This is a genomic window from Burkholderia sp. SRS-25 (assembly GCF_004343765.1).
Taxonomy (GTDB): Bacteria; Pseudomonadota; Gammaproteobacteria; order Burkholderiales; family Burkholderiaceae; genus Burkholderia; species Burkholderia contaminans.
Window position 1 is genome coordinate 1 of sequence record NZ_PTXM01000032.1, and the last position, 57484, is coordinate 57484.

The 57484-nt window shown below is 66.8% G+C and carries 53 protein-coding genes (1 of these 53 cut by a window edge); 40 read left to right on the forward strand and 13 right to left on the reverse strand.

Features of this window, described 5'->3' with window-relative positions; all coding sequences use genetic code 11:
• Positions 1–72: 72 nt before the first annotated feature.
• The 11 genes from C5O79_RS34120 (at position 73) to C5O79_RS34170 (ending at position 12692) form a co-directional block, all read left to right on the forward strand.
• On the forward strand, positions 73–2457 hold the full coding sequence (locus C5O79_RS34120) for a DNA polymerase II (protein WP_124493882.1): 2385 nt from the start codon (positions 73–75) through the stop codon (positions 2455–2457).
• Positions 2458–2968: 511 nt separating this feature from the next.
• Positions 2969–5035 carry an FUSC family protein gene (locus C5O79_RS34125; protein WP_122474653.1) on the forward strand — a complete coding sequence of 689 codons (2067 nt, stop codon included), beginning with the start codon at positions 2969–2971 and terminating at the stop codon, positions 5033–5035.
• A complete protein-coding gene (locus C5O79_RS34130) occupies positions 5032–5256 on the forward strand; it encodes a DUF1656 domain-containing protein (RefSeq protein WP_047852008.1) in 225 nt (74 codons plus the stop codon). Before C5O79_RS34125 ends, C5O79_RS34130 begins: the two co-directional genes overlap by 4 nt.
• A 2-nt stretch (positions 5257–5258) precedes the next feature.
• The gene (locus C5O79_RS34135) at positions 5259–6158 is read left to right on the forward strand and encodes an efflux RND transporter periplasmic adaptor subunit (RefSeq protein ID WP_122474652.1); all 900 of its coding nucleotides are present in this window, start codon (positions 5259–5261) and stop codon (positions 6156–6158) included.
• The gene (locus tag C5O79_RS34140; RefSeq protein WP_131932146.1) at positions 6152–7564 is read left to right on the forward strand and encodes an efflux transporter outer membrane subunit; all 1413 of its coding nucleotides are present in this window, start codon (positions 6152–6154) and stop codon (positions 7562–7564) included. The genes C5O79_RS34135 and C5O79_RS34140 overlap by 7 nt, the downstream gene beginning before the upstream one ends.
• A 113-nt stretch (positions 7565–7677) precedes the next feature.
• On the forward strand, positions 7678–8625 hold the full coding sequence (cynR, locus tag C5O79_RS34145) for a transcriptional regulator CynR (RefSeq protein WP_236862353.1): 948 nt from the start codon (positions 7678–7680) through the stop codon (positions 8623–8625).
• Between the two features lie 463 nt (positions 8626–9088).
• Positions 9089–9361, forward strand: coding sequence for a hypothetical protein (locus tag C5O79_RS34150; RefSeq protein WP_122477257.1), 273 nt, complete (start codon positions 9089–9091; stop codon positions 9359–9361).
• An 80-nt stretch (positions 9362–9441) separates the two neighbouring features.
• Complete coding sequence (locus tag C5O79_RS34155) at positions 9442–10404, forward strand: LysR family transcriptional regulator (RefSeq protein WP_163009001.1); 963 nt, start codon at positions 9442–9444, stop codon at positions 10402–10404.
• A 152-nt stretch (positions 10405–10556) separates the two neighbouring features.
• Positions 10557–10880 (forward strand): DUF4148 domain-containing protein, encoded by a 324-nt coding sequence (locus tag C5O79_RS34160; protein ID WP_122474650.1) that lies wholly within the window; start codon positions 10557–10559, stop codon positions 10878–10880.
• Between the two features lie 109 nt (positions 10881–10989).
• Positions 10990–12093, forward strand: coding sequence for a J domain-containing protein (locus C5O79_RS34165; RefSeq protein ID WP_122474649.1), 1104 nt, complete (start codon positions 10990–10992; stop codon positions 12091–12093).
• Positions 12094–12368: 275 nt separating this feature from the next.
• Positions 12369–12692, forward strand: coding sequence for a DUF4148 domain-containing protein (locus tag C5O79_RS34170; RefSeq protein ID WP_046548914.1), 324 nt, complete (start codon positions 12369–12371; stop codon positions 12690–12692).
• A gap of 99 nt (positions 12693–12791) precedes the next feature.
• On the opposite strand, the gene C5O79_RS34175 is transcribed toward C5O79_RS34170, so the two are convergent.
• The gene (locus C5O79_RS34175; protein WP_122477251.1) at positions 12792–14168 is read right to left on the reverse strand and encodes a pectin acetylesterase-family hydrolase; all 1377 of its coding nucleotides are present in this window, start codon (positions 14166–14168) and stop codon (positions 12792–12794) included.
• Positions 14169–14235: 67 nt separating this feature from the next.
• Positions 14236–14949: a phospholipase C accessory protein PlcR gene (gene plcR / locus C5O79_RS34180; RefSeq protein ID WP_122474648.1), complete on the reverse strand. Its 714-nt coding sequence runs from the start codon at positions 14947–14949 to the stop codon at positions 14236–14238.
• Between the two features lie 427 nt (positions 14950–15376).
• Between plcR and C5O79_RS34185 the strand changes: the two genes are divergently transcribed.
• From C5O79_RS34185 to C5O79_RS34205, 5 genes are all read left to right on the forward strand, one after another.
• Positions 15377–16603, forward strand: coding sequence for an amino acid deaminase/aldolase (locus C5O79_RS34185; RefSeq protein ID WP_122474647.1), 1227 nt, complete (start codon positions 15377–15379; stop codon positions 16601–16603).
• Positions 16604–16677: 74 nt separating this feature from the next.
• Entirely contained in the window at positions 16678–18090 is a 1413-nt protein-coding gene (locus C5O79_RS34190; protein WP_122474646.1) for a D-arabinono-1,4-lactone oxidase, read from the forward strand.
• Positions 18087–19277: an MFS transporter gene (locus C5O79_RS34195; protein ID WP_122474645.1), complete on the forward strand. Its 1191-nt coding sequence runs from the start codon at positions 18087–18089 to the stop codon at positions 19275–19277. The genes C5O79_RS34190 and C5O79_RS34195 overlap by 4 nt, the downstream gene beginning before the upstream one ends.
• Positions 19278–19414: 137 nt before the next feature.
• Positions 19415–20611: a porin gene (locus tag C5O79_RS34200; RefSeq protein ID WP_122474644.1), complete on the forward strand. Its 1197-nt coding sequence runs from the start codon at positions 19415–19417 to the stop codon at positions 20609–20611.
• A gap of 100 nt (positions 20612–20711) precedes the next feature.
• On the forward strand, positions 20712–21734 hold the full coding sequence (locus C5O79_RS34205) for an AraC family transcriptional regulator (RefSeq protein WP_122474643.1): 1023 nt from the start codon (positions 20712–20714) through the stop codon (positions 21732–21734).
• Between the two features lie 79 nt (positions 21735–21813).
• Here the strand turns inward: C5O79_RS34205 and C5O79_RS34210 are convergent, their stop codons facing one another.
• The 6 genes from C5O79_RS34210 to C5O79_RS34235 all read right to left on the reverse strand — a co-directional run bounded on the left by C5O79_RS34210 (position 21814) and on the right by C5O79_RS34235 (position 27373).
• Entirely contained in the window at positions 21814–22719 is a 906-nt protein-coding gene (locus C5O79_RS34210) for a LysR family transcriptional regulator (protein WP_047852023.1), read from the reverse strand.
• Between the two features lie 76 nt (positions 22720–22795).
• Positions 22796–24040 (reverse strand): acyl-CoA dehydrogenase family protein, encoded by a 1245-nt coding sequence (locus tag C5O79_RS34215; RefSeq protein ID WP_131932148.1) that lies wholly within the window; start codon positions 24038–24040, stop codon positions 22796–22798.
• 33 nt (positions 24041–24073) lie between these two features.
• On the reverse strand, positions 24074–24832 hold the full coding sequence (locus C5O79_RS34220) for a glucose 1-dehydrogenase (protein WP_047852025.1): 759 nt from the start codon (positions 24830–24832) through the stop codon (positions 24074–24076).
• 7 nt (positions 24833–24839) lie between these two features.
• Complete coding sequence (locus C5O79_RS34225) at positions 24840–25604, reverse strand: SDR family oxidoreductase (RefSeq protein ID WP_122477249.1); 765 nt, start codon at positions 25602–25604, stop codon at positions 24840–24842.
• Positions 25605–25647: 43 nt separating this feature from the next.
• Positions 25648–26679: a phosphotransferase gene (locus C5O79_RS34230; RefSeq protein WP_047852026.1), complete on the reverse strand. Its 1032-nt coding sequence runs from the start codon at positions 26677–26679 to the stop codon at positions 25648–25650.
• Positions 26680–26698: 19 nt separating this feature from the next.
• Positions 26699–27373 carry a histidine phosphatase family protein gene (locus C5O79_RS34235; protein WP_122474641.1) on the reverse strand — a complete coding sequence of 225 codons (675 nt, stop codon included), beginning with the start codon at positions 27371–27373 and terminating at the stop codon, positions 26699–26701.
• A 208-nt stretch (positions 27374–27581) separates the two neighbouring features.
• On the opposite strand from C5O79_RS34235, the gene C5O79_RS34240 reads away from it, so the two are divergent.
• A complete protein-coding gene (locus C5O79_RS34240; protein ID WP_047852028.1) occupies positions 27582–27737 on the forward strand; it encodes a DUF3309 family protein in 156 nt (51 codons plus the stop codon).
• A 174-nt stretch (positions 27738–27911) separates the two neighbouring features.
• Here C5O79_RS34240 and C5O79_RS34245 read toward each other — a convergent pair whose 3' ends face one another.
• A complete protein-coding gene (locus C5O79_RS34245; RefSeq protein ID WP_122477246.1) occupies positions 27912–28925 on the reverse strand; it encodes an NAD(P)H-quinone oxidoreductase in 1014 nt (337 codons plus the stop codon).
• A gap of 173 nt (positions 28926–29098) precedes the next feature.
• Between C5O79_RS34245 and C5O79_RS34250 the strand changes: the two genes are divergently transcribed.
• The 7 genes from C5O79_RS34250 (at position 29099) to C5O79_RS34280 (ending at position 34936) form a co-directional block, all read left to right on the forward strand.
• Positions 29099–29992 (forward strand): LysR family transcriptional regulator, encoded by an 894-nt coding sequence (locus tag C5O79_RS34250; protein WP_236862351.1) that lies wholly within the window; start codon positions 29099–29101, stop codon positions 29990–29992.
• Between the two features lie 97 nt (positions 29993–30089).
• Positions 30090–30827 carry a response regulator gene (locus C5O79_RS34255; RefSeq protein ID WP_122474640.1) on the forward strand — a complete coding sequence of 246 codons (738 nt, stop codon included), beginning with the start codon at positions 30090–30092 and terminating at the stop codon, positions 30825–30827.
• 1 nt (position 30828) lies between these two features.
• Entirely contained in the window at positions 30829–31914 is a 1086-nt protein-coding gene (locus C5O79_RS34260; protein ID WP_047852031.1) for an ATP-binding protein, read from the forward strand.
• A gap of 374 nt (positions 31915–32288) precedes the next feature.
• A complete protein-coding gene (locus tag C5O79_RS34265; RefSeq protein WP_163009000.1) occupies positions 32289–32642 on the forward strand; it encodes a hypothetical protein in 354 nt (117 codons plus the stop codon).
• 385 nt (positions 32643–33027) lie between these two features.
• Positions 33028–33549, forward strand: a complete 522-nt coding sequence (locus C5O79_RS34270) for a PAAR domain-containing protein (RefSeq protein WP_122474638.1) — start codon at positions 33028–33030, stop codon at positions 33547–33549.
• A gap of 2 nt (positions 33550–33551) precedes the next feature.
• Positions 33552–34313: a hypothetical protein gene (locus tag C5O79_RS34275; protein WP_131932150.1), complete on the forward strand. Its 762-nt coding sequence runs from the start codon at positions 33552–33554 to the stop codon at positions 34311–34313.
• Positions 34313–34936, forward strand: a complete 624-nt coding sequence (locus tag C5O79_RS34280) for a hypothetical protein (RefSeq protein ID WP_131932152.1) — start codon at positions 34313–34315, stop codon at positions 34934–34936. Before C5O79_RS34275 ends, C5O79_RS34280 begins: the two co-directional genes overlap by 1 nt.
• Positions 34937–35268: 332 nt before the next feature.
• On the opposite strand, the gene C5O79_RS34285 is transcribed toward C5O79_RS34280, so the two are convergent.
• Positions 35269–35955, reverse strand: a complete 687-nt coding sequence (locus tag C5O79_RS34285; RefSeq protein WP_122474637.1) for a hypothetical protein — start codon at positions 35953–35955, stop codon at positions 35269–35271.
• Between the two features lie 202 nt (positions 35956–36157).
• Here C5O79_RS34285 and C5O79_RS34290 point away from each other — a divergent pair, with 202 nt between their 5' ends.
• A complete protein-coding gene (locus C5O79_RS34290; RefSeq protein WP_122474636.1) occupies positions 36158–37435 on the forward strand; it encodes an MFS transporter in 1278 nt (425 codons plus the stop codon).
• Positions 37436–37462: 27 nt separating this feature from the next.
• Here C5O79_RS34290 and C5O79_RS38310 read toward each other — a convergent pair whose 3' ends face one another.
• Together C5O79_RS38310 and C5O79_RS34300 are read right to left on the reverse strand one after the other, a co-directional pair.
• Positions 37463–37870 carry a hypothetical protein gene (locus C5O79_RS38310; RefSeq protein ID WP_165935658.1) on the reverse strand — a complete coding sequence of 136 codons (408 nt, stop codon included), beginning with the start codon at positions 37868–37870 and terminating at the stop codon, positions 37463–37465.
• Entirely contained in the window at positions 37851–38801 is a 951-nt protein-coding gene (locus tag C5O79_RS34300; RefSeq protein WP_122474634.1) for a LysR family transcriptional regulator, read from the reverse strand. The genes C5O79_RS38310 and C5O79_RS34300 overlap by 20 nt, the downstream gene beginning before the upstream one ends.
• 115 nt (positions 38802–38916) lie before the next feature.
• Here C5O79_RS34300 and C5O79_RS34305 point away from each other — a divergent pair, with 115 nt between their 5' ends.
• The 15 genes from C5O79_RS34305 to C5O79_RS34375 all read left to right on the forward strand — a co-directional run bounded on the left by C5O79_RS34305 (position 38917) and on the right by C5O79_RS34375 (position 55820).
• Complete coding sequence (locus tag C5O79_RS34305) at positions 38917–39969, forward strand: 4-hydroxythreonine-4-phosphate dehydrogenase PdxA (RefSeq protein ID WP_122474633.1); 1053 nt, start codon at positions 38917–38919, stop codon at positions 39967–39969.
• Positions 39970–40036: 67 nt separating this feature from the next.
• The gene (locus C5O79_RS34310; RefSeq protein ID WP_071333443.1) at positions 40037–41209 is read left to right on the forward strand and encodes an L-rhamnonate dehydratase; all 1173 of its coding nucleotides are present in this window, start codon (positions 40037–40039) and stop codon (positions 41207–41209) included.
• An 8-nt stretch (positions 41210–41217) separates the two neighbouring features.
• Positions 41218–42135: a dihydrodipicolinate synthase family protein gene (locus C5O79_RS34315; RefSeq protein ID WP_122474632.1), complete on the forward strand. Its 918-nt coding sequence runs from the start codon at positions 41218–41220 to the stop codon at positions 42133–42135.
• Between the two features lie 141 nt (positions 42136–42276).
• A complete protein-coding gene (locus tag C5O79_RS34320; protein ID WP_122474631.1) occupies positions 42277–43569 on the forward strand; it encodes an MFS transporter in 1293 nt (430 codons plus the stop codon).
• Between the two features lie 52 nt (positions 43570–43621).
• Positions 43622–44569 carry a hypothetical protein gene (locus C5O79_RS34325; RefSeq protein ID WP_047852040.1) on the forward strand — a complete coding sequence of 316 codons (948 nt, stop codon included), beginning with the start codon at positions 43622–43624 and terminating at the stop codon, positions 44567–44569.
• A gap of 1 nt (position 44570) precedes the next feature.
• Positions 44571–45530 carry an amidohydrolase family protein gene (locus tag C5O79_RS34330; protein ID WP_122474630.1) on the forward strand — a complete coding sequence of 320 codons (960 nt, stop codon included), beginning with the start codon at positions 44571–44573 and terminating at the stop codon, positions 45528–45530.
• Between the two features lie 189 nt (positions 45531–45719).
• Entirely contained in the window at positions 45720–46994 is a 1275-nt protein-coding gene (locus C5O79_RS34335) for a sugar ABC transporter substrate-binding protein (protein ID WP_047852042.1), read from the forward strand.
• A complete protein-coding gene (locus C5O79_RS34340; protein ID WP_226235373.1) occupies positions 46978–47937 on the forward strand; it encodes a sugar ABC transporter permease in 960 nt (319 codons plus the stop codon). The genes C5O79_RS34335 and C5O79_RS34340 overlap by 17 nt, the downstream gene beginning before the upstream one ends.
• Positions 47937–48764 carry a carbohydrate ABC transporter permease gene (locus C5O79_RS34345; protein WP_162489652.1) on the forward strand — a complete coding sequence of 276 codons (828 nt, stop codon included), beginning with the start codon at positions 47937–47939 and terminating at the stop codon, positions 48762–48764. Before C5O79_RS34340 ends, C5O79_RS34345 begins: the two co-directional genes overlap by 1 nt.
• 10 nt (positions 48765–48774) lie before the next feature.
• Complete coding sequence (locus C5O79_RS34350) at positions 48775–49809, forward strand: NAD(P)-dependent alcohol dehydrogenase (protein ID WP_122474629.1); 1035 nt, start codon at positions 48775–48777, stop codon at positions 49807–49809.
• A 3-nt stretch (positions 49810–49812) separates the two neighbouring features.
• Entirely contained in the window at positions 49813–51006 is a 1194-nt protein-coding gene (gene ugpC / locus C5O79_RS34355) for a sn-glycerol-3-phosphate ABC transporter ATP-binding protein UgpC (protein ID WP_122474628.1), read from the forward strand.
• Between the two features lie 30 nt (positions 51007–51036).
• A complete protein-coding gene (locus C5O79_RS34360; RefSeq protein ID WP_046548888.1) occupies positions 51037–51972 on the forward strand; it encodes an AraC family transcriptional regulator in 936 nt (311 codons plus the stop codon).
• Entirely contained in the window at positions 51969–53435 is a 1467-nt protein-coding gene (xylB, locus tag C5O79_RS34365; RefSeq protein WP_122474627.1) for a xylulokinase, read from the forward strand. Before C5O79_RS34360 ends, xylB begins: the two co-directional genes overlap by 4 nt.
• A gap of 109 nt (positions 53436–53544) precedes the next feature.
• On the forward strand, positions 53545–54573 hold the full coding sequence (locus C5O79_RS34370; RefSeq protein WP_122474626.1) for a MerR family transcriptional regulator: 1029 nt from the start codon (positions 53545–53547) through the stop codon (positions 54571–54573).
• Positions 54574–55013: 440 nt separating this feature from the next.
• Positions 55014–55820, forward strand: a complete 807-nt coding sequence (locus tag C5O79_RS34375; RefSeq protein WP_131932156.1) for a hypothetical protein — start codon at positions 55014–55016, stop codon at positions 55818–55820.
• Positions 55821–56166: 346 nt separating this feature from the next.
• Here the strand turns inward: C5O79_RS34375 and C5O79_RS34380 are convergent, their stop codons facing one another.
• Positions 56167–57484: the 3' portion of a PLP-dependent aminotransferase family protein gene (locus tag C5O79_RS34380; protein WP_131932158.1), read on the reverse strand. It continues 95 nt past the right edge of the window; the window shows 1318 of its 1413 coding nt (coding positions 96–1413); the start codon falls outside the window, past its right edge; it ends in the stop codon at positions 56167–56169.

The following is a 57484-nucleotide window of genomic DNA, read 5'->3' on the forward strand; positions in this document are numbered from 1 at the left end:
CCCCCATTCCGGCCGCTCCCCCCGCCCAAGCGCTAAAATCCGCCGCCTGGGCATCCACGACGAGCAAGCGTTTTGACGGCGTTCGAGCAGGGCTTCATCCTTACCCGCCACTGGCGGGACACCGCATCCGGCATCGAGATCGAGTTCTGGCTGGCAACCGAACACGGCCCGCGCCGCGTGCGGTTGCGCCCGCAGGAAGCCGTCGCGTTCATCCCGGCCGAGCAGCAGGCGCTTGCCGAACGCGCACTGGCCGGCGAGCGCGAAGCCGAGTTGCGCCCGCTCGCGCTGCGCGACTTCCGGCAGCGCCCGGTCGTCGGCCTCTATTGCAAGCGCTATCGCCATCTGTCCGGGCTGCAGAAGCGCCTGGCGGCCGCCGGCGTCGACGTCTATGAAGCCGACGTGCAGCCGCCCGACCGCTATGCGATGGAGCGCTTCATCACGGCGTGCGTGCAGTTTCGCGGGCAGCCCGATCGCGACGGCGCGCTGACCGGCGCCGAGCTGAAAACCGCCACCGGCTATCGGCCGGCGCTGCGCTGCGTGTCGCTCGACATCGAAACCAGCGTGCACGGCGAGCTGTATTCGATCGCGCTCGAAGGCTGCGGGCAACGGCAGGTCTACATGCTCGGTCCGCCGAACGGAGAAGACAGCGACGCAGCAAACGCGATCGACTTCCGCCTCGACTACTGCGACAGCCGGCCCGCGATGCTCGCGCGGCTCAACGAATGGTTCGACGAACACGATCCCGATGCGGTGATCGGCTGGAACCTCGTGCAGTTCGACCTGCGCATCCTGCATGCCCATTCGGAACAATACGGCATCCCGCTGAAGCTCGGGCGCGGCGGCAGCGTGCTCGACTGGCGCGCGCACGGCCAGCAGCCCGACCACTTCTTCGCGGGTGCAGCCGGCCGGCTGATCCTCGACGGCATCGACATGCTGAAATCCGCGACGTGGACGTTCCCGTCGTTCAGCCTCGAATACGTGTCGCAGGCGCTGCTCGGCGAAGGCAAGTCGATCGACAACCCGTACCAGCGGATGGACGAGATCCAGCGCCGCTTCGATCACGACAAGCCGGCGCTCGCGCGCTACAACCTGAAGGACTGCGAGCTGGTCACGCGCATCTTCGACAAGGCCGACCTGCTGTCCTTCGCGCTCGAACGCGCGAGCGTGACGGGCCTCGCGGCCGATCGCACCGGCGGGTCGGTCGCGGCCTTCACGCACCTGTACCTGCCGCGCATGCACCGGCTCGGCTATGTCGCGCCGAATCTCGGCGACGTGACCGGGCAGAACAGCCCCGGCGGCTTCGTGATGGATTCGCGCCCCGGGCTGTACGACTCCGTGCTCGTGTTCGACTACAAGAGCCTCTATCCGTCGATCATCCGCACGTTCCTGATCGATCCGGTCGGGCTGATCGAAGGGCTCGCGAATCCCGGCGACGACGCATCGGTGCCCGGCTTTCTCGGCGCACGTTTCTCGCGTACCGCCCACTGCCTGCCCGATGTCGTGCGCCGCGTATGGGAAGGCCGCGACGTTGCAAAGCGGCAGCGCAATGCGCCGCTGTCGCAAGCGCTGAAGATCATCATGAATTCTTTCTACGGCGTGCTCGGCTCGACGGGCTGCCGTTTCTTCGACCCGCGCCTCGCGTCGTCGATCACGATGCGCGGCCACGAGATCATGCACCGCACGCGTGAGCTGATCGAAGCGCAGGGTTACGAAGTGATCTACGGCGATACCGATTCGACGTTCGTGTGGCTCGGCCGCGCGCACGATGACGACGAAGCCGGCGCCAAGGGCCGCGCACTCGTCGAGCACGTGAACCGCTGGTGGCAAACGCACCTGCGCGAAACCTTCGGGCTCGAGAGCGCATTGGAGCTGCAATACGAGCGGCACTACCGCCGCTTCCTGATGCCGACCGTGCGCGGCGCGGAAGAAGGCAGCAAGAAGCGCTATGCGGGCCTCGCGGCAGCGGCCGATGGCGGCGAGGACCTCGTCTTCAAAGGACTCGAAACGGTGCGCACCGACTGGACACCGCTCGCGCAGCAGTTCCAGCGCGAGTTGTACCGGCGCGTGTTCAGCCGCGAGCCGTACCAGGATTTCATCCGCGACACCGTGCGACGCACGCTGGCCGGCGAATTCGACGACCAGCTCGTCTACCGCAAGCGCGTGCGCCGGCCGCTGCGCGAGTACGAGCGCAACGTGCCGCCGCACGTGCGCGCGGCACGGATCGCCGACGAGTTCAACCAGGCGCAGGGCCGGCCGCTGCAGTATCAGCGCGGCGGCTGGATCAGCTACGTGATGACGACGGCCGGCCCCGAGCCGCTCGAAACCATGCGCTCGCCGATCGACTATGCGTTCTACCTGAGCCGCCAGCTCCAGCCCGTCGCCGATGCGATCCTGCCGTTCCTGCGCGACGATTTCGAGCGCGTGATCTCCGGGCAGGGGCAGTTGTTCGGCGACTGACGCAACGCCATCCGGCCTGCCCGGTTGCGCGTACAACCGATTCCCGCCACGTCGCGCATCGCGCGCCCGCGATGGGTCTGCCGATTCGTCCGCACCGACATCGATCGGCATTCTTGCACGCCGGCATGCCGCACGATAAGTAAAACCGATTGCGCCGGTCGGAAATCCGACTTGGACGCCGCGCGCGCCGCAGCGCACAATTCCGGGCATCGCAATCGAATGAAACCCTGATCCTTCATACCCGAGTTACCGTGGCATCCGCCGTCCTCCGGCGCATGGCCATGTGCTTGAATAATAAGGAAAAGGCGCGCAATCGTGCTTGACATGCCTGCCAGAACACCCCGTTTCGCGTGGACGCCTTTTTCCATGCAACCCGCCGCCCTCCCGCATGCCCCTTGCCGCAACCCGGCGCTGCTCGACATGACGTGCGGCGCACCGCCTCCCGCGCGCTAGCGCAATCGCTACCGCTCTCCTCTCGCCAGTCCCGCCAGTCTCGCCAAAGGAACCCGACGTGTCGCAAGCCACTGTCGCGCCGCTTCGGCCGCGCGACCCGTTCTCCATCGATCCAAGAAAGCTCCTGTTCTCGATCAGCACGTTTATCGCGGCCGCACTGGTGCTGCTGATCTCGTTCACGGTCAGCTTCCCGCGCCCGTGGTGGGCGCTGCTGACCGTCTACGTGACCGCGCAGCCGATGGCGGGCGCGTTCCGCCCGAAAACGATCTACCGGCTCGCGGGCATCGCGGCGGGCGCGCTGGTGACGGTGATGGTCGCACCCAATCTGCAGAATTCGCCGGTGCTGCTCGTGCTGTGCCTCGCGCTGTGGATCGGCTTCTGCATCTATCTCGCGGTACTCGACCGCACGCCGCGCGCGTTCCTGTTCCAGATGGCCGCGTTCAGCTCGGCCGTGATCTGCTTTCCATATCTCGACGATCCGACCAACATCTTCATCACCGCTGTGTCGCGCGTCGAGGAAATGACGGTAGCGATCCTGTGCGTGACGATCACGCACATGCTGCTGAAGCCCGCGAACAACCGGCCGGTGATCCACGAACGCGCGCTGTCGTTCCTCGGCGATGCATGCCGCTGGACCGCCGAAGCGTTCGGCACGCACCACACGCGGCTCGAGCACGAGCATCGCCGCAAGCTCGCGGCCGACGTCACCGAACTCGGGATGATCGCGACGGCGCTGCCGTTCGACCAGCGCTTCGCGCTTGCCACGCGCGATACGGTCACGGCATTGCAGCATCGCCTCGCGACGTTGCTGTCGATCGCATCGGCCGCCGCGAACCGGCTCGACCAGTTGCGCTCGCTGAACGCGGTCGATGCGCAAACCGCCGCGCTGGTCGATGCCGTGATCGACGACCTGCACGCGTCGCAGGAAGCGGGGGAAGCACTCGACGCGGGCCTCGCCGCGCGTTGCCGAGCGCTGGCGGCCGAGCGCCTGGCCGATCCGAACTGGACATCGCTGCTCGCCGCGAACCTGCTGGACCGCACGGCCGACTTCATCGACACGCTGCACGCGGCGCGCGGGCTCGTGCGCACCTTCGCGGAAAGCGATGCCGAGCTCGAGCGTCACCTGCCGCCCGCCGATGCCACGCACCGCTTCAAGCTCGCGCGCGATCACGGCCTCGCGCTGCTCGCCGGCGCCGCGACGACCACCGCGATCGTGATCTATTGCGCGGTGTGGATCCTGCTCGCCTGGCCGAACGGCTCGGCGACCGCCGCGTTCGCTGCGCTCGTCACCTGCTCGTTCGCGGCACAGGACGATCCCGCACCGGTGATCGGCCGCTATCTCGTCTCGACGCTCGTCACCTTTCCGCTCGCGGCGCTGTACCTGTTCGTGATCCTGCCGCGTGTCGACGGCGCCGGGATGCTGATCCTGACGCTTGCACCGGCCTTCATCTGGATGGGCTACATCCAGGCCGATCCGGCGCGCACCGCGCGCGCCCTCCCGATGTTTTCCTGCTTCATCGTCGCCATGGGCTTTCTCGACCGCTTCCAGGCCGATTTCGCGCTGTTCCTCAATACGGGGCTCGCGCAGGTCGGCGGCATCGTCACGACGCTCGTCGTGACCAAACTGTTCCGCTCGGCCAGCACACGCTGGACCGCCTACCGGATCGTGCGCCGAAACTGGGCCGATCTCGCGCAGATGGCCGACCCGCGCCGGCCGCTCGACGCGCCATCATGGACCGCACGCGCGGTCGACCGGCTCGGGCAGGTCGCCGCGCGGATGGCGTTCGCGAATTCGGGCGATGCGCTGCACGCGGTCGACGGGTTGAGCGACCTGCGCATCGGCCGCAACATCATCCAGGTGCGCGAAGGACTCGACAGAAGCGATGCGCCCACGCGTGTCGCGATCGAGGCCGCGCTCGAGGAAGTGTCGGCGCTGTATCGCGCCCGCGCCGACACGCATCATCCGGTTCCCGCCACCGCCTCGCTGATGCGCACGCTGAACCGCGCGATCGGCGCAGCCGCGCGCAATACGACCGGCCGCGACGACGCCACGCTGCTCGCGCTCGTCGGCATGCGCTGCAACCTGTTCCCGCACGTGCAACTCGTCGAAGGAGCGACGCGATGATCGAAGAGATCCACATTTTCGGCATCTACCTGCCGTCCGCGCTGGCATGGGCCGTCGTCGCGCTGATCGTCACGTTCCTGTTGCACGGCGTGCTGCTTCGCCTGCCGCTGCGCGTGCTGCTCTGGCAACCGGCATTGCTTGAACTGGCCGCCTTCTTCCTGCTCTGGTGGGGCATCGCCCGCCTCGCCGACGCGTATTTCCCGTATCGCCTCCTTTCCTGAACATGAAGCGAATCCTTCCCCTGTTGCGCACCGTGCTGACGGTCGCGATCATCCTCGGCATCCTCGGCGCGATCTACGGGCTGTGGGTCCGCTACCAGATCGAACCGCTCACGCGCGACGGCAAGGTGCGCTCGGACGTGGTGCCGATCGCCCCGGACGTCAGCGGGCTCGTCACCGACGTGCGCGTACACGACAACCAGAAAGTGACGAAGGGCCAGGTTCTGCTCGTGATCGACCCGTCGCGCTACCGGATCGCACTCGAACAGGCCAACGCGAACGTCGCGAGCGAGCAGGCCGAACTCGACGAGGCGATTCGCGAGGACCGCCGCAATCGAGCGATGCCGGACGTGGTCGCCGAGGAATCGATCCAGCAGGGCACGACGCGCGTCGAAAAGCTGCGCGCCGCACTTGCGCAGGCCCGCTCCGCACGCAACCTCGCCGCGCTGAACCTCGAACGCACGCTCGTCCGCGCGCCGATCGACGGCACGGTGACCAACGTCGGGCTGCTGCCCGGCGCGTACCTGGGCGCAGGCAAGGGCGCGATGGCACTGGTGAACGACACGTCGCTGCGTGTCGAAGGCTACTTCGAGGAAACCAAGCTGCCGGCGATTCATGTCGGCGATCCGGCCAGCATCTATCTGATGGGCGTCGCGACCGAAATCCGCGGCCACGTGCAGAGCATCGCCGGCGGCGTCGAGGACCGCGAGCGCGCGGGCGGCGACGCCCAGCTCGCGAACGTGAACCCGGCGTTTACGTGGGTGCGGCTCGCGCAGCGCATCCCGGTGCGTATCGCGATCGATTCGGTGCCGCCCGGCGTACGGCTCGTACCGGGGCAGACCGCGTCGGTCGAGATTCATGCGCGGGCCGGCGACATCACGGTGCGCCGGAGCCTGCCATGGTAAGCCTGCGCAAGACCGCCATCGCCGCTCTGTGCGTTGCGCTCGCCGCGTGCGCGGAGGTCGGCCCCGACTATCGCGTGCCGTCGAACGCGCTCCTGAACGCACCGGCCGCCAATCGCGCGTTCGTTGCGGGTGCATCGGTCGCATCGAGCGACCCGCTGCCCGACCGCTGGTGGCGCCTCTACAACGACCCGACGCTCGACGGCCTCGTCGAAAAGGCGCTGGCCGGCAACGTCGACCTGCGCGCCGCGCAGGCGAACCTCGAACGCAGCAATGCACTGCTCGCGGCAACGCGCACCGCGCGCGAGCCGAGCGTCGGCGTCGACGCGTCAACCCACTACACGCAGCAATCGGCGGCGTCGGTGCTGTCACATGTCGAGCCGCCGCGACACGAGATCTACAACATCGGACTCGAGATGAGCTACGACCTCGACCTGTTCGGCGGGATCCGGCGCGGGATCGAAGCGGCGTCGGCCGACCACGACGCCGTCGCCGCCGCGCGCGATCTCGTGCGCGTGAACGTCGGCGCCGAAGTCACGCGCGCGTACTCGGACCTGTGCAACGCCGGCCACCGGATCGACGTACTGCAGCGTTCGATCGACGTCCAGCAGCGCCGCCTCGCGCTCACCCGCCAGCTGATCTCGAACGGGCGCGCACCGACGTTCGAGCAGCAGCGCGACCAGGGCGGCATCGAGAACAGCCGCGCGCAACTCGCGCCGCTGCGGGCGCGCCGGCTGAACGCGGCATTCCGGCTCGCGACGCTGACAGGCCAGCCGCCGGAAAACTACGATCGCGCGCTGCTGTCGTGCAACAAGCCGCTCGAACTGTCGACGCCGATTCCGTCCGGCGACGGGCGCGCGCTGCTGAAGCGCCGGCCCGACGTCCGTGCGGCCGAGCGCCGGCTCGCCGCGTCGACCGCGCGCATCGGCGTCGAAACGGCCGCGCTGTATCCGGACATCAGGCTCGGTGCAAGCATCGGTTCGACCGGCGGCGCGGCTGCGTTCTTCACGCCGCTGACGAACCGCTTCGCGATCGGCCCGATGGTCACGTGGAATCTTCATCGCAGCACGATTCGCGACCGCATCGACGCCGCGCGGGCCGACAGCCGCGCGAGCCTCGCGCATTTCGATGCGACCGTACTCACCGCGCTGCGCGAAACCGAGACGTCGCTCAACACCTACGCGGCCGCGCTCGACCGGCTGCAGCGCCTCGAGGCGTCGCGCGACGCGGCGCGCGACGTGATGGCGCGAACCGAGGAACTGCGGCGCGGCGGGCGGATCGGCGGACTCGCGGCGCTCGACGCCGAGCGCACCTGGCTCGCGGCCGAAACGGCCGTTGCGGCGGCCCGGCAGGACGTGAACGACGACCAGATCACCACGTTCCTCGCACTCGGAGGCGGCTGGCAATGACGAACCCTGACATCGTCGCCGAATACCCGGCACCATCGCGATCCGCAGCCCGCCTTGCGGCGCATAATGGCGAAATGCCGGACCTACGCGACCCGCGACCCATTCCGCGAAAAATGAAGTTCACCCAACGCAGCCCGCTGCTTCGCAACATCAGCTATCTGCTCGCGATCGACGAGCACCGCAATTTCACACGCGCGGCCGAGGCGCTCAGCGTGTCGCAATCGGCGTTGTCGCAGAAGGTGCGCCAGCTTGAAGACGAGCTCGGCGCACAACTGTTCGACCGCAGCGGCCGCATGGTTCAGCTCACCGATTTCGGCAGCGTCTACCTCGAATACGTGCGCCGCGCGCACAACGACCTGCTCACCGCGCAACGCGCGCTGAACGACGTGCACGACCTGTCGCGCGGCAAGCTGCGGATCGCCTTCACGCCGACGTTCACCGAGTATCTCGTCGCGCCCGTCATCGAGCTGTTCCACGAGCGCCATCCGGGCATCGTGATCGAGATGACCGAAATGTCGCTCGACGCGGTAGAAGCGGCGCTCGGCGACGACCAGGTCGATCTGGCGTTCGGGTTCGTCGATGTTCGCAACGACGAAATCGAGGCAGAAGCGCTGTTTCCCGAACGCCTGATGCTCGTGGTCGGCCGTTCGCATCCGCTGACCGCACAACGCGAGCCCGTTACGCCCGTACAGCTCGCCGAAACGCCACTCGCGCTGCTGACGACGAGCTTCGTGTCGCGGTTCTATGTCGACAGCTATTTCCAGACCTACGGCATGCAACCCGATGTCGCGCTGCAGGCGAATTCGATCAGCGCGGTGCTGAAGATCGTGAGTCGCGGGAAGATCGCGACGATCCTCCCCGGTACCATCGAGTTCGAGCATCGCGACTTGCAGTACGTGCCGCTCGATCCGCCCTTCCCGGTGCGGACCGTCGCGCTGTTGCGCCGCAAGGGCGCATACCGCACCGTCGCGTCGACTGCCTTCGCCGGCCTGGTTCACGAGATGCTCGAGCACGGCAGCCTGGCGTCGCTTCGCACGATCACGACGCTCGACCGCGCATGACTTCGCAGGGTACGTCGTCCGCCTGACGGCGCACCGGCACACGCTCCGAACAAGCCTCCGGCACCCGCTCCCGCATGACGAGCGCGATGCCCGCCTTCGCACGCGTCGAGCATTTCCAATTTTGCTTCGCAATCCATATCGAATGGATTCCGGCACGGAAGAATCATCGCTTTGCCTTATCGACAGGATCGGAAATTCGCCTTGGACGCGATCAGGGATTTCCTTCATCCTTTCACCATCGATTGCAGGTGAGTCGGTCGCGCCGAATCCCGGCGCCGAGGCCGCGGCGCTCTCGTCGCAGGCACCTTCCGCATGACGTCGGTCAAGACGACCAGACGCGACAGAAGGTCCGACGCATACCCTGGCCATCGACAGGACGACTCGACTGCTCCGGCATGCCATGTCGATCCGGAAAACAAAGCATATCTATTTATTATTGGAATCCTAAATGTCAAAGCCTGTCCTGACCCGTCTCGCCGTTGCATTGATCGCTTTCTCGGGCGTGGCCGCCAGTGCCTGCGCGCAGCAGCAACCGGCGCCCCATGCATCGCAACCGGCTGCCCAGGCGTACACCGCGCAAGTCGCCACACGCCCGAGCGACGACAAGGGCACGCAGCCCCTCGCCGCAACCCGGGCCGTCGTTCCGCTGCGTGTCGCGCCGGCAAGCACTCCGGCCGCACCGGACGCCGACTGCGTCGGCCCGGTGAGCTTCTGCAACGTCTACTTCGGCAGCTGAACCCGCAAGCGTCATCCGGCCCGCTGAGCAAGCAACCGGCAGGCCACGCCACTCCCTTCAACGCCTCCCCGGAAACCGACGTGAATCATCTGTTCAGTGCGATGCGGGTCTTTCTCAAGGTTGCAGACACGCACCATTTCTCTCATGCAGCCCACCAGTTGAACCTTTCGCCGTCGCTGGTGACGCGCTATGTCGGCGATCTCGAATCGCACCTCGGCGTCAAGCTGCTGCAACGCTCGACACGCAAGACCGTGCTCACCGAGATCGGGGTCCGCTACGCGGAAGGGTGCCGTGCGCTGCTGATGGACCTCGCTGAAATCGAATCGCGCGCCACGCAGGCATCGAGCCGGATCGCAGGCGATCTGAACGTCGTCGTGCTGCACAGCGTGATGTCGCCGGAACTCGCCGGCCTGTTCGCCGACTATCAGTCGCGCCATCCCGACGTGCGGCTGCACATCACGCTGACCGAATCGGAAGTCGACCTGGTCGGTGGCGGATTCGACGCCGGCATCGTCGCCGACACGATGATCACGTCGGTTGCCGTCGTGTCGCGCACGCTTGTCCATGCGCCGCTCGTTGCCGTCGCGTCGCCCGCCTATCTGCTGGATGGCGCGACGCCGTGCCGGCCGGCCGATCTGGCCGCGCACCGGATCGTCGGCCTTGCGCGTGCACACGCCTGCCGGTGGGCCGGCCCGAACGGCACGATCGACACCATCGCGCTCGACGCGCCGATCACGGTAAACAGCGCACTGATGCAGCGTCAGCTCGCGCTGGCCGGCAGCGGGGTCGCACTGCTTCCCGAGTACCTGGTCGCGAACGACCTGCGCATCGGCACGCTGACCCGCGTGCTGGACGACTACCGGATCGTGAACGACAGCGTCACGGTCTCGCTCGTGTACCCGGGCCGCGAATTCCTGCCCGGCAAGGTCCGCGCGTTCGTCGATCTGGCGACCGCGCGCTTCAGGCTGCCGTCGCTCGCCGCACCGCGGTCGTCCGGCGTCGTCCAGGCTGGAATGGCCATCGCGGCCATCGCCGATGCTTGATCGCATCGGTGCGCATCGCCCACGCTCGCGCATTCCCCAACACAGCGCGCCAGGAATCGCCGTGTATCCGGCCGTTCCGGGCGCCTGAACCTCCCCATCGGTCCGGCCTGCCGCAGTCGCGCCGAACCGCAACGAAACCGTATGAGGAAATCATGAAATCCGTCATCGTCACCATCGCCACCGTTGCCGCTACCGCCACCGTTCTTCTCGCCGCCCCGTCCGCGTCGTACGCGCAGTCGTCGCACTCGACGCTCACGCGCGCCCAGGTCCGCCAGGAACTGTTCGATCTCGAATCGGTCGGCTACGACCCCGCTGCCGGCGACGGCGGCAACTATCCGGACGACATCGTCGCCGCGCAGGAGCGCCTGGCCGCCAAGCGCCTCGCCGAACGCAAGAACACCGAAGCGGCCTACGGGTCGAGCGGCGCGCCGGGCACGTATTCGGGCGCACCGGCGGTGGCAGCGGTGAAGCGCTGACGCGCGGCCGGTCGCTGCGGGGGTGAACGCCCATCCGGGCGACCCCGCAGGACATCCGGCTAAAATACCGGCCTGCCGCGCGTCCTGCCGCGGCCGGAGGACATTCATCTTGACCGCACGTCGCGGAACAACGGTCGCCATCGCGCCCGGCCACGAGGCAGCCAGCCTGTCGAAAGCCCAGAAGGCGTTCAATACGCTCGTCCAGCAGATCGAGAAGCGGCGCGAGCGGCTCGGCGCGTGGGAAGCCGTGATGCCAGCCTTCCAGAAGAAATTCGTCGACGAGTTGTTGCCGCTCGAACAAACGTCGACCGCGCTGCGGATCCGGTTGCTCAATCAGCTCGACGATGCGTATCTGCAGAAGGGATTGAGCAAGGCCGAACAAAGCACGCTTTCCGGGATGATCGCCAACATGGCGGGCGACTTGCTCGACTTCAGCGACGACGCGCAGTTGAAGGCCATCCACGCGCGGCACAGCGTCACCGATCACGGCAGCCACGCAGCAGCCGAGCCGAAGCCGGAATCGCCGCCTGGCGTGGCAACGGAAGACGATCTCGACGCGCTGTCGCCTGAAGAACTCATGGCGCGCATGCAGGCCGAACTCGACGAACAGTTCGAGCGCGACATGGCCGAGCACGCGGCCCGCGAGGCACAGCGCGCCAAGCGCAAGAAAGCGCCCCGCCAATCGGCCGCGCTGGCGAAGCGCGAATCCGAGCAGGCCGAAGCGAGCCGGTCGATCCGCGAGGTCTATCGCAAGCTCGCGAGCGTGCTGCACCCCGATCGCGAAACAGATCCCGGCGAACAGGCACGCAAGACCGTGCTGATGCAGCGGGTCAATCACGCCTATGCGAACGGCAAGCTCCTGCAACTGCTGGAACTGCAACTGGAGATCGAACAGATCGACCGGCACGCGATCAACGGCCTCGGCGAAGATCGGCTCGCGCGCTACAACGGCATCCTGGAAGATCAGCTTCGCGAGCTGGATCAGGAGATCCAGGACGTCGAGGCCGGTTTCCGGCGGACTTACGGTATCGCGCCGTCGGTCAAGGTCGCGCCCGATACCGTCATGCGCATGCTCACGCGCGACATCGCGGGCACGCAGCGCAGCATCCACGACCTGAACCTGACGCTGCGCGAGTTCGACGATCCGGCCAACGTCAAGGACTGGCTGAAGGACCTCAAGCGCCAGCAAGCATTCCCGCGCTTCGACGATTAGTCGTGTCGGGCGGGCATGTGTCTGCCTGCCGGACGTCGCGTGCGCATCGGGCCCGATGGAACTGCTGCGCACCCCTCATCGATCGGCATGCCGCGCGGCCCATGCAAGTCAAAACCGGCCACCACGGGCGCCGCACGTCGCCCACTCTAACGAAATCAGGAACACAGCTGGCCTGGAACCGCCATATATCCGGCCGATCCGGGCTCCTAAACTTGCCTCGTCGGTTCAGCCAGCGGCAATCGCGCCGAACCGCAACGAAACCGTCTGAGGAAACCGTGAAATCCATCATCGTCACCATCGCCACCGTCGCCGCTACCGCTACCGCCCTCCTCGCCGCACCGGCCGTGTCGTACGCGCAGTCGTCGCACTCGACGCTCACGCGTGCGCAGGTACGCCAGGAATTGTTCGACCTCGAATCGGTCGGCTACGAGCCGATCGCCGGTGATGGCGACAACTATCCGGGCGACATCGTCGCCGCGCAGGAGCGCCTGGCCGCCAAGCGGCTGGCCGAGCGCAAGAGCGCCGAAGCAGCCTACGGATCGAACGGTGCGGCCGGCACGGATTCGGGCGCGCCGGCGGTTGCGGTGGTGAAGCCGTAACGCCGTAACGCCCTAACGCATCGACGCAGGCGAGCAGCCGCGACATCCGGCCGCCGCACTGCGCCGCGGTCGCCCGCTCGGGCGAACCGCCGCTTCACTTCACGCCCGGTGCCCCGAGATCGGCCCCGCTTCGCCGGTCAGGTTGAAGATGCTGTCGATCCACGCCAGAAACGTCGAAAACGTGAAATCCGACCACTGCTGCGTGCGGAACGCCTTCATCACCGGCGTATCGGCCGGGTCCTGCTGGTTCAGCAGGTTGTCGACGAAGGTGCCGATATCCGCGTCGATGCCGTTCTCGTGGATCCCCGACCCGGTGAAGCTGACCGCCGTCACCTGGTGGTTGTCGATGAAATCATTGCGCGCCCACGGCATGAAGTAGCCGAAGTTCGGCAGCGGATTCAGCGTCTGCCTCAGTCCGTCCAGCTCCTGGTCGAACATCGCGAGCGACAGCGTATCCTTCGTCGCGTCGTCGGGCGCCGCGATCACGGCCGGCACGAACGCGCGATAGTGATACGCGGCGATGATCTTGTCGCGCTGGTAGCTCGAGAAGCCGAAGCGGTCGTGCGGGAATGTCGCCGACAGCGCCGCATACGCGCTCCCCATGTTGCCCGGATCGAAATGGCTGGTCAGCCGGCTGTTCACGGTGATCATCCCGTCGGGGCCGGTCATCCCCCACTCGGTGCGCACGCGGTCGTACAGGCCGACCGACGGATGCGTGGCCGCGTCCGCATCGAACGGCGTGTTGAAGACCGTGCCGGCGTCGTCGAGCAGCGAACTATGCGCCTGCGGCTGCAGCGTGTTGCGCAGCGTCGCGTAATTCGCGAGCGTGCCGTAGCCGCCCGCGCTCATCCCGTACACGAGCAGCCGGTTCGGCTTGCCGAAGCCGTGCGACGTCAGCCACTGCGCGACGGCCTGGATGTTCTTCAGCCCGCTGTAGTGCTGCAATCGCCAGTCGCCGCTCGGCGATGTGTAGTTGCGCACCGCGCTGCCCATGTGGATATCTCCGGTGCAATAGGGCACGAAAACCTGTGTCCACTGCTGCGTCTCGACCTTCGGTTCGCCGACGAGAATATGCGCGAGATCCATCCGCGTGAGCAGCGGCGACAGGAACGACGACAACAGGCTCTGGTTCGCGGTGCCGTTCATGTAGTTGTGCGGAATGCCGTCCGGGTTGAAGCCGCCGAGGCCGGCCTCGGCGCCGGTCGACGTCTGCGTGCAGGTGCCGTAATCCCAGCACGCGCCGCCCGGCTCCATCATGTACAGCAGGTTGTCCGACTGCGCACGATTGATGTAGAAGCGCATCGGCGTGCCGTTGCCGCACGATGCACCGGTGCTTTCCGGCAACGTCACTTCGTACCACGAATAATAAGGAATCGACGGATCCGGCATCGTCGTATCGGCTGCATGGCCGTTCAGTGCCGCGCAACCGAGCAGCGTGGCAACGGCCGCGCGCAGCAGGCTTCGTGCTGTGGACATCTCCCCCTCCTTGTCGATGGACATGACGCGGCCGCCGGGCTCGATCCCGGCGTCGCGAATTCGGCGCTCAATGCACGCCGGACGATGACGCGCCGTCGAACAGCTGGGTGCGCAACGCCTGCAGGCGCTGCGCGATGACGGCTTGTTGCTGGTCGGGATCGGGAATGCTCGCCTGAACCTGCCGGACGACGTCGCGGCTCTGCTGTTCGTACGAGAGATAGCGCGGATCCTGCGCGGGCGACGGGCCGACCGTCTGCTGCGCATAGGCGTCCCATTGCGCACGCATCGACCGGATCGCCGCGCCGCGCGTCGCGGGGTCGGCTTCGGTATCGGTGAGCAGCGCCGCGCTCAGCGCCTCGGCCTGCACCGGCACGATCTCGTTGCGCGCGACATGGTCGGGGAGTTCGTCGAGAATCCGGCGCGCGAGTGCGGCGCGCTCGGCTTGCGGCATGCTGTTGCGGCGATCCCCATACGCGGCAACCTCGTCGCGAAAGCGCGCGAACGCGACGATGCGCTTCACTTCGGCATCCGCATCGGGCCGCGGCGCGAGGCTGCGGCGCAGCGCGTCGACGTCGAGCCGCCGCTCCTCGGGGCCGGGCGTCGCGACACCGGTGCCGAACGTATCGGCCGCGCCTGGCTGCGCGCTCGCCGTCGTGGCCGTGGTGTCGGACGACGCGGCTTGCGCCGGTGTCGCCGCTTCATATCGCCAGACTGCAACGACGGTCACGCCGATCGCCGCGATCGCGCCCGTGCGCCGCCAGAGTGCCCTGTTCTTCTTCACGTCGCCTCCTCGTCACGTCATGCCGTTCTTCGCCGGTGCATCCGCGAGTAGGTTCTAGGTCGAATCCGGCATCCAGTCAAAAGCGGCACTAGAACGCAAGCACTAGACCTGCTCGCGGCGGCCACGTCCCGCAAGACGTTTGAAACGCATTTCGTGATCGTTCGGCCAGGCGCGCCATGTCGCGCACCACGCCCGTCCGGCGGCGGTTCGCGCCCACACTCGCCATGTGCGCCGCGACACCAAGCAAGCAGCGATCCAGCCGCGCGGCGCACGACGGTCACGCAATCGCGTGGCCGATACGGATGGCCGGATAGGACCCGTCGAACGACCCGCTGAGCGCTTGGTCGTCATTTTGGCCAGCCCTATGCTGGTTTCCGACACGCGCCGAACGGTCGGCGCGACACCCCTACCCACCCGAGCCCGTTCCATGAGTCGTGCAGACCTTCCGCATCGCGCACCCGCCGCCGTCCACGGCTATCCGACCTATCGCGACGCGCTCGCGGGCCGCCGGCTACCTGCCGCCTTCGTCGACCTCGACTGCCTCGACGCGAACCTTGCCGACCTGAAGCGCCGCGCACGCGGCCTGCCGATCCGGCTCGCGACGAAGTCGGTGCGCTCGCGCGAACTGATCGGCGCGGTGCTCGCCGCCGGCCCGTTCATGCAGGGGCTGCTGTGCTACGCGGCAGCGGAAGCCGCGTGGCTCGCGGACGGCGGGTTCGACGACATCGTCGTCGCGTATCCGACCGTCGAGCCCGACGACCTGCGCGCGGTGGCCGCGCAGCTCAGGCGCGGCCGCTCGATCACGCTGATGGTCGACGACGCCGCGCAGGTCGACGCGATCGACCGCATCGCACACGCGGAGCGCGTGACGATCCCGCTCGCGATCGATCTCGACATGTCGTCCGCGTATCCGGGCCTGTACTTCGGCATGTACCGCTCGCCGGTGCGCGACGTGGCCGGCGTACTCGCGCTCGCGAACCGCATCGACGAGCGGCAGCACGTGCGGCTCGACGGGTTGATGGGCTACGAAGGGCAGATCGCCGGCGTGGCCGACACGGAGCCCGGCAACGGCGCGCGCAACGCGCTGGTGCGTCACCTGAAGCGCCGCTCGGCGCGCGAAATCAACGCGCGCCGCCACGCGGCCGTGCGGGCGCTCGCGGCGGCGGGCCACACGTTGCGCTTCGTGAACGGCGGCGGCACCGGCAGCATTGAAAGCACGCTCGGCGATGCGTCGGTCACCGAGCTTGCGGCCGGCTCCGGCCTCTACGCGCCGGCGCTGTTCGACCACTACGCGGCGTTTCATGCGCAGCCGGCCGCCGGTTTCGCGCTGCCGGTCGTGCGGATTCCGCAGCCGGGCATCGTGACCTGCTCGGGTGGCGGCTATATCGCATCGGGCCCGGCCGGCAAGAGCCGCCTGCCGAGGCCGTGGCTGCCGGCCGGCTGCATGCTGATCGACAACGAAGGCGCGGGCGAAGTGCAGACGCCCGTGCGTGTGCCACGCGGCGTCGCACCGGCGATCGGCGATCCGATCCTGTTCCGCCACGCAAAGGCCGGCGAGCTGTGCGAACGCTTCAACACGCTGCTGCTGATCCGCGGCGGCCACGTGGTCGGCGAGGCGCCCACCTACCGCGGGGAAGGCAAGAGCTTTTTCTAGCGGGCCGCGCGGCCCGTCGCTCAAACCGATAAACCCGTTCAATCCATTCAAACGACAACCGCGGAGACAATGCCATGTGGCGCAACTGGTCGGGATATGTCTGCAGTCCTGATGCAACCGTGTCGACGCCTGCGTCGCCCGCCGGCCTCGCGGCGGTGCTGCGCGACGCGGCCGCCGCCGGCGCCACCGTGCGCGCGGCCGGGGCCGGCCATTCGTTCTCGCCGCTCGTGCAGACCGACGACGTGATCCTGTCGCTCGACGCGATGCAGGGCGTGATCGACGTCGACCACGACCGGCGTGTCGCGCGCGTACATGCCGGCACGCGGCTGTGGGCGCTGGGCCCGGCGCTCGCTGCCCACGGCCTCGCGATGGAGAACCTCGGCGACATCAACGTGCAGTCGATCGCCGGCGCGACCAGCACCGGCACGCACGGCACCGGCATCACGCTCGGCAATCTGTCGACGCAGATCGACAGCCTGACCTTCATGTGCGCGGACGGCAGCGAGATCCGCGCGAGCGCCGACACGCATCCCGACCTGTTCGCCGGCGGCCGGATCGGGCTCGGCGCGCTCGGCGTGCTGACCGAGATCGGCCTGCGCCTCGTGCCCGCGTTCAAGCTGCGCCTCGAGCGCGGCGGCATGCAGCTCGACGACTGCCTCGCGCAGGCGAGCGCACTGATCGCGAAGCACCGCTCGTTCGAGTTCTACTGGTTCCCGCATACGGACGCCGTGCTGACCAAGGCGTGGGACATGACCGACGAGCCGGCCGACTCGGTGCACTGGGCGAGCCGCGCGTCCGAGTCGTTCCTCGAGAACACCGTGTTCGGCGCGCTGTGCGGGCTCGGCCGGCGCGTGCCGTCGCTGTGCCCGGCGCTGAGCCGGCTGTGCGCATCGACGGTGTCGGCCGGCCGGCACGTGGATGCGAGCTACGCGATGCTGTCGACGGTGCGCCGCGTGCGCTTCAACGAAATGGAATGGTCGGTGCCGGCCGAGCGCGGCGCCGACGCACTGCGCGAAATCCGCGCGTTCATCGCGCGCCGCAGCTTCCCGCTGATGTTCCCGATCGAATACCGCTGGGTGCGCGGCGACGACATCTGGCTGAGCCCCGACTACGGGCGCGACAGCGTGCGCATCTCGGTGCACCAGTATCGCGGGATGCCGTTCGACGCGTACTTCTCGGGCGTGCAGGCGATCTGCCGCAATCATGGCGGGCGGCCGCACTGGGGCAAGGTGCATGCGATGAAAGCCGCCGAGCTGGCGGCGTGCTACCCGCACTGGGACGATTTCCTCGCGCTGCGCGAACGGATGGACCCGCACGGCCGCTTCCTGACGCCGTACCTGCGCACGCTGTTCGGCCTGCCGCAACATGCAGGCGCAAGCGGCGCGTCAACCGCCCGCGCCACGCCGGCTCGCCGAGGGACACACCCGATGCACGAAACGGCAAACGTCATACATGATCGGCCGCGATCCAACCAGGAGGCTTCATGAGCACCGCCACCCTGCATGCCGCCGCGCAGTCGCGCCCCGATCCGTCGACCGGCGCCGTCGTCCGCCTTGCGCTCGCGTTCGCGGCGGCCACCAACGGCCTGATCCTGTCGCCGTTCCTCGTCGCGGCCGTGATGACGCGCTTCCGGCTCGACGAAGGCACCGCGACCGCGCTCGTCAGCGCCGAGATCCTCGGCATCGCGATCAGTTGCGCGCTGCTGTCGCACCGTATCGCGCGCGCCGCCAGGCCGTTCACGCTGGCCGGCCTCGTCGGCACGATCGCCGGGCAGGCGCTCAGCGCGATCGCGCCCGGGATCGTGTCCGCGGCGCTCGCGCGCGGGATGACGGGGCTGTTCGAAGGGATGCTGTTCGTCGTCGTCGCGTCCGGCGTGTCGCAGCGCGCGTCGACCGACCGCCTGTGGGGGCAGATCAACCTGCTCGCGGGCATCATCAACGGCGGCATCCTCGTGCTGATCTCCGCGTTGCCGGCCGGCTGGATCGGGCACTGGGTGTTCGCGCTGCTGGCGGCCGTCGTCGCCGCACTGGCGCCCGCGATCCGCGATATCGACGCGTTCGCGAGCGCACCGGCGCAGACCCACGTGCGCGCCGGCACGCTGCCGTGGCGGCCGGTGATCGCGATCTGGGTCGTGACGGCGCTCGTCTACGGCGTGCAGGCATCGCAATGGGCAATCGCCGGCTTCGTCGGCGAGCGTGCAGGGCTGTCGCCGACGACGATCGGCGTGCTGCTGTCGGTGTCGTCGCTGCTCGGCTTCGCCGGCGCGGTAATTCCGTCGCATCCGGCCAGCCACACGCACCGCCTCGCGCTGATCTGGGCCGCGCAGCTCGCGATGATCGCGTCGATCGAATGGTTCTTCAGCGCGCGCGGCGGCAGCGCGTACTTCCTGAGCCAGTTCGTGCTGAACAGCGCGTTCTTCGTGATCGTGCCGTTCCTCACCGGGATGTTGTCCGACGTCGACCCGGACGGCTCGCTGGTCGCGCGCACGCTCGTCGTCACGTTCTTCGCGGCCGGCATCGGCACCGCGCTGTCGGGCGCGCTGCTCGGCCGCTTCGGCGGCTCGCGCGTCGCTCACGTGCTGTGCGTGGCCGTGCTGGCCGCTGCCCCGTTCGTGCGGCTCGCGCTGCGCCGCGCGGCGCCCGGTGCGGTGGCGCGCGCGTCGCCGTCGCCCTGACCGCAGTGCGTCATGCCGTGGCCGCGACGCACCACGAGAATGGCCGCCGCAGCCTTGGCCCGCGCAAATCTGGCTTTCACCATTCGTTTCCGGCGGTACGAACCGTCCATCCCCAACTCGATGCGGAGTACACAATAATGAATCGTCACGATAGCGTTCGCGCCGCGTGCTGCGCGATGTTGGCCCTGGCCGTTACCGGCGCGCACGCGCAAAGCAACGTGACGCTGTATGGCGTGATCGATGCGGGCATCCGCTACGAAACGCACGGCGTGTCGTACGGCGCCGACGGCATGCCGGTGTCGACGGGCCGCAAGATCTCGATGGCCGACGGCGGCGGCCTGACGGAAAGCTACTGGGGCCTCAAGGGGCAGGAGGATCTCGGCGGCGGGCTGTCCGCGCAGTTCAACGTGGAAAGCCACTTCGGCCCGAACAGCGGCGCGATCGTGCCGGCCGGCTCGCCGAACTTCTTCGAGGTCGCGTACGTGGGGCTGACGTCGACGTCGCTCGGCCAGCTCGCGCTCGGCCGCCAGTACAACGTGCCGTTCGAGATGGTGTCGCTGACCTACGGCTCGAACCTGTGGGCCGGCGCGCAGGATCCGTACTTCAACCTGTTCAAGCCCGAGCAGACGATGCTCGCGGGCTCGCGCACCAGCAACATGATCCAGTACGGCGCGCAGCTCGGCAGCCTGTACCTCCTCGCGCAGTACGCGCCGGGCGGCCATGCGGGCGGCGGCGCGCTGGGCAGCCAGGCCGGCGCAGCGGTCGCGTATGCGCCGGACAAGGGGCCGTTCACGGTCGGCGCGTCGTTCATGCGCAGCTGGGACGACGTCACGCACGCGAAATTCGACATCTATGGCGGCGGCGGCTCCGTCACGATCGGCAACGCGACCGTCAACGCCGGCTACATCGAGAACGCGCGCGACAACGACTTCACGTCGTTCGAGAACGGCCCGTTCAGCCCGACCGATCTTGCCGCGCTCGGCATCATCTCGCCCGCGCAGGTGGTCGACCCGTCGACGCCCGGCGGGTTCCGGCGCCGCAAGATGGCGCTCGCGGGGCTGACCTACCGGTTCACGTCGGCGTTCACGGCCGCCGTCAACGCGTGGTGGACCACGCAGTCGGGCTACACGCCGGACTTCGACGGCCGCGCGCGGCAGTTCCAGGTGATCGCCGGCTACAGCCTGTCGAAACGCAGCATGCTCTACGCGGAAGTCGACTACGCGATCTATCGCGGCGGCCTGATCGGCGCGCAGCTGGTCGGCATCAATGGACAGGCGCCGAGCACGAGCACCACGCAGCTCGGCGCGACGGTCGGCCTGCGCCACTACTTCTGACGCGGGGCCGCGCGGGATGTGGGCAATCGCGGCCTGGGCGGCACCGGGTTTCCGGCCGGGCGGGACGAGTACAATCCATGGAAAAAAATACGGAGCATCCATGGACGAACCCGACCGTTATACGACGGCGAATCTGCCGGTCCATCTGTTGCGGTGCCTCGCGGAGACGAGCAAGGAACTGGGCATCGACCCCACGCGGCTGTGCCTCGGGCTCGGCTTCGACGTCGCGGACCTGTCGAATCCGTCGTGCCGGATTTCCTTGCGCCAGGCGAGCACGATGATCCGCCGCGCGCTCGACATGGCGCCGGGGCGGGCGCTCGGCCTCGAACTCGGCACGAGCGAGACGATTGCGTCGATCGGGCTGGTCGGCTATGCGATGCTGACGAGCTCGACGCTGAAGGACGCAATCGCGGTCGGGATGGAACTGCAGCGCCACACGGGGCCGCTGTTGCGCTTCGAGGTGACGTCGGATGCGCGTACGCTGTCGATCCGCGCGACCAATGTCTTCCTCGAACCCGACATCGAGGCGTTCCTCGTCGAGGAAGCATTCGGCAGCTTCATGAAGATCGGGCGCTCGCTCGTCGGCCCCGCGTTCCAGCCGAAGGGCGTCGATCTCAGCTACCCGCCGCCCGCCTATGCGGAGCAGTACGCACGCGTGTTCCCGTGTCCGGTGCGGTTCGAACAGGAGCAGAACCTGTTCTCCTGCGACGCGGCGCTCGGCAACCGTCCGATCGCGACCCACGATCCGCTCGCGCATCGCCAGGCGCTCGAATTCCTGAAGGACGCGCTGCCGCCCGAACCCGAGGGCACCGAATTTCTCGAATCGATCGAACGGATCATGCGGCGCGACCTGCGCCATGCGCCGTCGCTCGCCGAGATCGCCGCGCAGCTGTGCATGAGCGAGCGCACACTCCGGCGGCGGCTCGCCGATCAGGGCGTGTCGTATCAGACGGTGATCGATACGATCCGCAGGAAGCGCGCGTTCACGCTGCTGAGCAACCCGCGGCTGTCGATCGAGGATGTCGCGCACGAAGTCGGCTTCAGCGACGCGCACAACTTCCGTCGCGCGTTCAAGCGGTGGACCGGGCACGGGCCGAGAGAGGGGCTGCGCACGGCATCGTGACGGGCGCGCCTTCGACCGGAACGGGCGGTGGCGCCGCCCCGCTGCCGCATCGCCCCCGTTGGCGTGCCCCGCACCCACATCACTGCGCGTCGCCGATCCCGCCCATCAACGTCATCAATTGCTCGCGCAGCCACCGGCTGCCCTGATCCTGATCGGCGCTGCGATGCCAGTAGCAGAAGTATTCGAGGCCCGGCATCCCGAACGGCAGTTCGAGAATGCGTGCCGGATAGCGCTGCAGCAGCCGCAGCGGCGCGGTCAGCGCGAGATCGCTGCGCATCGCGATCAGCGGCGCGACCATGTAATGCTGCACGCGCATCTGGATGGTGCGGCGCAGACCGAGGCGCGTCAGCTCCGCATCGACGTGCCCGCTGCCCTTGCGGCGGCTCGACACGTGGATGTGCCCCAGCGCAAGGTAGTCGTCCATGGTGAGCGTGTCGCCCTTGAACGGATGATCGTCGCGGATCATGCACGCATAGCGGTCGCGCACGAGCAGCGCCTGGTGCAGGTGCGGATCGCCGATCAGCGGCGCATCGATCGCGATGTCGACGGAGCCGTTCGCGAGCGCGGTCGCGACTTCGCGGCGGTCCATCGTGTAGCTGCGCACGTGCATGCCGGGCGCATGCGTCTGCAGCAGTTCGCCGAGCGCGGGCAACAGCAGCGCCTCGGTCAGGTCGCTCATGCTCATCCGGAACACGCGCGTCGACGACGCCGGATCGAACACGTCGCCTTCGTGCGCGCTCGAGTCGAGCAGCTGCATCGCCTCGCGCACGCGGCCGACGATGTTCTCGGCCAGCGGCGTCGGCATCATCCCGGCCGGCGTGCTGACGAACAGCGGATCGTTCAGGGTCTTGCGCAGCCGCGCCAGCGCGTTGCTGACGGCCGGCTGCGTGATGTTCAGCACCTCGGCCGCGCGCGTCAGGTTGCGCTTGGTGTAGATCGCGTCGAATACGACGAACAGGTTCAGGTCAATCTTCGAAAGGCGCATCGCCGGATCTCCTTGCCGGCATCTTACGGCGTGCGCCTCCCGTTCGTCCACGGCCCTGCGCATCGTGGCGCGATGCTCAGCCGCGCAGCGGCGGCGTCAGGTACGCGGCCGTCGAACCCGGCTCGCCGTCCTTGATTTCCATGCGCGCGATCGCCTGCAGGTGCACCTCGTCCGGGCCGTCGGCGAAGCGCAGCGCGCGGCCCCAGGTCCAGTGGTCGGCGAGCGGCGTATCGGGGCTCAACCCCGCCGCGCCGAACACCTGCATCGCGCGGTCGCACACGTCCGTATAGACGGTCGGCACCAGCGCCTTGATCATCGAGATTTCCTTGCGGGCAGCCTTCGCGCCGACCTTGTCGATCATCCACGCGGCCTTCAGCACGAGCAAACGCGCCTGCTCGATCTCGATGCGCGAGCGCGCGATCCATTCGCCGACCGTGCCGTGCTTGTTCAGCGGCTTGCCGAATGCGACGCGCGACTGCGCGCGATCGATCATCATCTCCAGCGCAAGCTCGGCCGCGCCGATCGAGCGCATGCAGTGGTGGATGCGGCCCGGCCCGAGGCGGGCCTGCGCGAGCGCGAAGCCGCTGCCTTCCTCGCCGAGCAGGTTGCTCGCCGGCACACGCACGTTGTCGAACGTGATCTCGCAGTGCCCTTCCGGCGCGTGGTGATTGACCACCGTGATGTTGCGCACGATCGTCACGCCCGGCGTGTCGCGCGGCACGAGGATCATGCTCTGCTGCTGGTGCGACGCGGCCTCGGGATCGGTCTTGCCCATCACGATGAAAATCTTGCAGTTCGGATGCGCGGCGTTCGTGATGAACCACTTGCGGCCGTTGATCACGTACTCGTCGCCCACGCGCTCGATGCGCGTCGTGATGTTCGTCGCATCCGACGACGCCACATCCGGCTCCGTCATCGCGAACGCCGAGCGGATCTCGCCGCGCAGCAGCGGCTTCAGCCACTGTTCGCGCTGCTCGGGCGTCGCGAACATGTGCAGCAGTTCCATGTTGCCGGTGTCCGGCGCGTTGCAGTTGAACACTTCCGACGCCCAGCCCACCCGCCCCATGATCTCGGCGAGCGGCGCGTATTCGAGGTTCGTCAGCCCCATGCCGGGCTCGTCGTCCTTCAGGTGCGGCAGGAACAGGTTCCACAGCCCTTCCGCCTTCGCACGCGCCTTCAGTTCCTCCATGAACGACACGGGATACTGGCCCGCGTGCACTTCCTCGTTCCACTGGCGAATGCGCGGCACGATGTGCGCGTCCATGAATGCGCGCACGCGGCTGCGCAGTTCTTCCACTTTCGGGGTGTAGCCAAAGTCCATGATCGACTCCTCGATTCCGTTCGTTCGATTCGGTCAGAAGGCCGAGACACCGCCGTCGACGGCGACGGCCTGCCCGGTCAGATAAGTGTTTTCCTTCGCGCACAGCGTCAGCATCGTCGCGACGATTTCCTCGGGCCGGCCGAGCCGCTTCATCGGCGAGCCCTGCGCAAGAAAATCCTGGCGGTCGCCGATATCGCCGTCGGTGACCATCGGCGTCGTGCTGTAGAACGGGCACACCGCATTCACGCGAATGCCGTGGCGCGCGTATTCGATGGCCGCCGTCTTCGTGAGCCCGACCACCGCATGCTTGGACGCCGCGTAGGCCGCCAGCTTCGGCGCGCCGCCGAGCCCGGCCATCGACGCGACGTTCAGGATCACGCCCGAGCGCTGCGCGAGCATCTGGCGGATCTGGTGCTTCATCCCGAAGAACACGCCCTTCGCGTTCACCGCGAAGCTCAGGTCGAGATCGGCTTCGTCGGTGTCGATCAGCGCCTTCATCGGCGGTGCGATGCCCGCGTTGTTGATGCCGACGTCGAGCCGGCCGAAACGCTCGGCCGCCGCCTGTACCAGCGATGCGACCTCCGCCTCGACGCGCACGTCGCAGCGTTGCGCGATCACGTCGGCGCCGGCCGCGCGCAGCGGCGCGGCCACGCGTTCGAGCGCGTCGCCGTTCAGGTCGCCGAGCGCGACGCGCGCGCCCATCGCGGCCAGCTCGCTCGCGAGCAACGCGCCGAAGCCGCTCGCGGCGCCGGTGATCATCACGGCTTGCCCTGCGTAGCTGTCGATCTTCATCGCGCGCTCAGATCGTCAGGCCGCCGTCGACGACGATGCATTCGCCGTTCGTGTAGCTCGCCGCGTCCGACACGAGATACAGCACGGTGCCGGCCATTTCGCGCGGCTCCGCATGGCGGCGCAGCGGGATCTTTCCCATCCAGGTTTCGTAAATCGCTTTGTCGGCGAACAGCGCGCCCGCGAACTTCGTCTTCGTGAGACCCGGCAACAACGCGTTCACGCGGATGCCGAGCGGCCCGCATTCCTTCGCGAACGCCTTCGTCATGTTGACGACCGCGGCCTTCGTGATCGAATAGATGCCCTGCCGGTCGCCCGGCTGCAGCGCGTTCACCGACGCGGTGTTGACGATCGCGCCGCCGCCGTTCGCCTTCATCAGCTTGCCGGCCTCGACCGACATGAAGAAGTAGCCGCGGATGTTCACGTCGACCGTCTTCTCGTACGCGGCGAGGTCGGTATCGAGGATGTGCCCGAAATACGGGTTCGCGGCCGCGTTGTTCACGAGGATGTCGAGGCGGCCGTGCTTGCCGCGGATGTGCTCGAACGTCGCGGCGATGTCTTCCAGACGCCCGACGTGGCAGGCCAGCGCCTCGGCGCGGCCGCCTGCCGCGACGATCTCGTCGGCCACGGCCTGGCAGTCGTCGAGCTTGCGGCTCGACACGATCACGTGCGCGCCCTGCTCGGCGAGCAGTTTTGCGATTTCCTCGCCGATGCCGCGGCTCGCGCCCGTCACGAGTGCGATCTTGCCCGTCAGGTCGAACAGATTCGTTGCCATGTTGCTGTGCTCCTCCATTGATATGTTGTCCTGCGCGACGGCTTCAGCGATGCGCGTCGATCACGCCGACGGCCAGTTCGGCGAGCCGCCCGGCCATCGCGCCGACGCGCAGCGCCTGCTCGCTCGACGCATTGCCCTGCAGCGCGCGCGCCTTCACGCCCTGCGCGATCGATGCGAGCCGGAAGAAGCTGAACGCGAGATAGAAGTGCCAGTCGCGGATCGGCTCGATGCCGCGCAGTTCGCAATAGCGCGCGACGATCGCCGCTTCGTCCGGCACGCCGAGTTCGGCGCGATCCTGGCCCGCGAGCCCGCGCACCTGCCCGCCGGACGGCAGCCGCAGGCACATGCAGAGATACGCGAGATCGGCGAGCGGGTTGCCGAGCGTCGACAGCTCCCAGTCGAGCACGGCCTGCACGCGATAGCTGTCGCGCGCGAACATCAGGTTGTCGATCCGGAAATCGCCATGCACCAGCGTCGGCCGGCCCGTGTCCTCCGGGCACGCCTTCGGCAGCCAGTCGATCAGCGTTTCCATCGCGTCGAGGCGCTCGGTTTCCGCCGCGCGGTACTGCTTCGTCCACACGCCGATCTGACGCTCGAAGTAATTGCCGGGGCGGCCGTAGTCGGCGAGGCCCACTGCCTCGACGTCGACGTCGTGCAACGCGGCCATCGTCTGCAGCAACGCGTCGTAGCATGCGGCGCGGTCGGCCTTCGGCAATTCGGGCAGCGCGGGGTCCCAGAAGATCCGGCCGTCTTCGTAGCTCATCACGTAGAACATGCTGCCGATCACGTCGCGGTCTTCGCAGAGGTGATACGGACGCGCGACCGGCACCGCGGTGCCCGACAGCGCGGTGAGCACGCGGAATTCGCGGTCGACCGCATGGGCGGACTTCAGCAGTTCGCCCGGCGGCTGGCGGCGCAGCACGTAGCGGCCGCTCTTCGCGTGCAGCAGGAAAGTCGGATTCGACTGGCCGCCGGCAAACTTCTCCGTGTCGACCGGGCCTTCGAAGCCCGGCACGTGCGCTTCCAGATAGCGCGTGAGGCGGGCTACGTCGAGTTGCTGGGTAGGGTTCGTCATCGTCGCGATCGTTCGTGGGTCAGCCGTAGGTTCGCAGCGCGTGTCGTTCGGGATCCTCCAGATGCGGGATGCCGTTGAACGACGCGAGGTGGAACGCATCGGCGTTGAAGAAAAACTGCGAAAGACTGCTGTTGCGGATCTGCAGGTTCAGCGCGATCGCGCTCGACGGCGGCGCGGCCAGCACCTGCTGCACGGTGACCGCGATCGGGCCGCCTGAGCTCACCGCCAGCACGCGCTGGCCGCCGCCGCGGTGGATGGCCGCGCGGGCCTCGGCCACGCGCTGCTGGAAGTGCGCCCAGGTCTCGGGCGCCGAATCGCCGAGCTTGTCTTCCGACCAGAGCTGCAGCACCTGCCGAAGCGCGCGGAAATGCTCCTTCATCGAGCCGGCCGCGAGGCGGGCGACGTCGGGGTAATCGTGCGCGGCGGCCGCGAACAGCCCTTGGAAATCGTATTCGTTCAGGCCCGGGTGACGGTCGACCGGCGCGCCTTCGCGGCCCATCCCGCGCAGGATCGCGTCGACCGTCTGCGCGTGGCGGTTCAGCGTGCCGCAGATCACACGGTCGAATGTGAGCGCTTGCTGCGCGAAGTATTCGCCGAGCCAGACACCCTGCTGCTCGCCCGCCGCGGACAATCGGTCGTAGTCGTCCGTGCCGAAGGACGCCTGCCCGTGCCGTACCAGAAAAAGTTCAGCCATCGCATGCCCGCCAGATCAGAAGGATTCAGCATAGGGGGCGCGAACACATTTTTAAACTTTATTTTCTGAATCCCGGGGTATTCATTTCGTGAATCCACTCCGCTCCGGATCTTGCCGCGGTTCGGCCCGCGCCGTCGCGGCACATGCATTGCTCTCGTTGCCCCTGGCGGGAGAACCGCGAAGTCCAATCCGTTCCAGGAGGGGTGCGATGCTCGGTACGATCCTTATCATCATTCTGATTCTCATACTCATCGGTGCATTTCCTGCATGGCCCCACAGCCGAAGTTGGGGCTACTGGCCCTCGGGCACCGTCGGGCTGGTCGTCGTCATTGTCGTGATACTGGTGCTGCTCGGCCAGATCTGAGGCAGCAGCGCGCCAGCCGGGCGGGCAGAAGCCCGTGTGAAACAATCGCTGCCGGCCATACCGGAACGTGTCCATCCTCGTGCCGGGATGGGCGGCAGTCGATTCACGGGCATGAAGTCCATCGTATGCGATGCCTTTCAGCCCCCACGTCTGCCGGGCCGAAGCGCGGCCCGATCATGTGGAACGCTTGCCGTCTGCGGCGGAAGCCGGCGTGCGCAGCACGATCTTCCCGATGTGGCGGCCGGAATCCATCAGCGTGTGCGCCGCGCTCGCGTCGCGGAGATCGAAGATCTGGTAGACCTGCGGCTTCACGTTGCCTTGCCGGATCAGCGGCCACACGGCTTCCTCCAGCTCGCGGATGAGCTGCGCCTTCTCCGCGTAGGTACGCGAGCGCAGCGTCGACCCGATGTGCGTGAGGCGCTTGGTGAGCATCGGGAACAGGTCGAGCTCCTTCGCGGGCCCGTTGATCACGCCGATCTGGACGATGCGGCCGTTCATCGCGGCTGCTGCGAAATTGCGTGCGACGTAGTCGCCGGCGATGATGTCGACGATAACGTCGACGCCCTTGCCGTCGGTGAAGCGCTTGACTGCGTCGACGAAATCCTCGTTGCGGTACTCGATCGCGAGATCCGCGCCGAGCCGCAGGCTCGCGTCGCGCTGCGCGTCCGAGCCCACCGTCGTGATGATGGTCGACGCGCCGAACGCCTTCGCCAGCATCGTCGCGGTCGTGCCGATGCCCGACGCGCCGCCGTGAATCAGCACGCTGTCGCCGGCCACGAACCCACCGCGCTGGAACAGGTTCAGCCAGACCGTCATGAAGGTTTCGGGCAGCGCCGCCGCTTCCGTCATGTCGAGGCCGTCGGGAATCGCAAGCGTATTGCTCTCGTTCGCCACCGCGTATTCCGCGTAGCCGCCGCCCGGAATCAGCGCGCAGACTTCGTCGCCGATCGCGAAGCGCGTGACGTCGCGGCCCACGGCGACGACTTCGCCGGCCACCTCGAGGCCGGGGATGTCGGACGCGCCGGGCGGCGGGTCGTACAGCCCCTTGCGCTGGAACACATCCGGACCGTTCACGCCGGCCGCATGAATGCGAATCAGCACTTCGTCGTGGCCCGGCGACGGCACGGGCCGCGTGGTCGGCACGAGCACGTCGGGGCCGCCGGGACGCACGATTTCGATTGCCGTCATGCGGGCGGGCAGGGTTTTCACGTCATCAGTCACGATATGATCCTCAACGTTCGTCGATGCGCGGCCGATTCGCGGATCATCCTCGAATCGCGGCATCGCAATGGGTGTGAAGACAGTCTAGGGACGGTGCCGCGCGCGGGCACGCAGTGAATTGCCGAACGAGGAATGCAAAAATGCATCAGTCAGCACAATCGATGAACTGGGACGACGCACGCGTGTTCCTCGCGATTCATCGCGAACGCACGTTGCGCCGCGCGGCGCAAACGCTCGGAGTCGACCAGGCGACGGTCGGGCGCCGGCTCGCGCAACTCGAGCACATGCTCGGCGCGACGCTGTTCCTGCGCTCGTCGAAGGGCTACCTGACCACGCCGGTCGGCGAGCTTGCGCTGCGCGCGGCCGAGGCAATGGAGCAGCATGCGCACGAGCTCGTCCGGCTGACGCAGGGTGTCGACCGGCGCCTCGCCGGCGAGGTCAAGATCACGACGACCGATGCGCTCGCGATCGAATTCGTGATGCCGTCGATCGCGCGATTGCATGCGAAGCATCCCGACGTATGTGTTTCGCTGAACACCTCCACTCAACTCCTGAACCTGGCGAAGCGGGAGGCCGACATCGCAGTGCGCACCGTGCGGCCCGACAACCCCGATCTCGTCGCGCGCCGCCTCGCCTGCTGGGACATGGGCCTGTTCGCTTCGCACGACTATCTGCAACGACACGGCGAGCCCATGCGCGGCAGCGCGTTCGCGGGGCACGACCTGATCGTCTACCAGCCGTATGTCGACGCGAGCCGGAAGCCGGCGATCGCCGGCGAGCCGATCGATGCAGGTCGCATTGTCGGGCGAATGAATTCGAGCCTGATGATGCGCGCCGCGCTGCGCTCGGGCCTCGGCATCGGCGAAGTGCCTGTGCATATGGGCGAACGCGACGGCCTCGCCCGCATCTGGCCCGCGCAGACGCGGGAAGCGCCATACGAAGTCTGGCTCGTCACGCATCGCGACCTGCGCCACACCGCACGCATCCGCGCGACGATCGACGAGATCGTGTCCGTGTTCGACGCGCATCGATGAGCGCGCCGCCGCGCACCGCCGCCCGACCTCTGCTCGACGGCGTTTCCCATGCGGTAGTATGGCGACTCGATGGAAACCCCGATGGACTCTCACACGTATGGCCCAGCCTGATCTCACGCCCCCTTCCAGCGCCGGCCAGGACGCCCAGGCGCTTGTCCTCATCGCCGAAGACGAACCCGAGATCGCCGAGATCCTGACCGCCTATCTCGCGCGCGGCGGCCTGCGCACAGTGCACGCGGCCGACGGCCGCCGCGCGCTGGAACTGCACCTGCAGCTCAAGCCCGACCTCGTGCTGCTCGACGTCCAGATGCCGCACGTCGACGGCTGGAAGGTGCTCGCCGAAATCCGTCATCGCGGCGACACGCCCGTGATCATGCTGACCGCGCTCGACCAGGACATCGACAAGCTCACGGGCCTGCGCATCGGCGCCGACGATTACGTGGTGAAGCCGTTCAATCCCGCCGAAGTCGTCGCGCGCGCGCAGGCAGTGCTGCGCCGTTCGATGGCCGGCTCCCGCCAGGAAGAGCAGCGCGTGCTGCGGGTCGCGCCGTTCGAGATCGACCTCGAACACCACGAAGCCACGCTCGAAGTGGGCGGCGAACGGCACACGCTCGTGCTGACGCTCACCGAGTTCAAGCTGCTCGCGCAGCTCGCGCGCGCACCGCGGCGCGTGTTCAGCCGCGCCGAGCTGATGGCCACCTGCCTGCCGGAAGGCGACGCGCTGGAGCGCACGGTGGACAGCCACGTCAGCAAGCTGCGCAAGAAGCTGGACGACCTCGGCGTGCAGGGCGTGCCCGTCAGCGTGCGCGGCGTCGGCTACAAGCTCTGGAGTTGACGTGAAGCTCGATGGCCTGAGCCGGCAGATCGCGCTGACGATGGCCGGGATGGTATTCGGCGTGACGCTGCTGATGGTGCTCACCGCCACCATCTTCTACTACGTCGCGTTCAACTACTGGCCCGCGCATTTCAACACGAAGAACTTGCTGCCGACCGCGCCGGAATGGCTGTGGCTGATCGCGACCACGTCGGTCGGCCTCGTGCTGTCGGTCGCGGTCGCCGTCAATCTCGCGCGCCGCATCCTCGTGCCGCTCAATTCGGTCACGGACAGCATTCGCCGCGTCGCGCGCGGCGATCTCGACGCGCGTGCCGTGGCAGGCGATCGCTCGCTGCATGAAGCCGCGCTGCTCGCCGACCACTTCAACGCGCTCGCCGACGAGCTCCAGCGCGTGACCAACGAACAGGCGATCTGGAACGCCGCGATCGCGCACGAGCTGCGCACGCCCGTCACGGTGCTGCGCGGGCGCCTGCAGGGGCTTGCCGAAGGCGTGTTCAAGCCCGACGAAGCGCAGTTCCGCAGCCTGCTCACGCAGGTCGAAGGGCTGACACGGCTGATCGAGGATCTGCGCGTGGTCAGCCTCGCGGATGGCGGCCATCTGAGCATCGAGATCCGCGACGCCGACCTTGCCGCCGACGTGCGCGCCGTGGTCGACGTGTTCGCGCATGCGCTGCAGGCCGCCGGCCAGCATCCGGTGCTCGATCTCGACCCGCGGCGCATGCGCTGCGACCCGGTGCGCATCCGACAGGCGCTGCTCGCGCTGCTGGAAAACGCACGGCGCCATGCGGTGCCCGGCACGATCCGGATCCAGACGCGCATCGAAGCAGGCATGTGCCGGCTGCGCGTCGAAGACGACGGCCCCGGCATCCCGGCCGATTTCGCGCCGCACGTGTTCAAGGCCTTCCGTCGCGTCGACGAGTCGCAGCCCGGCGGCAGCGGCCTCGGGCTCGCCGTCGTCGCGGCGATCGCCCATGCGCACCACGGCGAAGCCGTCTGCGTGCCGACCGGCGCGGGCGGCACGCGGTTCGAAGTGCAGTGGCCCGACAATCTCGTGCCGGCGCCGGACAACGCGCGCTTTCCGGCCTAGCAAATGACCTGACGTCCACCGGGTTCCATCAAGGAACACACAAACCCTTGAAACCCGCATGAATACCAAGCCTCTTCCCATCAAGCTCTACTGAAGCGCACCGAAGGCCGTCGGGTTTTATGTCCTAGTAACGATTGTGGCCTGAGCCATTCTCTACTTGGACATACGAAGGAAGAAGGGAGCACTCGCCGACACCGCCCTGAAGGCACTCGCCCAGGGACAAGACCGATACCGTCAGCGATGATCGCAGCCTGTGTCTGGAGGTATCTCCAACAGGCGGCATGGTCTAGCTCTACCGCTACAGACTGACCGGCAAATACTAAGAGCTCACGCGGGGCAAGTCCCCAGCGCTTACCCTCAAGCACACTAGGCTCATGCGCGATGGCACATCGCAAATGGCAACAGCTGGCGACTCGCCCGCTCAGAAGAAACAGCGCGCCAAGGTGCATGGTCTGCTCAAACGCATACCCGACTACGCAGTGACATGCAGGCTGATCTCGGCCAACCCGGTGATGGCATTACCGATGCGCCACTTCTACAAGGCCGTCTCGCGTGAACGTGCATTGCCCGCCGATGAAATCAAGCAGTGCCTCCAAGTCGTCCACCGGTCCGACGTGCGCCGTCAGTTCACGATCCGTTTGCCGCTCAGCATCAGCGGCCGCAGTGAAGGTCCGCCTACGGCCGGCACCGTCCAACCCATCAGCGCTTCATGCGCGCCCCCTGCGTAACGCTGCCGTGCTCATGCATCTTGAGCAAGCCGGCTAACTGGAACGCCAGGTCGGGGACTCGCCGCTGCACGGTCGTGGTGTCGACTCGGAGCGCTCACACCCGCCCTTGGTTCAACTCAACGTGGGCCAATGAGGAAAACTGACGTTCGGATGCAATCGAACGTCGGCGTACTCATGTCGAAAGCAATATCCATAAATTAACGAACAAAAAACAATCTTCGTACTAAAAACAGGCGTATCCGATATTTTTTCATACGCATCCCATATTCAAGCGCTCATCAAATATGACAGCCTATATCCGCAATATCCGCCAAAAACGACTTTCACTCAGAAGTCGAGCGCGCGTCTGCGGCGGAGATTTTTATTAAGAATTGGAGGCTTCTCGATGAACATGCGCACAAACATAAACGGAAAATCTCAAATCGTAGTTGGAGATCTTACGACCCATGGAGGAGTCGTCATCTCCGGAAGTCCTTTCCATACTTGGAATGACATCCCCATAGTGCGAGTTGGTGACATTGTTACATGCCCAAAATGTTCACCCCATATTTTCGAGGTCGCCCAAGGGGTGGCAAGCTTCACCGATAATGAACTACCAGTGGCTACAGAAGACCACTTAACAACCTGCGGTGCGAAGCTCATTGCGCGCGCTGCTCCTGCCAGCCTCGTAATTGCCCACACCGCCTTTGCAAGCGGTTCGGGCTACGACGAACAATTCATCTTGCACGATCTGGACGGCAATCCAATTCCGGATACGCCATATAAAATCACTACAGCAGATGGTGAGGTTATTCGCGGGATCACCGATATCAACGGACGCACTGACCGCGTGATTTCTACGGAGGCATTAGGACTTTCTATCGAACCCGATATGGATCACGTACTCACCAGCCATAGCGAGGACTAACGATGGCAAATCCAGCCTGGAGAGACGACGCCTCCACAAATACTGCTCCGCAAAGTGCCAGAAGAATCAGCGCCGACGTAATTCGATATATCAACAAAGTTGATTCCGACAGCGGTTGGTTACTTGTCGGGAGCGATGGCCTTCCACGTTCTCGGTGGCAATCACTTTTCAAGTATTGCAAAGTTATGCTCATCGGAAGCAAGAGCGGCCGGACTTACTTCAAAGTGCTTGAGGGAGAATCGAAAGGAAAAATATCATTCTTGTCTGATGACAACGCGAATGAGTATCTTGGGAAAATAGCTCCCAAGCAGCAGCCTGTCGAGTTGGTTGCTACCTATGGACACTTTGACCCAGGATGGTTCTCAAAGTCTCGAAATCAGCAGCTGCAACAGCAATTAGCGCGCGGAGTTCTCGGCAGCATTCATTTTGAAGTCGCAATGAACACCAGCTGGAACGGCGAATTCCATCCCATTCCTCCAGGGACATACTCAATTTTGTTGCCTGACTTTCCTCACAAAAAGGACTACACCAATCAGTACAAGGCAGAATACTCAAGGTTATCCCACCATCAAGTGTGGTTCCCAATTTCGTATGGCAACAATAGTCGATATGTTCACGTGGGTAATGTGTCTGAAGGTTGCGCGACTGTCTTGAGTTTAAGTAGTTGGTCTTCAATTCACGAAATACTCGTTAGTCACCGTAGCGCGGACGGCAACGGAGTGGGTACACTGATTGTCAAAGGAAAACCCGAAAGGAATCGGTAATGATCAAAAGAATAGTGCACTTTGCTTGCTCACTTTTACTTTCCTCAGCGCCCTTCCACGTCCATGCTTTCGAGGCAGATTTAAATGGGGACGTTGTTATTGATTGGAGGGATTTTCGAAATACAGTAAAAAACTACAAGAGGAAAATCAATTTGACGGCCAATAATGAACAAGCGACCAAGGCAGAGGAGAGGGGAAGGAAATACTTCCTCGAAGGTCGTTACGAACACGCCTACTCTCTTGGCTATCAGGATGCTATAGAGTACATTCCAAGACCGGAGTATTTTTTTATAGTCGGCGACATAATACTAAGAACTACACTGTCACTCCATAGCGACTCTCCACATGCGCCGCCTGGGTATAAGGCGTGCTGGGACAAATATCAGTTCGCGATGGATGTAAGTAGAGATTTGGAGCCGTCATTTCAAATGGGATTTGGATTGGTGGATGAGTTGAATCTATCGAAAACCAAGAACTCAAAAATATACAAACAAGCCATGACCAACGCATCTTGCTTTGCTCGATTGACGAGTAAATATTTAGAGCAGATGGGGCCGCAGTGCGTACCTATTGAGGAAGTAAAAGCATGCCTTGGAACTCCGCTCCTGTTTCTTTATCACTAAAGTGATCGCCGAAGCTTAGTGGGCAGGCAGCTTCACTCGTATTGCTTTTCACGGCCCCGGCACCGCCCCACATACGCCGCCGTAATCTACGTCCTTTCGTGTCCAAGTTCGCGGCTGATGACCTGCCGCCCTTGGGTATCCACGGATCACGCTTCCCCGTGGTATCAGGCATCCCCATTGTTATCCATGATCGTCCACGAAGCGCCGGGACATGAATGTAGGTCCAGGTTTATGTGCACGCGTCTAAAGCGACTTCGGGAAATCGCTTTAAATGCAATAGAGTAGGCGGCTTTCTCTTGCTTCTGCATCAAGACGCCACTCGCCTTCAACCGTCACGCGCCCGGTTCGCGCCCGACCTGTTCGAGCGGCGGGTTGAACCCGAGCACCGTGTACTCCCGCACGGACACTGTTCCTTTCCCTGCCGCGCCCTGCACGGCGACCGCGCGCACCGCGCCGGCGCGGTCGAATTTCAGGCGGGTGCCGACGGTCGCGTTGCGCAGCGCCTCCAGTTCCTCGATCCGCGCGATCGCCAGCTTGCGCACCGCGCCGGACACGTACACCGGCAGGAACACCAGCGCGATGAAGATCGACACCGCGTCCTTCGACGCAGTGTCCAGCACCGGCTGACCCGACATCACGAGCGACAGCGAGGTCGCCGCGACGAAGATCGCGAGCACGGTCGCGCCCACGCCGAGCGACGAGAATCGCTCGGACGCCTTCTTCATGCGTGCCTTGACGAGCGCGCGCGTGGTCGCGGCGGGCACCAGCCACTCGCGCTGCGCGCCGTGGTACCCGGCAAAGCCGAGGAACAGCGTCGCGACGGCGCTGATGCCGATGCCGGTGTACAACGCGTCGAACAGCACGCAGACGAATTCGAGCACGAACACGATCACCGGCGGCCACAGCAGCAGACGGAACGAATAGCCGTCGCGGCCATGCCCGCGGATCCACCATTTCACCGGCGGCAGCTCCCAGAAGCGGCTCTCGCGGCGGAGTGAAAGTTCTTCGTCGTCGGTCAATTCTTCACCTGTGGTGTTCCATTGCGTCGGGTACGACCGATGCTGATGATGCCGCTGATGCCGCTGAAACGGGAATGAACACCTGGGGTTATCGATTGATCCCAAAGATTCATTGGACAGTGTCTCCGCCGCCGCGCGATGCTGGCCCGGCCAGTGAACGCGGCGTCATTGCCACGCCGCGCACGAGAATGGAGTGAGACACATGCCTAACGACCACCGTCAACGGCGCCACACGCTGTGGCTGCTGTGCGCGCTTTCGTTCATCCTCTACGTCGACCGCGTCAACCTCGCGACCGCGGCCGGCGCGATCAAGGCCGAGCTCGGCCTGTCGAACACCGAACTTGGCGTCGCATTCTCCGCGTTCGCGTATTCGTACGCAATCTGCCAGATCGGCGGCGGCTGGATCGCCGACCGGTTCGGCGCCCGCATCACGCTGATCGGCTGCGGGCTGATCTGGGTCGTGTCGACCTTCGCCACCGGCTTCGTGCACAGCCTCGGGCTGCTGTTCGCCGCGCGCCTGCTGCTCGGCATCGGCGAAGGCGCGACGCTGCCCGCCCAGGCCCGCGCGATCACCCACTGGTTCCCGCGCGAGCGGCGCGGCGTCGTGCAGGGCTTCACGCATTCGTTCTCGCGGCTCGGCAACGCGGTCACGCCGCCGATCGTCGCCGCGTTGATGACCTGGCTGTCGTGGCGCGCGGCGTTCTTCGTGATCGGCGCGGTCACGCTGGCGTGGCTCGCATGGTGGATCGTCGGCTTCCGCGAACATCCGCTCGGTGACGAAGCCGGCCGCGGCCGTACGCGCGCTGCCCGCCCCGCGCCGCCTGCCGGCCCGACGCCGTGGGGGCCGCTGTTCCGCCGGATGGCGCCGACCATCTTCGTCTACTTCTGCTACGGCTGGACCGCGTGGCTGTTCTTCACGTGGCTGCCGACGTTCTTCCTGAACGGCCAGGGCCTGAACCTGAAGTCGACCGCGCTGTTCGCGTCCGGCGTGTTCTTCGCGGGCGTGGTGGGCGACACGCTCGGCGGCTGGCTGTGCGACCGCATCTACCGGAAAACCGGCAACCTCGCGCTGTCGCGGCAGAGCGTGATCGTCACGAGCTTCGTCGGTGCGCTCGCGTGCCTGCTGCCGCTCGCGGTCGTGCATTCGACGGCCGGCGTCGCGCTGTGCCTGTCGGGCTCGTTCCTGTGCCTCGAACTGACGATCGGGCCGATCTGGGCCGTGCCGAGCGACATCGCGCCGACCCACGCCGGCATCGCCAGCGGGATGATGAACGCCGGCTCCGCGATCTCGGGGATCCTGTCACCGATCCTGTTCGGCTATCTCGTCGATCGCACGGGGAGCTGGACCGTGCCGTTCATCGGCTCGGTCGCGATGCTGCTGATCGGCATCGTCGCCGCACTGCGGATTCGGCCGGATCGCACGCTGTCGGAATCGATGGCGGCGCTCGTTGACGCGCCTGCGGCGCCGTCGGCGCGCTGAGGCCGTTCGCCACGGGTTCGCCTGACTTTATCCGTCTCGCAGGCGGCACGATTGCGCTTCGATGCGGTCCGCGATGGTGGTGCGTGACCGACTCGGCTTGCTCGGCTTGCTCGGCTTGCTCGGCTTGCTCGGCTTGCTCGGCTTGCTCGGCTTGCTCGGTTGGCTCGGTTGGCTTGCCTGTTCCGGCTGTTCCGGCTCGCTCGGGCGTTCCTGCTGCTCCTGCTGCTCCTGCTGCTCCTGCTGCTCCTGCTGGTTCGGCTGGTTCGGCTGGTTCGGTCTGCTCGGCTGTTTTGGCTGTTTTGGCTGATTTGGCCGGCTTGGCCGATTCGGCTTGCTCGGCAGATTCGGCCACCGTGGCTGGTTCGGCCAGCGCGGCCGGCGCGGCTGGCTCGGCCGCCTCGGCTGACAAACCGCGTCATCGAGCGCCGTCATCATCCCCGGCTCCTTCTCGGTGAAACAGCGCAAGAAACTGCTGCGCGGGGATGCTCAGCGGCCGGTCGCGCCGCACGAGGCTGCCGTACGACGGCAGCTTCTGTTCGAGCGTGTAATCGATGATCGCGACGAGCCCGTGCTCCGCGTTGCGCTGCGCCACCGTCAGCGGAATCACGCCGAGCATCGGCGAACGGTCGACGAGGTTCATCGTGGTCAGGATCGACCCGGTTTCGACCAGCCCGCGCGGCATCGGCTGGTGCCGCGCGTTGAACTCGCGCTCGACGACCTCGCGCGCCGGGCTGCCGGCCGGCTGCAGGATCCACGTGTAATCGAGCAGCGCGTCGAATTCGACCGGCCCCGCGCCCGCGAGTGGATGGTCACGGCCCGCGATGATCGCGAGCGCCTCGTCGTCCACCACGCGGAAGTCGCAATCGGTCCCGACGTGACGCCCGATCACCACTTCCAGCACGCCGTCAAGAAGCTGCGGCATCAGCCGGTCGCTCGTATCCACCGCGATGTCGATCGCCAGCAGCGGATAACGCGCCTTCAACTGCACCAGCGCCTCGGTAAGCCGCCCCGGCGACGCCGCCATGATGCTGCCGATCGCCAACCGCCCCGCGCTGCCGAGCTGCAACTCGCCGAGCTCGCGGTTCAGCGCCTCGACACTGCCGCGGATCCCGCGGAAATAGCCGAGCACGCGCTCGCCGGCCGGATTCAGCACGAGCCCGCGCCCGACGCGATCGAACAGCCGCTGCCCGAGCGCGCTCTCCAGCTCGGCCAGCATCTTCGTCGCGGCCGGCTGCGTGAGGCCCATCTGGTCGGCTGCCGCGCGCAGCGTCGAGCATTCGTGCACGGCCAGCAGCAGCGCGATCTGCCGCATGCGCAGCCGGTTCAGCAACTGCGGCGTCGAGTCTCGTCGGTCGATCGAGCCCATCTTTGATTACTCCAGGTTATCGATTCATCAAGAGTTTTCAATTTACCGACTCATTCCGTCTACCTAGCATGAACCCGATAGACAAACGGCCACGCGCCGCCACCGGAGACACCCCATGAACACCCCCTCGCCCGCCGCCCTGCCCGTCGTCGCGCTGACGCTCGGCGACCCCGCCGGCATCGGCGCCGAGCTGATCGCGAAACTGCTCGCCCGCCCCGACGCAACTTCCCGCGCGAACCTCGTGCTGATCGGCGATCGCTGGCTGTGGGAGGCCGGCCAGCGCGTCGCGGGCGTGACGGTCGACGTCGAACCCGTCGCGTCGCTCGCCGCCGCGCGCGGCCGGCCGTCGACCGAACGTCCCGCGTTCGTCGCCCTCGACACGATCGACCCGGCCGACGTCACGGTCGGGCAGCCCGGCGCGGCCGGCGGCCGCTCGACGCTGACCGTGCTCGACCTGTGCCTCGACGCCGCACTGGCGGGCGACATCGACGCGATCTGCTTCGCACCGCTGAACAAGTACGCGATGAAGCTCGGCGGGCTGAAGCACGAGGACGAGCTGCACCACTTCGCCGAGGCGCTCGGCGTGACCGGCTACTTCTGCGAATTCAACACGCTCGGCGAACTGTGGACCGCGCGCATCTCGTCGCACATTCCGCTGAAGGATGCGCCGGGTTACCTGAGCATCGAGCGGATCGAACAGGCATCCGAACTGATCTACCGGTCGCTGCTCGCGAACGGTGTCGCCGCGCCGAAGGTGGCGATCGCCGCGTTCAACCCGCACGGCGGCGACGGCGGCAGCTGCGGCCGCGAGGAAGTCGACATCATCGAGCCGGCCGTGCGCCGGCTGCAGTCGCGCGACTGGCCGACCGATGCGCCGTTCCACGGCCCGTTCCCCGCCGACACGATCTTCCTGAAGGCGCAGGCCGGCGACTACCAGGCAATCGTCACGATGTACCACGACCAGGGGCAGATCGCGATCAAGCTGCTCGGCTTCTCGCGCGGCGTGACCGTGCAGGGCGGGCTGCCCGTGCCGATCACGACGCCCGCGCACGGCACCGCGTACGACATCGCGGGCCGCGGCTCGGCCGACGTCGGCGCCACCTGGCAGGCGCTGCAGATCGCGTGCCGGATGGGCGCCGCGCGCCGTACGCAGCCCGTTTCCGCCTGACCCGACGGCCCCGTCGGCCGCCCGCTTCTCAACACGACAACATCACACAGAACCCCGGAGACACCCGATGAAGATCCGTTCCGTCCGCGCCCGCGTATTCCAGTGGAAAGGCAAGACCGTCCCGCCCCAGGGCAACTTCTGCTCGAACGCGATGGACCTGCTGTACGCGCCGCAGGAAACGATGAGCACGTTCCGCTTCCATTCGTGGACGGTCGTCGAAGTCGAGACCGACGACGGCATCGTCGGCCTCGGCAACGTCGCGCTCGCGCCGCATGTCGCGAAGGTGATCATCGACCAGTACCTCGCGCCGCTCGTGATCGGCCAGGACCCGTGGGACTACGAATACCTGAACCAGCGGATGTATCGCGCGACTCACGCGTGGGGCCGCAAGGGCATCGGCATGGCGGCGATCTCGGCGGTCGACATCGCGATCTGGGACATCCTCGGCAAGAGCGTCGGCAAGCCCGTATTCAAGCTGCTCGGCGGCCGCACCAAGGAAAAGATTCCCTGCTACTACTCGAAGCTCTACCGTACCGACCTGAAGGAGATGCAGGACGAGGCGCAGCGCTACCTGAAGGAAGGCTTCCGCGCGTTCAAGATGCGCTTCGGCTACGGGCCCGCGCACGGACAGCAGGGCGTGGTGGAGAACCTGAAGTCGGTCGCGGCGATCCGCGAGGTGATCGGCTACGACAACGACCTGATGCTCGAGTGCTACATGGGCTGGAACCTCGAATACGCGAAGCGCATCCTGCCGAAGCTCGAGAAATACCAGCCGCGCTGGCTGGAAGAACCGGTGATCGCCGACGACATCGACGGCTACGCGGAGCTGAACCAGCTCACGCGCATCCCGATCTCCGGCGGCGAGCACGAATTCTCGCTGTACGGCTTCAAGCAGCTGCTGGATCGCAAGGCCGTGTCGGTCGTCCAGTACGACACGAACCGCGTCGGCGGGATCACGATGGCGCACAAGATCAACGCGCTGTGCGAGGCGTACAGCGTGCCGGTGATTCCGCATGCGGGCCAGATGCACAACTATCACCTGACCATGAGCACGCTCGCGTCGCCGATGAGCGAGTACTTCCCGATGTTCGACGTGGAAGTCGGCAACGAGCTGTTCTATTACATCTTCGACGGCGAGCCGGTGGCCGAGAACGGCTTCGTGCAACTGCGCGACGACGTGCCGGGTCTCGGCCTCACGCTGAAGACCGAATTCCTCGACCAGTTCGACATCGTCGAGTGAGGGCCGCCATGAACGCACGCTACCAGGGCGTCTTTCCGGTTGTGCCGACGATCTTCGACGCAACCGGCGCGCTCGATCTCGACGGCCAGCGCCGCTGCCTCGAATTCATGATCGATGCCGGCTCGCAGGGCCTCTGCATCCACGCGAACTACTCCGAGCAGTTCGCGCTTGGCGACGACGAACGCGACCTGATCACGCGCGTCACGCTCGAACACGTCGCGGGCCGCGTGCCGGTGATCGTCACGACGTCGCACTTCAGCGCGCGCATCTGCGCGGCACGCAACCGGCGCGCGCAGGCGCTCGGCGCAGCGATGGTGATGGCGATGCCGCCGTATCACGGCGCGACGTTCCGCGTGCCGGAGGCACAGGTGCGCGCGTTCTTCCGCGAAGCCGCCGACGGTCTCGACATTCCGCTGATGATCCAGGACGCGCCCGCAAGTGGCGTCGCGCTGTCCGCACCGTTCCTCGCGTCGCTCGCCCGCGAGATCGACGCGGTGTCGTACTTCAAGATCGAGACGGCCGGCGCCGCGTCGAAGCTGCGCGAGCTGATCGCGCTCGGCGGCGATGCGATCGAGGGGCCGTGGGACGGCGAGGAAGGCATCACGCTGCTCGCCGATCTCGATGCCGGCGCGACCGGCGCGATGACGGGCGGCGGCTATCCGGACGGGATCCGCCGGATCACCGACGCGTATTTCGCCGGTCGTCGCGACGAAGCCGTCGAGCAGTATGCGCGCTGGCTGCCGTTGATCAACTACGAGAACCGCCAGTCGGGCTTCCTGACCGCGAAGGCGCTGATGCGCGAAGGCGGCGTGATCGCGTGCGACACACCGCGCGCGCCGTGGCCCGAGCTGCCTCCCCCGGTGCGCGCCGGCTTGCTCGACGCGGCGCGGCGGCTCGATCCGCTCGTGCTGCGCTGGGGGCGCTAGGCGCGAGGCACCCGACATCGGTTCACCCGTGCAACGCCGCAGGGCGTTGCGCATCGGCGGCCGGTAAGACATCGGCGCGTCACGGCGTGACAGCGGTCCATCAGAAGACCGCCGCCGCCCACCACCAAGACTGGAGACACCATGACCCTGTTGAACCCGGCCACCCCGGCCTACGAAGCCGGCGAAGCCATTCCGCACCGCCGCTGGCTGCGCGTGATTCCGCCGCTGCTGCTCGCCTGCATCATTTCGTACATGGACCGCGTGAACATCGCGTTCGCGATGCCCGGCGGGATGAACGCCGATCTCGGCATGGACGCGACGATGGCCGGCCTCGCCGGCGGCATCTTCTTCTTCGGCTACCTGTTCCTGCAGATTCCCGGCGGCCGGCGCGCCGCGCTCGGCAGCGGCAAGACCTTCATCGCGTGGTCGCTCGTGAGCTGGGCCGTGCTGTCGGTGCTGACCGGGCTCGTCACGCACACCTGGCAACTGCTGACGCTGCGCTTCCTGCTCGGCGTGGCCGAAGGCGGGATGCTGCCCGTCGTGCTGACGATGGTCAGCCACTGGTTTCCCGACCGCGAACGCGGCCGCGCGAATGCGATGGTCATCATGTTCGTGCCGCTCGCCGGCATGATCACCGCGCCGCTGTCAGGCTTCATCCTCGCCGCGTACGACTGGCATCACCTGTTCTTCAGTGCGGGCGCGCTGTCGCTGCTGTGCCTCGTCGTGTGGCTGATGTTCGCCGACGACGGCCCGGAGACCGCGCGCTGGGTGTCGCCGCGCGAGAAGGCCTACATCCTCGACGCGCTGCGCGAAGAACAGGAGCGCAAGCGCGCGGCCGGCACGCCGGCGGCCGCATCGTTCGGCGAGCTGCTGCGCAACCCGACGATCTGGCTGTTGATCGCGATCAACTTCTGCTATCAGGTCGGCATCTACGGCTATACGATGTGGCTGCCCACCCTGCTGAAAAACCTCACGCACACCGGAATGGGCAAGATCGGCCTGCTCGCGATGCTCCCGTATGTCGCGATGGTGATCGGCATGTTCGTCACGTCGTATTTGTCTGACCGAACCGGCAAGCGCCGACTGTTCGTGCTGCTGCCGCTCGTCGGCTTCGCCGCGTGCCTCGCGCTGTCGGTGCTCACGCATGCGTCGATGGCCGTATCGTTCGCGTTCCTGATCGGCTGCGGCTTCTTCCTGCAGGCGGCCGCCGGCGTGTTCTGGGCGATTCCGCCGAAGCTCTGCAGCGTCGAGACGGCCGGCAGCGCGCGCGGCCTGATCAATGCGCTCGGCAATCTCGGCGGCTTCTGCGGCCCGTATGCGGTCGGCGTGCTGACCCAGCACGTGAGCGCGGCGGCCGGCGTGTACAGCCTCGCGATCACGCTCGCGGTGGCCGGCCTGCTCGCGCTGACGCTGCCGAAACGCTGCGAGGACTGACACCGGATACACGAATACGCAGGCTTGCTGACGCATTGACGGAGACACCCCCATGAACGACATCCTGTTGCTGGTGCAGAAATGCGCCCACACTTTCAGCTTCTACGACCTCGACACGAAAACCGCGCTCAAGCACATCGTGCTGCCGAACTTCCCGCACGAGTTCACCGTCGACGTGAACGAGCGCTTCGCGTACGTCGGCATCTTCGGGATCGAGACCGCGTGGTCGCGCGGCCATGAAGGCGATCACCGGATCGCCGAGATCGATCTCGTCGAACGCACGCACACGCGCATGCTCGACCTGTGGCCGTACTACCGGCCGCACGGGATGGCGAGCGACCGCGACGGCAGGCTGTACGCGATGAGCGAGGCGCACGACATGCTGCTCGTGTTCGACGAGCCGACCAAGCAGCCCGTGCCGAACATGGCCGTGCCGTCCGGCGGCGTGAAGACGCACCTCGTCACGCTCACGCGCGATGCAACCCGTGCGTACGGCGTGCACCTGCTGTCGAATACGGTCACGCAATTCCATCCGCGCGACGCGACGGTCGCGCCGCGCGCGGTGATGCCCGGCCCGCGCCCCGAAGGCAACGCGCTGTCGAGCGACGAACGCACGCTGTTCGTCGCGAATCGCGGCGACGACACGCTGGTCGAGATCGATACCGAAACGATGACTTGCGGGCGCCGCGTGAAGACGCGCAGCGATCCGAACCGCATCTACCGCACGAGCGCACCCGACGGCCGCGACCTGCTGCTGCTGACCAACTCGGGCGAGCGGTCGATCTCCGTGTTCGATGCGCGGCAGCTCGAGGAGATCGAACGCATCGCACTGCCCGCGAACCCGACCGCGCTGTCGTTCCATCCGTCACGGCGCGTCGCATACGTGTCGTTCCAGGACGACTACGTGCGCGAGCTCGATCTCGATACGTGGCGTTTCGTCGGTGCGTTGGCGACGCTGCGCGAGCCCGATGCGTCGTACGTGCTCGCCGGGGCACGCTGACATGCGCGACGCGCCGTCGCTCGACGGCATGCCGGAAGCGCTCGTCGATGCGCATCACCACCTGTGGCGGCTCCATGCCGGCGCGCACTATCCGTGGCTGCAGGAGGGCTACGATCCGGCGCGCTTCATGTTCGGCGACTACGCGGCGCTGTGCCGCGATTTCGGGGTGGACGATCTCCGGCACGCGGCGCAGGGTGTGCCGATCGTCGCGAGCGTGCACGTCGAGGCCGAACGGGCGCGCGACGAGGCGCTGGCGGAAACGCGCTGGCTGCACGAGGTCGCGGCGTCGCACGGGTTGCCGTCGGCGGTCGTCGCGTGGGTCGACCTGCTCGCGAATGATGCGGATGAGCGGCTTGCCGAGCAGGCCGCGTGGCCGCGCGTGCGCGGCCTGCGCTTCAAGCCGCGCACTGCGGCTGCGCCGGATGCGTCCGTCGACGGGCCGGGCACGCTGCGCGATCCGCGCTGGCTAGCCGCGCTGGAACGCCTCGCCGCGCATGGCCTGAGCTGGGATCTGCGCGTGCCGTTCTGGCATCTCGGCGAGGCGGCTTCGATGCTCGCCGATGCACCGGATGTCGACGTCGTGCTCGAACATGCGGGGCTGCCGTGGGATCGCTCGGATGCTGGGCTCGCACATTGGCGGCGCGGCATGGAGGCGCTTGCCGCGTCGCCGCGCGTGGTCGTGAAGATCTCCGAACTCGGCTTGCGCGATGCAGCGTGGAACGAGGCGGACAACGCACGAATCATCCGCGACGCGATCGCGATCTTCGGCGCGCAGCGCTGCCTGTTCGCCAGCAACTTTCCGGTGGCGGGGCTGCGCGTGTCGTATCCGGCGCTGCTGCGTACGTTCGCTCGCGCGATGACCCAACTCGATGACGCCGAGCGCCGCGCGATCTGGCATGACAACGCGCTGCGGGTGTACCGGATCGCGCTCGACACGCTGCACGGGCCAGCACGCGGATAAAACGCACTGTCCCGCCCTCTCCCGCCGTCCGGATGCCCCACCACCACATTTTGTGCACCGCACGACCCACCCTGAGCAAAAAGTATCGGTTGGCGTTTTCTTTTGATGTGGTGATCGCATCGCCCCCGTCACACCATTATTCCTGCCGTCATCGACGGCATTCGAACAAGCAGAATCAAGGAGACACGGGTGAACAAGATGCGAATCGTCGCAGCCGGCGTGCTGCTCGGCGCCTGTCTGCCGGGCGTCGCGGCCGCGCAGGTCTGCAAGGTGCCGACCCTTCGGGTGCTCGCGCAGAAGAGTCTCGGCCTGTCGGTCATGGAGAAGTCGCTGTCCGACTACGAGAAGAAGAGCGGCACCAAGGTCGAGATCAGCTACTTCGGCGAAAACGACCGCCGCGCGAAATCGCGGCTCGACGCGTCGACCGGCGCAGGCTCGTACCAGATCTACTACGTCGACGAGGCGAACGTCGCCGAATTCGCGTCGGCCAACTGGATCGTGCCGCTCCTCAAGTACTACCCGAAGGAATACGACTACGACGACTTCCTGCCCGGCCGCCGCGCGGTCGCGAGCTACAACGGCGTCGCGTACTTCGCACCGCTGATCGGCGGCGGCGACTTCCTGTTCTACCGCCGCGACCTGCTCGACGCCGCGCACATCCCGGTGCCGAAGACGCTCGACCAGCTCGTCGCCGCGATCAAGAAGCTCAACGCGCCGCCGAAGCTGTACGGCTGGGTCGCACGCGGCCAGCGCGGCTCGGGGATGAACGTGTGGCGCTGGTCGCCGTTCATGCTCGGCATGGGCGGCGCGTGGACCGACAAGGGCGGCCAGCCCGCATTCAACTCGCCGGCCGCGGTGAAGGCCACGCAACTCTACAGCGACCTGTTCAAGTACGCGCCGCCGGGCTCGGCGACCTACGACTGGAGCAACGCGCTCGAAGCGTTCCGCTCGGGCAAGGTCGCGTTCATGATCGAATCGACGCCGTTCGCGGACTGGATGGAGGATGCGAGCAAGTCGAGCGTGGCCGGCAAGGTCGGCTACACGCGCCCGCCCGCGCCGCTGCCGTCGGCCGCCTACGGCCACGGCTTCGCGATCTCGGCGGTCGGTGCGAAGGACGACTGCACGCGGATGGCCGCCGGCCGCTTCATTGCGTGGGCGACCAGCAAGGACCAGGAGCAGGCGCGGCTGCGCAACGGCGTGTTCAGCGACTACAACCGGTCGAGCACGATCGCGAGCCCGTACTTCAAGCAGCACGTCGCACCGCAGATCCAGGCCGGGCTGAACGACACCAACCCGGTCACGCAGGTGACGATCTGGCGCACGCCGCAGTGGCCGGATATCGGCGACAACCTCGGCATCGCGCTCGAGCAGGTATTCACCGGCACGCAGACGGATATCCGCGGCACGCTCGACGATGCAGACCAGTACGCGAAGGACGCGCTCGAACATGGCGCTCGCAAATGACGGCGCCGACGGACGCGCGCTCGGCGTCCGTCCGGCCTCTCCCGTAACGTCGGCCCGGCGCGGCCGCGCGCGCCGCGACCGCACGAGCCTGCCGTGGGTGTTCCTCGCGCCGACGCTCGCGCTGCTCGCGGTCCTGAGTCTCGTCCCGACGGTCGCCGCGATCAACCTCGCGCTGCGCAACCGCGTGCTGCGCTATCCGGACAGCGAATACGTCGGACTGCGCAACTTCATCCGGCTCGCCTCCGACCGTCGTTTCCTGAACGCGATCGAGGTGTCGGTGCTGTGGGAAGTCGTCACGGTGGCCGGCGCGGTGCTCGTCGGGATCGCGCTGGCCGTGTTCCTGTTCGAGCGCGTGCACGGCCGCTGGCGCCGTTTTGCATCGCTGGTGCTGATCATGCCGGTGCTGCTGCCGCGCGTATCGGCCGCGTTCATCTGGAAGTTCATGTATGCGCCGCTCACCGGCATCCTGAGCTGGCTGCTCGGCATGCTCGGGATCGAGAACACCGCGTTCCTCGCCGATCCGCATCTCGCGCTGTACGCGGTCGCACTGGTCGACGTGTGGCAATGGGGGCTGTTCTTCGCGGTCGTGATCCTGAAGCTGCTGGAGACGCTGCCGCCCGAGCCGCTCGAAGCCGCGCGGCTCGACTACGCGACGACGTGGCAGGTGCACGCGTACATCGCGCTGCCGATGCTGAAGGCGCCGCTCGTGAGCCTCGTGTTCATCAAGATGGTCGAGTCGTTGCGCTCGTTCGACCTGATCTACGTGATGACCAAGGGCGGCCCCGGCATCGCGACCGAAACGCTCGACCTGTACGCGTACCAGCAGGGCATCGGCCTCGCCGGCAAGGTGTCCTACGCGTCGGGCATGGCCGTGCTGATGATGGTCGCGACCACGCTCGTCTTCACGCTCATCTGGAAGAGGGTCAACAAATGGGACGACTGATGGCCCGCCGCGGCCCCGCCGCGACCGTTTCGCACCTGTCGACCGTCGTGATCGCCGCCGCGATCCTGCTCGTCGCCGCGTTCCCGCTGTTCTGGGCCGTGCTCAATTCGCTCAAGCACCTGCTCGACATCGTCACGCCCGTGCCGCGCTTCATCTTCACGCCGACGCTCGCGAACTACGAGCAGGTGCTGTCGAGCCCCGAGGTGCTGATCGGGCTCGGCAACAGCATCGCGATCGTCGGCGCGGCCGTGCTGATCGGCGCGGTGCTCGGCGTGCCGGCCGCGTATGCGATCGCGCGTTACCCGATACGCGGCAAGCGCGACATCCAGTTCTTCCTGCTGTCGCTGCGCTTCCTGCCGCCGGTCGCGGTCGCGCTGCCGCTGATCGCGATCTGGGTCGATCTCGGGCTGTACGACACGAAGCTGTCGATGATCGTCACGTACCTGCTCGTCACGCTGTCGACCATCACGTGGCTGTCGATCCCCGTGTTCCGCCGGCTGCCGCGCGAGATCGAGGAAGCCGCCGCGCTCGACGGCTACGGGCCGTACGCGGTGTTCTGGCACATCGCGCTGCCGGTGTGCGCGAGCACGCTGCTCGGCGGCATCGTGTTCAGCTTCGTGCTGGTGTGGAACGAACTGATGATCGCGCTCGCGCTCACGTCGTCGCGCAGCGCGACGCTGCCGGTGGTCGCGTCCGCGTTCACGTCGCTCGGCCAGGAAGTGCCGTGGGGCGTGATCAACGCGTCGACGGTATTGCTCGCGCTGCCGCCGCTCGTGTTCGTCGGCATGCTGAGCCGCCTGCTCAATTCGATGGTCAAGGGAAAATAAGGAGGATGTGTTGAAAGCACTCGTACTCGAACGCACGCGCGAACTCGCGCTGCGCGACATCGACCTGCCGCAGGCAGTCGGCCCTGGCGACGTCCGGATCAAGGTGCATACGGTCGGCGTCTGCGGCAGCGACGTGCACTACTACGTTCACGGCGGGATCGGCCCGTTCCGCGTCGACGCGCCGATGGTGCTCGGCCACGAGGCGTCCGGCACCGTCGTCGAGACCGGCGCCGGCGTCACGCACCTGCGCGTCGGCGATCGCGTGTGCATGGAGCCCGGCGTGCCGCGTCTCGATTCGACCGCGACGCTGCGCGGGCTCTACAACCTCGATCCCGACGTGCGCTTCTGGGCAACGCCTCCCATACACGGCTGCCTGACGCCGTACGTCGTGCATCCGGCCGCGTTCACGTACCGGCTGCCCGACAACGTGTCGTTCGCAGAAGGCGCGATCGTCGAGCCGCTGTCGATCGGCCTGCAGGCCGCGAAGAAGGCGGCGATGAAGCCGGGTGACCTCGCGGTCGTGATCGGCGCCGGCACGATCGGCGCGATGACGGCGCTCGCCGCGCTCGCCGGCGGCGCCGCGCGCGTGATCCTCGCCGACGTCGTGCCCGACAAGCTCGCGCTGTTCGCCGACAACCGCGCCGTCACGACCGTCGACGTGCGCACGCAGCCGCTCGCCGACGTGGTGGCCGAAGCAACCGACGGCTGGGGCGCGGACGTCGTGTTCGAAGCGAGCGGCAGCGCGAACGCGTATGCGGGCCTCGTCGACCTGATGTGCCCCGGCGGCTGCGCGGTGCTGATCGGCATGCCGGTCGCCCCGGTGCCGCTCGACGTGGTCGCGCTGCAGGCGAAGGAAGGCCGCATCGAATCGGTGTTCCGCTACGCGAACATCTTTCCGCGCGCACTCGCGCTGATCGCGTCCGGCGCGATCGACGTGAAGCCGTTCATCTCGCGCACGTTCCCGTTTTCCGAAGGCGTGCGCGCGTTCGAGGAAGCGGCGAGCGGCCACCCGCGCGACGTCAAGATTCAGATCGAAATGGATTGAGCCATGGCCCAGATCACCTGCAAGGCTTTGTCGAAGCACTACGACGGCGGCCCCGCCGTGCTGCATCCGCTCGACCTCGAGATCGCCGACGGCGAATTCATCGTGCTGCTCGGCCCGTCCGGCTGCGGCAAGTCGACGATGCTGCGGATGATCGCGGGCCTCGAGGCGATCACCGGCGGCGAGCTCGTGATCGGCGATGAGGTCGTCAACGACCTGCCGTCGCGCGAGCGCAATGTCGCGATGGTGTTCCAGAACTACGCGCTGTACCCGCACATGACCGTGTACGACAACATCGCGTTCGGCCTGCGGCGCCTGAAGGTGCCGGCCGACGAGATCGACCGCCGTGTGCGCGACGTCGCGCGCATCCTGAGCCTCGACGCACTGCTCGACCGCCGCCCGCGCGCGATGTCGGGCGGCCAGCAGCAGCGCGCGGCGATCGCGCGCGCGATGATCAAGACGCCGGCCGTGTTCCTGTTCGACGAGCCGCTGTCGAACCTCGACGCGAAGCTGCGCACGCAGTTGCGCGGCGACATCAAGCGGCTGCACCAGCGGCTGAAGACGACCACGCTGTACGTCACGCACGACCAGCTGGAGGCGATGACGCTGGCCGACCGCGTCGTGCTGATGCGCGGCGGCCACATCGAGCAGATCGGCACGCCGGCCGAGCTGTACGGGCAGCCGCACACGGTGTTCACCGCCGGCTTCGTCGGCACCCCGGCGATGAACTTCGCGGCGGGCACGATCGAGCGCCTCGGCGCGAACGTGCTGCTCGACTGCAACGGCGCGCGCTGGCCGCTCGCGTCGACGCGCTTCGCCGCGCTGCACGACGGCCAGAAGGTCAAGGTTGCGATCCGCCCGAACCACCTGCGGCTCGTCACCGAACCGGATCCGACCCCGGGCACGCTCACGCTCACCGGCACGGTCGAGCTCGTCGAGCTGCTCGGCGCCGAGGCGCTCGTCACGCTGGACTGGCACGGCCAGCCGTGCGCGGCCCTCGTGCCGGCCCCGATGGCCCCGGCGCAGGGCGCCGTGGTAGCGTTGCGCTTCGACGAAGCAGCCCTGCATCTGTTCGACGCCGGCACCGAGCGCAACGTCACGCTGCCGGACGCGAACCCCATCGCGCACGCGGCGCCGCCGGCGGCCGCGACGCGCACCACGCCGCCCGCCGCGACGGGCTGGTCGATGTCCCGTTCGTAGCACGCCGGCACGCCCCCGACGGAGCACACGATGAACCCGGATCTCGAGATCGTTCCCACCCACCGCGACGAATCGTTCCGCGCGTGGATCCACGACTATCCGCACTCGGTCGCGAAGTGGCACTTCCATCCCGAGTACGAGATTCATCTGATCCAGTCGTCGCACGGCAAGATGTTCGTCGGCGATCACATCGGCGATTTCGGCCCCGGCAACCTGATCATCACGGGGCCGAACCTGCCGCACAACTGGGTCAGCGAGCTCCCCGACGGTGAACGCGTGCCGTCGCGCGACGTCGTGCTGCAGTTCTCGCGCGACGCGATCGAGAAGATGGTCGGCGCGTTCAGCGAGCTGCAGCCGGTGATCGACCTGATCGACGATGCGGCGCGCGGCGTGCAGTTTCCCGACCGCGTCGGCCGCGACGTCGCGCCGCTGATGCTCGAACTCGCGAACGCGCACGGCTGCCGGCGCGTCGAGATCCTGATGTCGCTGTTCGACCGGCTGTCGTCGTGCCGCGAGCGGCGCGTGCTCGCCGGCCCCGGCTACCGCAGCGACGCGCAGCACTACATGTCGTCGACCATCAACCAGGTGCTGTCGTACCTGCAGCAGAACCTGCCCGGCATGCTGCGCGAGACCGACGTCGCCGCGTTCGCCGGGATGAGCGTCAGCACCTTCACGCGGTTTTTCCGCCGCCATACCGGCTCGTCGTTCGTGCGCTACCTGAACCGGCTGCGCATCAACGAGGCCTGCGAGCTGCTTATGTTTTCCGACCTGACGGTGACCGACATCTGCTACCGGGTTGGCTTCAACAACCTGTCGAATTTCAACCGTCAGTTTCTCGCGATGAAGCAGGTGCCGCCGTCGAGGTTCCGCGCGCTGCACCGGCTCAACGAACCGCACGGCCGCGACGACGCGCCGCCGCTTCGGCGTGCGCCGCAGCGCGCCCCAGACAGGATGCTTCACACGTGACATTTCTCGGCATCGATCTCGGCACGTCCGAGGTCAAGGTTCTCCTCACCGATTCCCGTTCGGTCCCGCTCGCGTCCGGCTCGGCCGCGCTGTCGATCAGCCGCCCGCATCCGCACTGGTCGGAACAGAGCCCGCAGGCGTGGTGGCACGCGATGCTCGATGCGATCGCGGCGGTGCGCGCCGCGCATCCGGCCGGCTTCGCCGCGCTGCGCGGCATCGCGCTCTCGGGGCAGATGCACGGCGCGACGCTGATCGATCGCGCGGACCAGGTGCTGCGCCCCGCGATCCTGTGGAACGATACGCGCGCCGGCACCGAGTGCGTCGAACTCGAGGCGCTGGTGCCGGAATCGCGCGCGATCACCGGCAACATGGCGATGCCCGGCTTCACCGCGCCGAAGCTGCTGTGGCTCGCGAAATACGAACCCGCCGTGTTCCGCGCGGTGCACAAGGTGCTGCTGCCGAAGGACTACCTGATCTGGCGCCTGTCCGGCGAATTCGTGTCCGAGATGTCCGATGCATCGGGCACGCTGTGGCTCGACTGCGCGCGCCGCGACTGGTCCGACCGGATGCTCGCCGCGACCGAGCTGTCGCGCGCGCAGATGCCGCGCCTCGTCGAGGGCAACGCCCCCGCCGCGCAGCTGCGTGACGCGCTGCGGCGCGAATGGGGCATCGCGGGGCCCGTGACGATCGCCGGCGGCGCCGGCGACAACGCGGCCTCCGCGATCGGCATGGGCGTCACGGGCGCCGGCAGCGGCTTCCTGTCGCTCGGCACGTCGGGCGTGCTGTTCGCCGGCAACGACCGCTTCGCGCCGAACCCGGATGCGGCCGTGCACGCGTTCTGCCATTGCGTCGAAGGGCGCTGGCACCAGATGAGCGTGATCCTGTCGGCCGCCGCGAGCCTCGACTGGCTCGCCCGTGCGCACGGCACGACCGCCGGCGAGCTCGCTGCACGCGCCGAACGCGCGAAACCGGCCCGCGCGCCGCTGTTCCTGCCGTATCTCGGCGGCGAGCGCACGCCGCACAACGACGCGCATGCGCGCGGCGTGTTCTTCGGGCTGTCCAACGAGCACGACGCGGACGATCTCGCGTATGCGGTGATGGAAGGCGTCGCGTTCGCGATGGCGGACGGCTACGACGCGTTGCGCGCGGCCGGCACGACGCTCGACGCGGTGTCGTTCATCGGCGGCGGTTCGAAGAGCGCGTTCTGGGCGCGGCTGTGCGCGAATGCGACTGGCCTCGCGATGCAGCGCCATGCGGACGGCGCGGTCGGTGCGGCACTCGGCGCGGCGCGGCTTGCACGCCTCGCCGCAACGGACGACCCGCTCGCGGAAGTCTGCGTCGCGCCGCCCGTCACGGAGACGGTCGCGCCCGACGCCGCCACGGCCGATCTGCTGGCGGGGCGGCTCGCACGCTACCGGCGGCTGTATCGCGTGTTGCGCGAAGAGTTCGCGGCCGCCGACTGACGCGCGGCGCGGCATGCGTCTTCGTCGATTCGCGCGTTGTCGCGCTTGACCCGGCCCTTGGGATCGCCTTTATGCTCGTCGTCACGAATCGACGACCCGAAGGTGACCCATGAGCGATGTCACGCGCGGCCTGAGCGCATCGGAAGCCGCTATGCGGCTCGGCGTATCGGCCAAGGCACTGCGGCTGTACGAGCGGCAAGGACTGGTTACGCCCGGACGAACGGTGGCCGGATACCGGGCCTATGGCCCGGACGATCTGGCGCGTGCGGCCGAAATCGCGGCGCTTCGCGCGCTCGGCCTGAGCCTGGCCCAGGTCGCGAACGTGCTGGGCGGCGACGCCCGCAGCTTGAGCGACGCATTGGCCACGCATGAAGCGGCGCTCGAAAGCGGTATTCAGGATCTGGTCGGCAAGGTCGACAGGGTTCGCGCGGTCCGCGCCGATCTCGCGCGCGGCCGAATGCCCGACGACGGCGAATTGACGCGCCTGCTCGCTCCGGCGGCCACCGCAGGCGTTGCGTTCAGCCTCCCCTGGCCGTGGGCCGGCGAATGGTTCGAATTTCGCGATATCCGTCCGCTGAACTACATCATCGGTTCGCTGGGCAGCGGCAAAACCCGGCTCGCGCATCGGCTGGCCGAGGCATTGCCCGGCGCCGCGTTCATCGGGCTGGACCGGCTGGAAGATGGCGGCGTGGCGGCCTTCGCCGCGTTACGGGCCGATCCGGCGCTGAAGACGCGCGTCGAACGCACGTCAGCATGGCTCGCCGACGAAGGCGCCACGCCGTCCCCGGCGCTCACCATCCTGCTCGCCGGCCTCGAGGCGGACGGCACCGGCGCTTTGGTCGTGGACATGATCGAACAGGATCTCGACCAGCCCACGCAGGAGGCGCTGATTGCGTGCCTTCGCCAGCGTGCCGGAGCCGGCGGCATGCGGCCGCTGTTCATGCTGACCCGCTCGTCGGCCGTGCTGGACCTGTCGGCCGTCGGGCCCGACGAAGCGATCATTCTGTGTCCCGCGAACCATAGCCCGCCGGCCCGCGTCGCACCGTACCCCGGCGCACCGGGCTACGAAGCGGTGGCCACGTGTCTCGCGTCGCCGGCCACCCGCGCGCGGATCGCACGGCGGCCGGAGGCGGGGTAGCGGCATCGGCTCGGCCCGGCATCACGGTCGACGATGATCGGCGTGTGCGGCTCGGGCAGCCGATGCCGCAGGTCGACAGAGTATTGGCAGCAGTGTGTGCAGAGAATCAGCGACTTGCGTCCAGTCGCGCCACCGATGCCGGGGCTGGGAGTCAGAGTTCGTGTAATTGGTCCACTGCGGCGCCAACGTAAGGGGATTTCGTAGCGCCCGGTTGACTGCAGCCGACCCGAAGCGGCTTTCCAGAAAGGGGCTTTAAAGCGTTCATTCAGGACCTCCGCACTCATGCGACAAGTCCGTGCGGTTCCCCGGCATACAATGTGTATGCAAGTGTACTTACGGCTTTGATTCAGCGTCGGTCTTGCAAAGCAGGAGCACCCGGTATGCTCTGTGATTTATCGCGGTCCTGATTACGTCAAGCCCCTTGATGCGAGTATTTCCATATGTCATTTCGAGCCCTTCATGACGAGTTGCTCGCATACCACGACCAGGCAGCTTTCGTCGATGTGCTGACTCCTTGGATAGAGGGGAATCCTGCCGAAATCGAACGGCTCCGATCCATTCGCTTAAGAACCGGCAGACCTATTCCGAATGTACCCGAAGACGAACGCTGGTTGCTCTACGCAGCAAGTCGCGTTTTCGAGCTTCTAGTGCTTCGTTTCCAGAGTGGACAAGCCGATGGAAGTGAGTGGCCTGGTCCCGCCATCTCGGAGGATGAGATCGTGTGCTTCTCCGAACGCATCGGCTTGGATGTCGTGCGTCCCGATAGATATTCGCCGTTCCATCACGAGATCGCCGCGCTATCTCGCCCCTCCGGGGCGGCTCAGTCACCTCAAATTGTCAAATATCACTGGCCATGCCTGATGCTCGGTCCTCTTCTATTGATGCGTGCAGGCGTCACTCTATCTGCAAACTCCAGCGTCATGCACCCAGAGGTCGCTGGCACGTCTACTCTCTATTGGGCTTTTCGCAGAAAGACACGACCGCACCACGACCTCGCCCACGGGTGGGGGCATAACTCGTCATGGCGAACTTCCTTTAGGCGCGATTACCACCTGGGCGACACCTTCTACTTTAATGTCGATGGCGCGGTTGATCTTTTGGACCTTCACGCAGAATCGCGCAACGAAGAAGGGCTGTCGCCGAAGGAGCGCATGGAACTCCTCGTGAGCCGTTGTTTTGTTACCGTTACCAAGGATAGCGTCGATCACTTTCCCTATGACGACAGGTTTTCAATGAGGTCTGTGTAGCCGATGTCGGCGTTTTCATCGAAAGCGTCCCCTCAGAGAAATTCAGCTGCTTACAGTCACCGCTCGTATCAAATGTTGAATGACCGCTTCTTCGTCTTGTCACCGGCAGATCATGGCCGGGAGCCGCCGTCGGAGATACGAGCCAGGCTCGTTACTTCGACCCGGCCGAAAGTCGGAAAAGCACGGTGCTGGCCACCCATGAGGCATGAATCCGGACGACGACATCACGGGGTGTTTTCGACAATGCGTAGAACAGTCGCAGTAAATCGGTCCCACAGTCGCAAACCCACGGCACCAGCCGCACACACTCCAGCACCCCACGGCTGCATAATCCACCACACCCGCTTCACCCGCAAACGAGCCGATACAAGCGTCGAACCAGCGTCAACGCCTGCTGCGCCGACGTCAGGTTCGTGAAACCGAGCAGCATGCCGGGCGCCAACCGGCCGCCCGGGCTCCAGTCGTTCAGCGGCTGGATGGAAAAGCCCTGCAGGTCGGCCATGCGTGCGACGGCGCGATCGTCGACCGCCGTGCGCCAGTAGGCCACCACATGCAGGCCGCCCGCGCGGGGCGGGATATCCAGCGTATCGCCGAAGACCTTGCCCAGCGCATCGATCAGCCACGCGCGGCGGGCGGCGTAAAGCGCACGCATTTTCTTCAGGTGGCGCGCAAAATGCCCTTGCTCCATGAAATCGGCGACGACCGATTGCATCAGCATCTGGCCGCTCCCGCCGAGCCATCCGGCGGTATCGCGAAAGGCGGCGACCTGCTCGTCGGGAACGACGAGATAGCCCAGCCGCAAGCCCGGATACAGCACCTTGCTGAACGATCCGGTGTAAAGCACGCGGTGGTGGCGATCCAGGCTCTTGAGCGCGGGCAGCGGGCGGCCGTGGTAACGGAATTCGCTGTCGTAATCATCCTCGACGATCCAGGCCCGCTGCTGACGAGCCCAGTCGAGCAAGGCCAGGCGTCTCGGCAGCGACAGCGCGACACCGAGCGGGCTTTGATGGGCCGGGGTCACCACGGCAAAACGTGCATCGGCCGCCCGGCGCAGCCCCGCCTCCACGCACAGGCCGTCTTCGTCGACCGGCACGGGCACGAGCCGCATCCCCGCGTGCTCGAGCAGGCGGCGTGCGTGGATATAACCGGGATCCTCGAACCAGCCGGTGTCGCCGGGACGCAGCAAGGTCCGGCAGATCAGGTCCAGCGCACCGCGATACCCTGCGGTGATGAAGATCTGCCCGGCCGTGCAGTCGATGCCGCGCGACACGCCGAGATAGGCGGACAGCGCACGCCTCAGCCCGTCGTGCCCCTGAGGCGGCGCGTAGTCCAGCGACGGGGTCGCCATCGCCCGCACATGACGCCCCGTGAGCCGTATCCACGGCATGCGCGGAAACGCATCGAGCGCGGGAACGCCCATCTGGAACGGCTTCGGTCCGCTCTTCGCCGGATCGCCGCGCGGCGGTTCGTCCGGCCGGGGCGCCGCGGCGCGCGGTTGCCGGCCATCCGGCAGCTGGGGCGACACGACGGTGCCGGCCGGCCCGCGCGCGACCAGGTACCCTTCGCCGATGAGGATCTGATAGGCCGCTTCGACGGTGCCGCGTGCCAGATCGAGTTCGCTGGCCAGGCTCCGTACCGACGGCACGCGCTTGCCCGGCGCCAGC

What these genes read in the sequence shown, in the direction of transcription:
- C5O79_RS34130 (WP_047852008.1), top strand. Translation starts at nt 5,032, where the DNA reads ATGATCGAAGAGATCCACATTTTCGGCATCTACCTGCCGTCCGCGCTG.
- C5O79_RS34135 (WP_122474652.1), top strand. Translation starts at nt 5,259, where the DNA reads ATGAAGCGAATCCTTCCCCTGTTGCGCACCGTGCTGACGGTCGCGATC.
- C5O79_RS34140 (WP_131932146.1), top strand. Translation starts at nt 6,152, where the DNA reads ATGGTAAGCCTGCGCAAGACCGCCATCGCCGCTCTGTGCGTTGCGCTC.
- cynR (WP_236862353.1), top strand. Translation starts at nt 7,678, where the DNA reads ATGAAGTTCACCCAACGCAGCCCGCTGCTTCGCAACATCAGCTATCTG.
- C5O79_RS34160 (WP_122474650.1), top strand. Translation starts at nt 10,557, where the DNA reads ATGAAATCCGTCATCGTCACCATCGCCACCGTTGCCGCTACCGCCACC.
- C5O79_RS34175 (WP_122477251.1), bottom strand. Translation starts at nt 14,168, where the DNA reads ATGTCCACAGCACGAAGCCTGCTGCGCGCGGCCGTTGCCACGCTGCTC.
- C5O79_RS34185 (WP_122474647.1), top strand. Translation starts at nt 15,377, where the DNA reads ATGAGTCGTGCAGACCTTCCGCATCGCGCACCCGCCGCCGTCCACGGC.
- C5O79_RS34190 (WP_122474646.1), top strand. Translation starts at nt 16,678, where the DNA reads ATGTGGCGCAACTGGTCGGGATATGTCTGCAGTCCTGATGCAACCGTG.
- C5O79_RS34195 (WP_122474645.1), top strand. Translation starts at nt 18,087, where the DNA reads ATGAGCACCGCCACCCTGCATGCCGCCGCGCAGTCGCGCCCCGATCCG.
- C5O79_RS34200 (WP_122474644.1), top strand. Translation starts at nt 19,415, where the DNA reads ATGAATCGTCACGATAGCGTTCGCGCCGCGTGCTGCGCGATGTTGGCC.
- C5O79_RS34205 (WP_122474643.1), top strand. Translation starts at nt 20,712, where the DNA reads ATGGACGAACCCGACCGTTATACGACGGCGAATCTGCCGGTCCATCTG.
- C5O79_RS34210 (WP_047852023.1), bottom strand. Translation starts at nt 22,719, where the DNA reads ATGCGCCTTTCGAAGATTGACCTGAACCTGTTCGTCGTATTCGACGCG.
- C5O79_RS34215 (WP_131932148.1), bottom strand. Translation starts at nt 24,040, where the DNA reads ATGGACTTTGGCTACACCCCGAAAGTGGAAGAACTGCGCAGCCGCGTG.
- C5O79_RS34220 (WP_047852025.1), bottom strand. Translation starts at nt 24,832, where the DNA reads ATGAAGATCGACAGCTACGCAGGGCAAGCCGTGATGATCACCGGCGCC.
- C5O79_RS34225 (WP_122477249.1), bottom strand. Translation starts at nt 25,604, where the DNA reads ATGGCAACGAATCTGTTCGACCTGACGGGCAAGATCGCACTCGTGACG.
- C5O79_RS34230 (WP_047852026.1), bottom strand. Translation starts at nt 26,679, where the DNA reads ATGACGAACCCTACCCAGCAACTCGACGTAGCCCGCCTCACGCGCTAT.
- C5O79_RS34235 (WP_122474641.1), bottom strand. Translation starts at nt 27,373, where the DNA reads ATGGCTGAACTTTTTCTGGTACGGCACGGGCAGGCGTCCTTCGGCACG.
- C5O79_RS34240 (WP_047852028.1), top strand. Translation starts at nt 27,582, where the DNA reads ATGCTCGGTACGATCCTTATCATCATTCTGATTCTCATACTCATCGGT.
- C5O79_RS34245 (WP_122477246.1), bottom strand. Translation starts at nt 28,925, where the DNA reads ATGACGGCAATCGAAATCGTGCGTCCCGGCGGCCCCGACGTGCTCGTG.
- C5O79_RS34250 (WP_236862351.1), top strand. Translation starts at nt 29,099, where the DNA reads ATGCATCAGTCAGCACAATCGATGAACTGGGACGACGCACGCGTGTTC.
- C5O79_RS34255 (WP_122474640.1), top strand. Translation starts at nt 30,090, where the DNA reads ATGGCCCAGCCTGATCTCACGCCCCCTTCCAGCGCCGGCCAGGACGCC.
- C5O79_RS34265 (WP_163009000.1), top strand. Translation starts at nt 32,289, where the DNA reads ATGCGCGATGGCACATCGCAAATGGCAACAGCTGGCGACTCGCCCGCT.
- C5O79_RS34270 (WP_122474638.1), top strand. Translation starts at nt 33,028, where the DNA reads ATGAACATGCGCACAAACATAAACGGAAAATCTCAAATCGTAGTTGGA.
- C5O79_RS34275 (WP_131932150.1), top strand. Translation starts at nt 33,552, where the DNA reads ATGGCAAATCCAGCCTGGAGAGACGACGCCTCCACAAATACTGCTCCG.
- C5O79_RS34280 (WP_131932152.1), top strand. Translation starts at nt 34,313, where the DNA reads ATGATCAAAAGAATAGTGCACTTTGCTTGCTCACTTTTACTTTCCTCA.
- C5O79_RS34290 (WP_122474636.1), top strand. Translation starts at nt 36,158, where the DNA reads ATGCCTAACGACCACCGTCAACGGCGCCACACGCTGTGGCTGCTGTGC.
- C5O79_RS38310 (WP_165935658.1), bottom strand. Translation starts at nt 37,870, where the DNA reads ATGATGACGGCGCTCGATGACGCGGTTTGTCAGCCGAGGCGGCCGAGC.
- C5O79_RS34300 (WP_122474634.1), bottom strand. Translation starts at nt 38,801, where the DNA reads ATGGGCTCGATCGACCGACGAGACTCGACGCCGCAGTTGCTGAACCGG.
- C5O79_RS34305 (WP_122474633.1), top strand. Translation starts at nt 38,917, where the DNA reads ATGAACACCCCCTCGCCCGCCGCCCTGCCCGTCGTCGCGCTGACGCTC.
- C5O79_RS34310 (WP_071333443.1), top strand. Translation starts at nt 40,037, where the DNA reads ATGAAGATCCGTTCCGTCCGCGCCCGCGTATTCCAGTGGAAAGGCAAG.
- C5O79_RS34315 (WP_122474632.1), top strand. Translation starts at nt 41,218, where the DNA reads ATGAACGCACGCTACCAGGGCGTCTTTCCGGTTGTGCCGACGATCTTC.
- C5O79_RS34320 (WP_122474631.1), top strand. Translation starts at nt 42,277, where the DNA reads ATGACCCTGTTGAACCCGGCCACCCCGGCCTACGAAGCCGGCGAAGCC.
- C5O79_RS34325 (WP_047852040.1), top strand. Translation starts at nt 43,622, where the DNA reads ATGAACGACATCCTGTTGCTGGTGCAGAAATGCGCCCACACTTTCAGC.
- C5O79_RS34330 (WP_122474630.1), top strand. Translation starts at nt 44,571, where the DNA reads ATGCGCGACGCGCCGTCGCTCGACGGCATGCCGGAAGCGCTCGTCGAT.
- C5O79_RS34340 (WP_226235373.1), top strand. Translation starts at nt 46,978, where the DNA reads ATGGCGCTCGCAAATGACGGCGCCGACGGACGCGCGCTCGGCGTCCGT.
- C5O79_RS34345 (WP_162489652.1), top strand. Translation starts at nt 47,937, where the DNA reads ATGGCCCGCCGCGGCCCCGCCGCGACCGTTTCGCACCTGTCGACCGTC.
- ugpC (WP_122474628.1), top strand. Translation starts at nt 49,813, where the DNA reads ATGGCCCAGATCACCTGCAAGGCTTTGTCGAAGCACTACGACGGCGGC.
- C5O79_RS34360 (WP_046548888.1), top strand. Translation starts at nt 51,037, where the DNA reads ATGAACCCGGATCTCGAGATCGTTCCCACCCACCGCGACGAATCGTTC.
- C5O79_RS34370 (WP_122474626.1), top strand. Translation starts at nt 53,545, where the DNA reads ATGAGCGATGTCACGCGCGGCCTGAGCGCATCGGAAGCCGCTATGCGG.
- C5O79_RS34375 (WP_131932156.1), top strand. Translation starts at nt 55,014, where the DNA reads ATGTCATTTCGAGCCCTTCATGACGAGTTGCTCGCATACCACGACCAG.